The sequence below is a fragment of the Paraburkholderia sp. RL17-373-BIF-A genome (assembly GCF_046030175.1).
GTDB lineage: Bacteria > Pseudomonadota > Gammaproteobacteria > Burkholderiales > Burkholderiaceae > Paraburkholderia.
Genome location: NZ_JARESO010000061.1, coordinates 1 through 50,690, shown reverse-complemented (window position 1 = coordinate 50,690; position 50,690 = coordinate 1). Strand labels below are relative to the sequence as shown.

Below are 50,690 nucleotides of genomic sequence, written 5' to 3'. Positions count from 1 at the left end.
AAAGTTTCTCAGGCAAATTAATAAGGAAACCATATCTTCTCGCGCTAGCCAAACTATCTACCTCAACTTGACAAAGCCGTCGCATGCGTGGTTTTCGAGACCCAAAACGTACCCAAGAATTTCTTTTGTGCTTCGGGCCAATCCGGCAACATTTCGCGCTCAAGCGGCATCTGCTGCGCGCTTCACCGTATCGCAAACAGCTTGCAGCAAGGTTCGTTGACTGGCGCAAAATCACCCAACTCGCCCAAGATCCGTCGACCGGTTTCTAAACGATCACCACACCTGCCGGCTTTTCGTCTCACGCTCGGCAAGTTGACAACACCCATTGTTGTCGAGCGGAGCAATCTCCGCTAGCGCGCGGCCGGTGTCGAGTTTCGCTGCGGCGACCGTTCGCCACTTCGCGTGACGGCTGTGCCGCCCTACCCCTGCTTCCACCGTTTCACGATGTCCGTCTCGACGTCGAACAGGTCGAGCAGCCGCCCGACGGTATGGTCGACGATATGCTCGATTGACTGCGGGCGCGAATAGAACGCCGGGACAAGCGGCGCAACGACCGCACCCATGTCGGACAGTTGCAGCAGCGTACGCAGATGGCCGCTGTGCAGCGGCGTCTCACGCACGCCGAGCACAAGCCGGCGCCGCTCCTTCAGCACCACGTCGGCCGCGCGGCTCATCAGCGTGCCCGTTACTCCCGTCGCGATCTCGCTCATGGTCCTCACCGAACACGGCACGATCAGCATGCCCATGGTCCGAAAAGACCCTGAAGAAATCGCCGCGCCGATATCCCCGGCGGAGTACCAGACCGAAGCCAGCGCCCGTACGTCGGCGGGCTTGAAGTCGGTTTCGCAGGTCATCGTCAGTTCCGCGGCCTTGCTGAGAACGAGATGCGTCTCGATGCCCCCCTGCTTGAGCACTTCGAGTGCACGGATTCCGTATGCAATTCCCGACGCCCCCGTAATACCGACGATCATACGTCTCGCTGCTCCGTTGTTCATCGTTGTCCCATTCTAGAAACGCGTGTGCAGGCCGATACGAAACACCGCCTGGTTCGGCCCGCTCGATGGCGCAGTGGGTCCGAGCAGCCCGTTGATATTCGCCCGCGTCCCGTCGTTCGCGCGCTGCCACGTGCCCAGCGCATAGACCGAGGTGCGCTTGGACAGCGCATAGTCGGCAATTCCGGCCACTTGATTGGCGTGCTGGTCGCTCAGCGCGGCGTTGCCCTTCATGTACATGTAGCTCAGACCCAGCGACCACGCCGGCGTGATGTGATACATCGCGCCGGCAGAATACGCCGCGGCGGCGGTGCCGTTCGCGACGTTGCGCACCGTCGTGATCAGAGCTGTCATGAATACTGGCCCCCACGTATAGCGCGAGCCGAGCGCCGCGTTGCGGATCGACACGTCCGGCGCGCCCGCGGTACCCACGTGCTTGGTGTTCGTATAGGCCGCGTCGGCAGCGAAGGTGCCCTGCTGGTAGCTCACCAGAAAGCTCGATGCGTTGCCCGCGCCGATCGAACCCGCGACGTTGCCAAACCCGTACATCGCGCCGAGCCGGAAACCGCCCAGCGACGGTGTTACGTACCTCACCGAGTTGGAGATCGGCGTGCCCGTCAGGCGAGCCCAGTCGAAACTACCCGATGGGTTGCCAGGAATGGCGAGTTTTGTAAATATGCCGCCGGGATACATATAGAGGTGGCCGGAGATTTCAGCTGGCGAATCCGCCACCATGTCGCGCATAAAATCGTACTGCTGCCCGAGCGTCATGGTGCCGTAGCGGTCGTTTTCGAGGCCGAGGTAAGCCGATTTCGACCAGAGGTCTTGGCCGGAGAGAATCGACCCGGTGCCGACGACGAACTGGTCCCGCAACAGGAAGATCGTTTTCCATCCGCCACCGAGATCCTCGGTTCCGGTAATGCCCCACAAGTTAGGCGAGTTCTGCCCGTCCTTGAATTGAACCGACGAGTGCCCACCCAAGTTGCTTATGTAGGTCAATCCCACATCCATCAACCCATATATCGTCACGCTGCTTTGGGCGCTCGCATGAGTCGAAACCGCTGCGAATGCTGCCCCGCAAGCGGCCCAAATCCATTTCCTTTTCAATTGATGTCTCCATTTGCTGTATTATTTCACCCCGTAATGGGGTGTCGTGCTATTTTGATTACGCACTTTTTTCAACTGTCCTACTTATTTCGCATTGCGAATTAATATCGACCGAACGGCGGCACCGGCATGAGCCCCGCGACAGCGGGCACGCAAAACACATTCAAAGACGGGTGGAGCAGCGCCGGCAACGCAAGCGGCACGTCGTACGTCGGGTAGTACGCGACACCCGGCAGCGCTTCGCGCCGTTCGGCGCCGCCCTGACTGTGTCGAGTGCACCGGCCGTCATTGCGTGGCCGTTCCGTCGACACGATACCAATCGAGCATGCGCAGCAACGGTTCATCCGACACGCGCAACAGCAGCGCATCGCTACTGGCGTCGAGGCGGTATTCGTACCAGCTCGGTAGCGCGAGCATGTCTCCAGTGCGCCAATGGAATTCACGCCCGGCAACCCGCGTCACCCCTTCGCCTTCTATCACTGTGAAGATCCGGTTGGCCGTGCTGCGCGCGCAGCTCCATTGCGTACCGGCGGCAAGATGCAGCACCACCCGGTCGAAAGTCACGAGTTGTGGCGGCCCGAGTTCGAGTGTGCGCACGCCCGGCGCTATCTCGGCCGATTCGAGAAGCCGCGGCCGGTACTCGGCGTAAGCGAACCGCATCGGCGAACGCGCGTCGACGCGCTCGGCCCTTTCGAGCGTGTCGGGATGGACCTCGAAGAACATCGGACCGAGATGCTGGACGAGCGGCGCGTCGAGAAAATCGATCCAGTAGCCCTCTTGGTCCGATTCGCTGAGATGGCCGTGATAACAGCCATTCGGCGTCAGCAGGATATCCCCGGCCAGCATCGGAATCTTCACGCCGTCGACGACCGTGTACATGTTCGGCGCGCCCTCGAGCACGATGCGCATGGCGTTGGGCGTATGCCGGTGGCTGCGCGCCGCTTCATGCCCCTTGATCATCTGGTACGCGCCGACGAGCGTGCGCACCGTCGCGTAATCGTTGCCCGGAATCGGATTGGCCATGATCAGATTGCGGCGCTCGGCCCATTCGGTGCCGACAAGGCGCCCTGCGGCATGCAACGCGGCTCGCGCATCGCGATAGCGCCAATGCGCGGGCACGAACACCTGCTTAGGCTGCGGATACAGCGAAGGCGTCGGCTTGGCCCATCCGTTCTTCATCTGCACATGTTCGAGCAGTTCGTGCAGTGCGGGCAGATCCTGCGCTGAAGCGAAATCGACTTCGGCGTGTTCGGTTTGCGACATCGGAATCATCCTTTGGGTTGAAAGCGGAAGGCGGCCCGCGCGGTTCGATCGACGGGGACTCACAGCGCATCGACCGGCACTGCCGCAGCGACCGGCCGCTGCTCGATCACGTAGCAGATCAGGGTTTGGCTCTGCTCTCCGTGAATTCGCACTGCAAATTTCAATCTGTGGAGCAAATTATATCGATTCCGTTTGACGTGTCAATTCGTTTGAGTGAAATCCCCTACGCATCAATTGAACAAAGCGCGGCCGATGCAGGGGCCGGCGCGGCCTCGACGGTGCGCGGAAAAGTCGAATTCACCTTGCGAGTAAGCTATCCTCTATGTGAATATCTGATTTGCCCGCGCCGGGCACACGACAGGCTTGCCGCGGCACGTTTTTTTCATCGAAGTTCCATGGGAAGCCCATGAGCCAACAAATCCTGATCGAATCGCGCGGTCCGCCACTGCAAATCACCGCCGCCGCGATAACAAGCATCGACGCCAAGCGCGACGTCGAGGCGCGGGCTGCCTATAATTCGGCACCATAAAAAAGACATGCCACCGAAGGTGGTCACCCGTGCCGCACTCCGCCATCGACGAGCGGCCTGCGCTCGACAAGGTTCGCGCATAACAGGATTGCCAAATTGACAGAACGAAAACCAGCCAAAAAAACAACCGCCAAGACGAAGAGCGACGTCGCCCCGGAAAAAGACCGCCAGTTTGTGACCGCGTTGGCGAGAGGTCTCGACGTGCTGCGCTGCTTCACACGCACGACGCCGGCGTTAGGCACCGCCGATATTGCGCGTCTGACCGGCCTCGCGCAGCCGACCGTGTGGCGGCTTTGCTACACGCTGATCCAGGAAGGCTATCTGGTGCAGACCGACCGCGGCGGCAGGCTGCGCCCGGGCATTTCCGTGCTCGGCCTGGGGCAGGCGGCGATCGCCAGCATGCCGATCGCCGAACTCGCGCGTGCCGACATGCAGGAACTCGCGAGCCGCTATCAATGCGCCGTCTCTCTCGGCATGCGCGACGGGCATTACATGGTGTACACGCAGCGCATGCAGGGCTCGCAGATCATCCTGCGCGATCTCGAAGTCGGCTCCCGTGTGCCGCTGTCATCGTCGGCGACCGGCTGGGCCTATCTTGCCGGCTTGCCCGAAGACGAGCGCGAGAAGGTCTTCAAGGAGCTTCAGGAACTCGACAAGAAGCGCTGGCCGACCCTGCTGCCCAAAATCAAGCAATCGATCGCCCAGTACAAGCGCACGGGCTATATCGTCAACAAGGGGTCGCTGCACGCGCAGATCAATGCGGTCGCGGTGCCGATCCTGTCGCCGGACGGCAACGTGCTGCTATCGCTCAGCGCGGGCGGCATCAGTGTCGTGTTCGACGACGAAACGCTCGCCAAGGTCGGCAATGAACTGAAGCGGCTCGCCGTGCGATTTGCGTCGGCGATGGACGCGATGAAATGAGCGCCGGCGTTTCGCCCGGGCGTCGACACCAGCACCGCGGCGGCCGGCCTGGCCGTGCCGCCGCGGTGCTTCATTGCTGTGCCGCGAGCTCGCTGACGGTGTCGTTAAAGCGTTGAAAAAAGACGGCGACTAACTTGTTCGCCACCGACGCAACGAGCCGCGCGCCGATCTGCGCGAGCTTGCCGCCGACTTCCGCGTCGGCAACATACGACAGTACCGTCTCCTCGCCGGCATCACTGAGCGCCACCTCGGCGTTCATCTTGCCGAAGCCGGCGATCCCGCCCTCGCCTTGGCCGGCGATCCGGTATCCCTCCGGCTCGACCCGGTTGGACAGCTTCAGGTTGCCCTTGAAGTTCGCCTTGACCGGACCGACCGAAACGGTGACCGTCGCGAGAAACTCATCGTCGCTTGCCGCGGTGAACGACTGGCAACCCGGCACGCAGTTCTGCAGCACCTCCGGGTCGTTCAGGCATTTCCACACAAGGCTACGCGGCGCCTTGATCGTTTGTGATCCCTTGAAATCCATGTCGGGCTCCTGCCTCAGGAAAATTGCCTAGCGGACGTCCAGCGTCATTTCTCCGACGTGGTCGATGGCGATGCGCATACGATCGCCCGGTTGGACAGGGCCGACGCCGGCCGGCGTGCCGGCCGCGATGATGTCGCCGGGATACAGCGTGGCGACACGAGAGATCAGCTCGATCATGCCGGGAATATCGACGATGAGATCCTTCGTGTTCGAGTCCTGCCGCAGTTCATCGTTGACCCACAGGCGGGTCTGCAGATTGCCCGGGTCCGGCACCTCGTCCGCGGTGACGATCCACGGTCCAAACGGGCAAAATGTGTCGTACGACTTGCGCATCACGCGTTCTTCCTTGCCGCGCACCACCATGTCGATCAGGCATGCATAGCCGAAAATGTGCTTGTACGCGTCCGCGCGGCTCACGTTGCGGCCGCCCTTGCCGATCACGATGCCGAGTTCGCACTCGTGATGAATTTCGCGGCCGGGAAGATCGGGCAGCACGACGGCGTCGTTTGGACCCGAGAGCGACGAATTGGCCTTGAGAAAAAATCCATTCAGGTCGGCGCGATTGACCGACTTCATTTCGGCGCCGTGCGCGACGTAGTTAACCGGCAGCGCGAGCAGCTTGTTCGGCCATTCGATCGGCACGAGCAGACGCACGGCAGCGAAATCGATGCGGCGAGTCTTCGGATGGTCGAGCACGGCCGGCGCCGACTCGCACAACTGGCGGATCACCTGCACCATCTGCACCGGCGGCCACATTTTCGTGTCGATGCCCAGCGCGTCGGTAATGTCGAAGCTTTCCTGACCGGATTGCATGCCAATCCGGCCGTCGTCAAAGCGAAACAGTTTCATCGTTCTTCCTTCGTCTTTCCAGAAATCGTTGCGAGAAGCGCGGCCGGGTCGGTCGGAAGCGCGTCGCCGCGCCATGCGACGTGTCCGTCGGGACGCACCAGCACGTGGCGCTTTTCATAGAGCGCGGCCACGGCCGGTTCGTCGAGCGTGTGCAATGCGAGTGGCACGCGGGCCTCGCGCGCCGCGTCGGCGAAGCGCTGCAGCCCATCGTCGGCGATAAAGCTCACCAGCACATAGCCGCGGCCGAACAGGTCGAGCGTCGAGCGGCCGTCGGCGAGCCACGCATGCGGGGCGCGGCAGCCGGGGCGCGTCGTGGCCCGGTAATTGACGCCGTCGTTGTACTCGGCGGCGATCTGCTCGCGGTCCTCGTACTCCGGATAGACGCAGACCGGCGAGTCGACATAGCGGTTGCCGAGATGCATGTTCAGCGAGAACCACTCGCGTTTCAGGCCCTCGCCGAGGGCTTCACCCACACTGCGCCGCTCGGCCTCGCCGATCGCGCTGTCTTCCTCGAGCCGGCTGCTGTTGGCCACCCGCTTCATCGTTTCAAGGTTGCCGGTCGAAAAGCGCGTGATGCGCTCGGCGATCGGCTTGCGCTCCGTCTCGTAGGCATCGAACAGGGCCGGTCCGCCCCACCCTTGCAGCGCGGCGTCGAGCTTCCACGACAAGTCGACTGCATCGCCAATCCCGGTGTTCATGCCGAGGCCGCCGGTCGGCGAGGTCAGATGGCAGGCATCGCCGCAGATGAACACGCGCCCGCGGCGGTAGCGCTCGGCGACCAGCTCCTCGCGGGTCCAGTTCAGCACGCTGAGGATCTCCGGCTCGAATGAACGCCCCAGCGCCCGACAGGCGAAGCGTTTCAGTTCATCGTGGGTATAGCGCGTGCGCTCGTCTGCGTTGCCGACGATCGACATGCGCCAGCAGTCATTGCCATTGATCGCAACGATGGTCGCCCAGACACCCGTGCCGTCGACGAACATATACCGGTAGCCTGGCGCCTTGTCGTGCAGGCGGTTCAATTCCGGACAACGGAAGATCATGTTGGTCGTGTAGGTCAGCACGCCCTTGCCTTTCATGCCGATGCCGAGCTGCTCGCGCACGCTGCTCCTGCCGCCGTCGCAGCCCACCAGGTATCGCGCGCGGATTCCGAACGCGTGGTTGTCGGACTGCCGCACGATTTTCGCGGTCACGCCGTCGCCGTCTTCATCGAACGAAACATATTCGTGCTGGTAGAGCAACCGTATGCCCGGCTGAGCCTCGGCGAAGTTCCGCAGGATCGGATCGAACATGTTCTGCGGGCAGCGCTCGCGTTTCTGCGGACTCTCGGGAGGCGGCAGCTCTGCCCGCATCGACGGCATCGCCTGGCGGCCCAGCTCGTAGCCATTGAGGGTCGTCAGATAGACGTTGTCCTGCGGATAGTCGCGATCGTAGGGGCTTGCCTCCACGTCGCCGACGATTCCCCAACGGCGGCAGAACTCCATCGTACGGATTCCGACGAGGTCCATCTTCGGCTGGAAGACCGAGCCGTCACCGCGATCGACGACGATGCATTGGCGGCCTCGCGAGCCGAGGTCGCCGGCCAGCGCCAGTCCGACCGGTCCGGCGCCAATCACCAAAATTTCGCATTCCAATAAGTCTGGTTTGGCTGTCATGTGTGTTTGATTTGTCATTGCGTCGGCTTCGCCTGTTGCCCGACTGGCGAATGCCGTTATCTGAGCCGGGGTTGTTTGCCTGCGCTAACCGCGTTTGCGGCCTGACAGGCGACGAACATCCTTCCTCTTAACTGGGCAATCGCACATACATTTCGCGATCCTTATCGTCACCGGTGATCCTCCTTAAAGATGGCGTGCATTAATTCATAAGCCGTGGTCGCGGCAGGGAGCAGCCGTGCCGCGTGCCGCTTTCAGCACGTAACGCCCCTTGTCGCCCCGGCTCATGACGTCGTTGTTTTCGCTTACGTTTATTTGCTGTGCGAATATCTATTTGCAAATAGTCTATCGGTGACTCTTTACGCTGTCAACACGTCGCGGAGCGGTCTGGCAACGACCCATTATCTGGATGCAACGGAATTGGGATAGCGTCGCTCGCAATGCTCGCAATGCCGCACGCAGCGAGTCCGCGATGGCGACTCCACCTCCCATTGACAGTGCCGCCCCCTCGCCCGTACTATTTGCTATGCGTTTTGTTATCCGCTTTGCAAATTAACACGACGCGACAAGGCAACCTGAGACTTAACAGCGACGAACAATAGCGGCGGCCTTGGCGGAGCTTCAATCGTTCCGCTGCCAGTTGGGTTCTGGGTTATTCCAATGACGTCGCACTTCGGAGGAGCACATGCCTCGCATTACCCTAACGGTGAACGGACAGCCGTCATCGGCTGAGGTCGAGGGCAGAACATTGCTGGTCGAGCTGCTGCGCGACAAGCTCGGTCTAACCGGCACGCATGTCGGATGCGATACCAGTCAATGTGGCTGCTGTGTCGTGCAGCTGGACGGCAAATCGATCAAGTCGTGCACGTTCCTGGCCGTTCAGGCCGATGGCGCCACGATTACGACCATCGAGGGGCTGAGCGCGCCGGACGGTACGCTGCATCCGATGCAGGAGATGTTTCGCAAGCACCACGCGTTGCAGTGTGGATTCTGTACGCCTGGCATGATGATGAGCGCGATCAACCTGGTGGAAACTCATCCGGATGGCCTCACGACGAAGCAGATCCGCCATGCGATGGAGGGCAATCTTTGCCGCTGCACCGGGTATCACAACATCGTCAGAGCGGTCGAGGCCGCGTGGCCGCTGATGCACGCTGACGCGGCGCGGGCCGCGAAATAGCCGGAGGCAGATGATATGTACGACTTCGAATATGTGAAGCCATCCGCGCTCGAAGAGGCGGTCAGAATTCTGTCGGAAGACGACGCGGCCAAGGCGATCGCCGGCGGCATGACCTTCATCCCCGTGCTGAAGCAGCGCTTCAGCCAACCCTCCGTCGTGGTGGATCTTAGCGGCCTTGGCCTGTCCTACATCCGCCGCGAAGATGACACGCTAGTAATCGGCGCGATGACGCCGCACGGCGTGGTGGCGGCCTCGCCGATCGTCCAGCAAGCCATTCCGGCCCTCGCTTATCTCGCCGGCCATATCGGCGATCGCCAGGTGCGATACCGCGGCACCATCAGCGGTTCTCTGGCCAACAACGATCCTTCTGCGTGCTACCCGTCCGCCGTGCTCGCGCTGGATGCCATTATCAAAACCGACCGGCGCGAGATTGCCGCCGACGATTATTTCCAGGGCATGTTCACCACCGCGCTCGAACCGGGCGAATTGATCACCGAGATCCGGTTACCGGTGGCGGAGTGCGCCGCGTATGTGAAATTCCCGAACCCGGCATCGCGCTACGCGACGGTCGGCGTATTCGTGGCGAAAACGGCGGCAGGTGTACGCGTTGCCGTGACCGGCGCCGGCCAGGATGGCGTCTTTCGCCATCGCGCCTTTGAGGAAGCGCTAGACAAATCGTTCAGCTCGTCATCCCTCGACGGGATCGAGACCCCGGTCGACATGATGAACAGCGACATTCACTCGGGCGCGGCCTATCGCGCGCATCTCGTTGGTGTGATTGCGAGACGCGCCGTCGATATCGCAAGCGCCTAAGGTGACTTCGTAGCGTCCTTGCGGTGGGCTTCACGAACGCCCTTAAGGGCCGCTCCGCGAGGCCGACCCACACGTCAGGATGCGCCCGTGAAACCCAGCGTTTTGCGCAGCATCGTCAGCGTTTCCGCGCCCGCCTCGACGGCAGCTTCCGGATGATGCCGGTCGGTTCGCGCCGGATTGAAGAAGCCATGCTTCGCCTCCGGATAGAGGCGCACATCCACCCGCGGGTTAGGCCTCGAAGCCGCTTCGATCCGGTCGACGAGCGTGATCGGTATTTGTGCGTCCTGCCCGCCGAAATGAAGCATGAGACGCGATTTAGCCGCCGCGATCTCGTCAACGTAATCGCTCAGTTGCACGCCGTAGAAGGAGACGCCGCCATCGATCTCGCCCCGCGCACCCAGCAGCGTTGCGAGCTTGCCGCCGATGCAGAAGCCGATGGCGCCGACCCGGTGCTGTTCGCCGGACCGCTGCTTCAACCTGGCGATCAGCCGGCCAATGTCGGCGAGACCCAGCTCAGTATCGAAATCGCGCATGATCTGTGCGGCCCGGCCGCGGTCCGGCTCGACATAGCCGAGCGAGATGCGCGGCTCGACGCGCCAGAACAGGTCTGGGATCAGCACCTCGAAACCTTCACGGGCAAGCATCCCGCCGACGTCGCGCATCGCCTCGTTCACGCCGAAAATTTCGTGCAGCACGATGACGGTCGGCGCCGCCGCCTCGCCCGCCGCCGCGATGCGGTAAGCCTGCATGCCGAAATCATCCGTGCCCGGCAGCGCAATCCATTCGCTCTGCACGATTTATTCTCCTTCCTTGTTTGCATCATGCTTGCCGCTGCAGCAGCTGCAGGTCGCCGCGCCGGCAAGCTTGACGCGATTGGTCCAGTATTCCCATGCCCGGGTATAGGCGGGAGAGTCGACGGGGGTCTTGAGGCGCACGGCGATTTCGCCCGGCGACAAAGGCTTTATCTCGCCGCCGAGGCTCAGTGCCGCCAGCATCACGCGAGCGTTGAGTGGAAGGTAGATAGCAGACTTCACCGCTTCGACCAGTGTGCGGCCGACGACAGTGAAGCCGTGCCCTCGCATCAGCGTGACGCTGTTATCGGCCAGCGTGCGCGCAAGGTCGTTCGCCTGTGCGATGCTTTCGACCAGAATGTTCGTGTCGCCGAAGTTGTCGCGGATGTCCCAGACTGGCACGTGCTCACCGATACCCGACGCGGTGTTGAGCACTGGCTGCAACGGCCGGGTGCTGATAGTGAAAGGCAGCACGTCGGCGGCGTGACTATGGATGACGGCATGCACGTCGGGCCGGGCCGCATAGACGCCCGCATGAATGAAGCGCTCGAGATACGGCTTCTTGCCGCCGGGCACGACCGGTTCGCCGTCGAAGCCGAATTCGAGAATGTCGTCGGCCTTAACGAATTCGGGGCTGCGCGAGCAGGAGAGCAGGAAGCGCTGAGGATTCTCCGGGTGCCGGATGCTGACATGACCGTAAGCATCCACGATGTTTTCATTGGCGAGAATGTGATTAGCCATCACCAGGTCCTGTATCGCCGCGTTCAGTACATTCATAGGTTGTCCTCTTAATTTGCATTGCAAATATAAAAACGCACAGCAAATAGTACGGTGAGGCCGGCTCCGCTGTCAACGGCATGCCGCCGGTGCTTACCTACAATCTGCATGACGCACATGCATGACCCGCAGCGTGACCCGCGAAACATTAGTTTCGCGTTGACAGTCTCAAGGCACGTCCTTAAAATTCACTATGCGCATCACATTTCGCTTAGCGAATTACAGATGTCAGGTCGACTGTGGCAGGTTTTAGCCGCAGCGGATTAACAAAGCCGATAAAACGCACGCATCTGAATGCAGCGTAAGGAGACACGGCATGGCTGACCCGATCAACGTCGTCGAGATCATTGACGGTCAAAAAATCAGCTGGTTGCAGATACGCGTCGCCCTGTTGGGCGCCATCACGTTGATGCTCGACGGTTTCGACAACCAGATGATTGGATATGTAGCGCCCGCCCTGAAGTCGGCGTGGCATCTCGGTGCCGGCGCGCTTGGTCCGGTATTCAGCGCCGGCGTATTCGGCGTCGGCCTCGGTAGCATCCTTATCGGTCCGTTCGGCGATCGCTACGGCCGGGTGAAGACCCTGCTGTTCACCGTGCTGTGCTTCGCCGTGTTCTCTCTTCTGCTGGCCCAGTCAACCACCATCTCCGAACTCGCGGTGCTGCGTTTCTGCATCGGCCTCATGCTCGGCGCGGTGATTCCGCTCGTGGTCGTGCTCTGCAATGAATACGCGCCGCTCAGGCATCGTGCCAAGATGGTCACCATCATGACTTGCGGCTATGCGGTCGGCGCCGCGTCGGGCGGATTCCTCTCCCTTCATATGGTGCCGCGTTTTGGCTGGAGCTCGGTTTTTTACGTGGGCGCGGCGCTGCCGCTGCTGCTTGGCCTTGCGCTACGGCTCTGGATGCCCGAATCGATCCGCTTCCTCACGCTGCGCAACGATACGGCGCGCGTCGCCGCCATCATGCGCAAGATCGCCCCCTCGCTGGCTTTCCCCGCCGACGCGCACTTTATGATGTTGACGACCGGCCGCGACACCGGAAAGAATGGCGCCTTCTCACATGTGCGGGAGCTGTTCACGGAAAACCGCACCCGTATCACGCTGTTGCTGTGGACTTGCCTGTTCATGAACCTGGTCGTACTGAATTTCATGAACAACTGGCTGCCGAGCCTGGTGGTCCAGACCGGCTTGCCAGTGCCGCAGGCGCTGCGCACGGCCACCATGCTGCAATTCGGCGGCTTCATCGGCATAGCGCTGATGGGGATTTTCGCCGACCGGTTCGGCTACTACAAAGTTCTGGCGACCGTCTTCGCGATGGGCTGCGCCGGGATCGCGCTGATCAGCCGGGCGGGCACGTCGCAAATCGGCCTGATGGTCACCATCTTTCTCGGCGGCTTCGCCGTGATCGGGTCGCAGATGACGCTCGGCGCGCTGTCCGCGACGCTTTATCCCACCCGTATCCGCGCAACCGGGTCCAGCTGGGCGTTCGGTGTTGCCCGCCTGCTGTCGGTGATCGGTCCGTTCCTGGGCGGCCTGATGATCGCCAACCACTGGCCGCTCGCCACCATCTTCTATTGTGCGGCCCTGCCGATGCTGTTCGCGATGGCGGCCGTGCTGCTGATGATGCGCACCCCGCAGCCGCCGAGCACCCGGCAGGATGCGCGAATCCAGACGAGCCGAGGATTGTCGTGAACCAGTCTCAGCCACCCCATGACGGCATCGGCCAACCGGTACCGCGCCGCGAAGATCTGCGGCTGGTACAGGGTCAAGGTTGCTATAGCAACGACCTCAACCTGCCCGGCCAGGCCCATGCCTATTTCATTCGTTCTCCTCATGCCCATGCGCGGATTGAGTCGATCGACGCGTCAGCCGCGCTGGCGCTCGACGGGGTCATCGCCGTTCTGACCGGCAAGGATGTCGAGGCGGATGGATTGAAGTCGCTGCCGCACCGGCCGGTGCTGGGACACGAGGCGGACGTCAAACTCTCCAATACCGACGGCTCGGCGAAGTTCATTTCGCCCCATCTGCCGCTGCCGGCAGACCGGGCGCGCTTCGTCGGTGAGGCGGTGGCGATCGTTGTCGCCGAGACGGTGACGATCGCCAAAGATGCCGCCGAACTCGTCGCTATCGATTACGAGGCGCTGACCGCGGTGACCGCCACGCTGGCGGCCGCCGCGCCGGACGCGCCGCGCGTGTGGGATGAGCACGCCAATATCGCCCTCGATGCCCGGATCGGCGATACCGAGGCAACGGATGCCGCCTTCGCCCGCGCCGCCCATGTCACCTCGATCAAGACGTGGATTCAGCGGCTGACCGGCGTGCCCATGGAGCCGCGCGCCGCCCTCGGCAGCCACGATGCGCAGACGGGCCGCTATACGCTGTTCGCCGGCAGCGGCAACGTGGTCCGGCAGAAGCGGGAACTCGCCCACATTCTCGGTATCGAGGAATCGATGGTGCGCGTGGTCGCGCGCGACGTCGGGGGTAATTTCGGCACCCGCAATGCGTTCTACCCGGAGTTCGCCGTGCTAGCCTGGGCCTCGCGGCGCATCGGGCGACCGGTGCACTGGAACTGCGAGCGCCAGGAGGCGTTCCTGAGCGACTATCAGGGACGCGATCTTTATGTCGAGGCGGAGCTGGCGCTCGACGAGGATGGGCGGTTCCTCGCGATGCGCGGCTACAACCTGAGCAACGTCGGCGCCCACACGGTTTCCTTCGTACCGCTGACCAAAGGCATCGGCCTGATGAGCAGTGTCTACGACATACCGTGCGCCAGTTTTCGCGGGTGCGCGGTCAACAGCAACACGCCGTCGACCAACTCCTACCGCAGCGCCGGCCGCCCGGAGGCGATGTTCGTCATGGAACGGCTGATCGACATGGCCGCATGCGAGCACGGCTTCGATCGGGTCGAACTGCGCCGGCGCAATCTGATCCAGCCGGACCGCTTCCCGTACGCCAATCCGCTCGGCCTGACCTATGACAGCGGTGCGTATCCGCAGGTCATGGAGCGCGCGCTGGAACTTGGCAACTGGCACACGTTCCCGCAACGCCGGACCGAAGCGCGCCGGCGCGGCAAATATCGCGGCATCGGCGTGGCCAACTACGTCGAAATCACCTCCGGCATGCCGCGCGAACGCGCCGAAGTCACGGTGCTGCCGAGCGAGCGTGTCGACGTGGTGATCGGCACGCTGTCGAGCGGCCAGGGTCACGAGACGAGCTTCGCCCAGTTGATCGTGGAATGGTTCAAGGTGCCCATCGGCCAGGTGCGCATCGTCACCGGCGACACCGACATCGTGCAGGGCGGCGGCGGCTCCCATTCCGGGCGCTCGATGCGTCTGGCCGGCATCGTGATCGGCAAGGCCAGCGAGGCGTTGCTCGGCCAGGCGACGCGCATCGCCGCCCATCTGCTGAAACTGGATAGTCCCGCCGCCGTGCGGTTCGAGAACGGCCGCTTCGGCGCGCCCGGCACCCCGGCTACTTTTGACATCTTCGAGATCGCCGCCGCGGCCGCCGACCCCGCCGCGCTGCTGCCCGACGATGTGCGCGGCCCGCTCGCCGCCGTATCCGACGAGACCGTGCAGGTTGCCGGCTACCCGTTCGGCAGCCATGTCTGCGAGGTCGAGGTGGATGCCGATACGGGCACGGTCGAGCTGATCGATTACATCGCTGTCGACGACGTGGGGCAGGCCATCAATCCATTGATCCTGCACGGCCAGGCCCACGGCGGCATCGCTCAGGGCATCGGCCAGGCGCTTCTGGAACGCTGCTACTACGAGGACGGCAGCGGCCAGTTGCTGTCGGGCTCCTTCATGGATTACGCGATTCCGCGCGCCTCCGACCTGCCCGACTTCATCACGGAGATCAGCGAAACGCCCTCGCCGACCAATCCGCTCGGCGTGCGCGCCGGCGGCGAAGGTGGCACGACGCCGGCGCTCGGGGTGGTCATCAACGCCCTCGTCGACGCGCTGGCCGAGTTTGGCGTGACGCATATCGACATGCCGGCGACACCCGAGCGGGTGTGGCAGGCGATTCAGGATGCGCGCCAGCGCGGCCATACCCCAGACTAACGAGAGCCTACCCATGAACGGCACCATCATTCGACAACTGCACGGGCGTTGCCTCGAACTGACCATCGACAACCCGGCGCACGACAACGCCGTCTCCGACGACATGGCCCGGGAGCTGGCCGATCTGCTCGATGCGGCGGCGGACGAGGCGGACCTCGTCGTGCTGCGCGGCGCCGGCGCGGATTTCTGCAGCGGCCGGATGTCGATGGGCAAGCGCAGCGGCACCCAACCGCAGGCGCTCGACCGGCGCCGCAAAACCGAAGTGATCTTTCGCTGCTACGACGCGTTCCGCGCCACGCCGGTGCCGGTGATCGGCGTGGTCCGCGGCCGCGCGCACGGTTTCGGCTGCGCGATCGCGGCGCTGTGCGACATCACGCTGGCGGCCAGCACGGCGAGCTTCCAGATTCCCGAAATGGCCCACAACATCCTGCCAACCATGGTGATGTCGGCATTGATCGATCGCATGCCGGCGAAGGAACTGGCCTATCTGGTCTATTCGACCCGGGAGATCGACGCCGCCGCCGCGCAGGCCTATGGCCTAGTCAGCGAGGTGGTGCCCGACGCCGGGCTCGATGCGGCGTTCGAGGCGCTCAGGAGCGCGATGCTGAACATGCCGCGGCCAGCGCTATGCGGCGTCAAGGAATATCTGCGCTCGGCGCCGGACATGAGCATCCGTGGCGCGGTGGACTTCGCCCAGAACCTGCACGCGACCGTCAACTCTTCAAACGAAATGCTCAAGCAGAAAGACTAACGAAACCAGGACGAACCATGAGTAACAACGACACCCCCTTCGACTTCGACAAATTCCGCCTGCGTCGCTTCGTCGAGAAGCTGATCGATGCCGGTGAAGTCGCGATCCATGAAGATCCCGTTTCGCTCGCCGATCTGAGCGCGCGGATCGACGAAACGCCGAAGGCGTCGCTCTTCAGGCGGGTCGGGCAGGAGAAGTTCGAAATGATCGCCGCCGTTTCGGGCAGCCGCAAACGGCTGGCGATGGCGTTCGGCGTCGAGGAAAGCGAGCTCATTGCCGAATACACGCGGCGCATGGCCAATCCGCAGACGGTCGTCGAGGTGTCGTCGGAACAGGCGCCGGTGCACCAGATCGTCCAGACCGGCGACGACATCGACCTCATGAAGCTGCCGTTTCACCTTCAGCACGAATATGACGGCGCGCCGTACATCTCATCGGGCATCGACTACAGCGTCGACCCCGTCACCGGCCGGACCAACGTCGGCTGCCGGCGCCTGATGTTCCGCAGCAGGAACACCATGCGCGCCAATCTCTCCCAGCCGTCCGATCTGAAGCGCGTGTACCTCGCCTGCGTGGAACGCGGCGAAAAGCTGCCGGCCAGCTTCGCGATCGGCTCGCATCCGTTGGATTATCTGGCGGCCGGCCAACGAATTCCGGTCGACGAATTCGGCCTCGTCGGCACGCTGCGCGGCGAGCCGGTGCCGATGGTTCGCGGCCTGACCAACGGCGTGCTGGCGCCGGCGGACGCGGAAATGATCGTCGAGGGCTATTTCGACGAGCTGGGGTATAGCGAGAAAGAAGGCCCCTACGGCGAGTTCTACGGCTACTACGGGCCCGTGCACATGGACCCGGTGTTCCACGTCACGGCGATTACGATGCGCAACGACGTGCTGCACCAGACCGTGCGCCACAGCGGCCGTCATCTCAGCTGGACCGAATCGGCGAATCTGGGCGGCCTCAATTCGGAACTCCAGATGTGGCGTGTGCTGCGCGCGGCGAATATCGAGCCGACCGCGATCTGCGCCGTGCCGGGCACCAATGGACGCCAAAGCGCGCGCGTTGCGCTCAAGCGCGGCACGCCCGGTCAGGCGCGGCTGGCTATCTCCGCGCTCGCCGCCATTCCCCGGCTCAAATACATCTACGTGACCGATGACGACGTCGACGTGTTCTCGAACGAGCAGGTTGAATGGGCGATGTCGACGCGCTTTCGCAGCGACCGGGACATCGTCGTGCTGGAGGGCTTCGCCCCCTTCTACATGGACCCCACGACCGGCGACCACGGCAACATCGCCAAGGTGGGTTTCGATTTGACCGCCCCCTACGGCCGGCCCGAGACAATCGAGAGCCGGCGCGCCTTGGCACCTCGCTTCGCCGCTTCCTCGGCGGAGCGGCGTTTCGGCAGCGTTCGCGAGGCGCTGGCAGCCGGTCCGTTATTCTTCATGGAACTGATCGTGGCGCTCGGCAGCACGGACGGCCGCGAAATTGCGCTCGAACTCGAGGCACTGAATCAGGCAGGCGTCTTGTGCCGTCTGCGCGATGGCGAATGGGCGCTGCAAGAGAGTGCCGATAAAAAGTAGCCGCAACGCTGGACGGCCGCCCGATATAGACACCGCCATCGTATACCGGCTGTCCGCGTGCGGCTGAACCGAAGCGTGGGAGCGCCTGCACCGCCGTGCATTGGCCGGTCTGCACCGAGGCGGCAACGCGGACAACTCGTCCCAGATGCTCTCGATCAGATCCATCCGGCCGTCGCGATCGGTGACGGCAACCAGTTCCGCAGGGACGCAACTGGTTGCGGGTTTCGATCAGGCTGCTTCGCGCAACAGCGGCGATTCATTGCGATTGCCCGGGGCCGACACGAACGGTGCGATCACGTTGCAGTTGCGGTCACACAGGGCAACGACCTTGCAGCCCTTGACCTTCTTGTGGCCGCTGAAGCCGAAGTTGTTGCCTCCCTTCTTCGCGGCGCTCGTAGTACCATCGCCATGGGATCTGTCGCGATAAGGCGGAAGAGCGAATCATCGTTAGGATATTGAGGATTACTTATGCTGCCAGCGAGTAGAATTGCTCAGCGCGACTGCGCTCGGTGCAATTGTCTTTCATTTGACCCTTGGCGATCATATGCGCAAGCTCGATGCCGCTTAACAGGATGCGAGCGCAGCGAAAATTCTTGAAGCCCAGCATCGGACGCGTTCGCCTCTTGATAGCCCGATGGTCCTGCTCAACGATGTTATTCAAATACTTGTTCTGTCGAATCTTGATCGGGGTGTCCCATTCGGCGTTCAGCGCGTCTAGCGCGGCAAGGTTCGCGCCGCTCTTATCGATGGTCACCGTCTCGGGTTCGCCGTTTTGGTCGATCGACTTTTCAAAGTAGCGCTGCGCCGTGACCTTGTCGCGATGGCCACACAGCAGGAAATCGACTGTGTTGCCCTGCTTGTCGACCGCACGATACAAATACTTCCACTGCCCTCGGACCTTGAGTAGAGTAAGAGACAGGGCGTAGTCGAACTATTTCCCTGCCTCTCCTCTCCGAACCGGACGTGCGCCTCTCAGCGCATCCGGCTCTCCATCCAGGTGTCGCTAAAAGCGAAGACAATCTACCGCAGGAGCCAGCGAACTGCTGTTGGTCTCCATGTAGTATGTCGTCAGTCTGCTTCGCATTTCACTGATTATCAAAGGTCTTCACCTCACTGTGGTCAGTTAATCTGCCTGGCAAACCACCTGGACTGCCCCCCTTCGCCATGTGGCCGGCTTTCCCGGCCTCGGACTACTACGGAGGCTCCGCCAGCTTGCACATCATCGGGGGCACACTCCCTTGGCATCTGTGCAAACCTTCCCCAGTTCACATGCTGGACTCAATCGCACGGGCGAGGTTGCCTGTCGCAGTCTTTATCCTTGCTTGCCGCAAGTCGTCGCAGATATCACGGTCTAGCTGCGCGCTCTCCGTAATGCCCTGCGGTCGGCATACATCTCCGGCCAGCATTCGCGGCATCCGTCCGTACATGTGACCGACGCCGATCCGCGTCCTGCCTGTTAAGCGGTGTAGAAGGCAGGGGTGACGATTCAACCCACAGATGCGATTAAACAGGTTCGTGTCCCTCAACCGTCCCATGCTCAGCCTGGAGGCTCATCTTGGCGTAACCGCTTCGCCGCAAACCCCGTTTCCCACGGACTTCGTCACCTTGCCAGTGTCGGCAAGTCACCGCCGCTTCGGCTCACTCCCTCTCGCAGCAGAGGAAGGGCATGCCCCGGTACTGCGACATCAACTCCACCGGGACCTGCATTCCAGACATGCTCAAGCAGCTTCACCCCCGTACGGGCGGGCTACGCTGGCTGGGCGTACCGTACGTCTCGTCGACTCGCCACGACTGACCGGCTGCCGTGGCAAAGCGGCTCCAGCATTTGACGAACTCCGGCGTGAAGCGCTTAACCCAGCGCATGATCGTCGTATGCGCGAGCGACAGCCCGCGCTCGGACATCATCTCGACCAGGTCGCGGAAGCTGAGCTTGTAGCGAAGGTACCAGCGCACGCACAAAACGATGACCTCGCGATCGAAATGCAGACCGTCGAACAGCTTGTCGATGCTTTGCCACTTGCCCATGCCTCGCCACCCACTCGTTAAACCGCGAGCTTAAACGGTCCGCACTTCCATTTGCAACAGTACCCTCTGGAGCAGAGCAACGGGCGTTAATGGCCGAGGTCGCAAGTGCTGATCTGGCTGGGCTCCGCGGTCGTCGGCCTGCAGCGATTTCCGCACTCGACCCATAGCCGCTATTGCGACCGTGTTGGCCAAAGGTCCGCCCTCGAGCGCACAACGTACCTCTCGTACTGACCGCGTCTTTCCAGCACGCGGCAACGGACTTCTACAGGTCCGTCGTCGCGTGGCTTCATGCAGGCTGATCGAAACTGCCGGGGCTCTTGTCCGAGGCCGTCCACTGCGAAGTACGAGTTCGCTCCGCCTTCCGCAAGCCGGCCTTCAGGCCTTCCGTGTCGAAGTCCTTCGTATAGACTGGCGTGCCGGGCTGGTGACGCCAGGAGTCGTCGATACCGCCATTATCGAGGGCATCGAAACCCACTTCGTTGACGAGTTGCATCACTGCCGCCTTGGCGTCGGCGCTATCGCCCGAGACTGGCAGCGCAATCCGCCCCGGCGTGCCTTCCGGCTTGCCGAGATTGCGCAAATGATCCGCGTAGATGTTGTTGAACACCTTGATTACCGGCTGGCCGATCTGCTGCGCGACCCACGCGCTTTCCATCATCCCCGACTCGATCCCGTCGATGCGGCCATCGCGCTCGCGTGGATAATAATTGCCAGTATCGATTACAACCGTGGTTTCCGGCACGTCGTCGAACAGGCCCGCAGGCAGATCGAGCACCTTCTTTTCGGGAATCGTGACCACGATCACCGCTGCACCACGGACCACATCCGCGAGTTCGGCTGGTTTCGCGCCAGTTTCGCGGGCGACATCGGCGAGCGTATCCGGCCCGCGCGAGTTGCCGATAAGCACCTCGTGCCCATGTTCGACCCAGCGCAGCGCCAGTACCCTCCCTATATTCCCCGCGCCAATGATGCCAATTTTCATACACCCTCCTTTTCTTTCAGTTGACTACAGCGGGACGCGCGCAACGGCCATGCCCGTGCGTGTTGACCATCCCCGCGGACTCGCCATAGCCTAGCATCATCCGGGCTGAGATACTGGGCCGTCCCGTCCCGCAGGACGGGCGGCCTGGCCAAACAGCGCATCGCGGATCCAGCCTTCCAGCGGCCTGTCCATGCGCAGCTTGTAATCGCCAAAACGCTTCAGATTGTGGGTTGGATACGGTCTCAGGAACTCCAGGTCTCCGGGCCTCGGGCGAATCGAATGACTCTGGTCGACCGATACTGTTGAAAAAGTCGCCGCGGGGCTTTTTCAGTCTCCCCTCTAGAAAATCGGCCTCTCAGATCGCCCTACAAACCGCTCGCGCACGCCGGTCAAGGGTAAGAAGACCCCTGAAAACCTGGCGAGAACGACGGTCAGCGACTTTTTCAACAGTATCGACCCGCTGCCGTCATTCGACTCGCCGCTATTCCTATGACCGCTCTCGAATGCGGATTCAACCGGTCGATGCAACACAATCGGAACTGCGCGAGCAGCGGGGTCCGTTGCATCCTGCCCTGGACGAGTGGCCGTTTACGCGGGGCGCCGATATCAATAGCCACACCGAACTACAATCAGTCAACCGGTCTGAATCCGCTTCATCCGAACTCGCGTCGCACAGGTCATGGGGCGGCTATGCGTGGACCATCCGGGCTGCGTTGACAGGCTGTTCAGCCGCGCACCAGGCAGATCGGCAGTGCGCGATTGATCCGTTCGCAGCGGGGCATGGGCAACGGCCAGCACAGGAGGGACTATGCGGTCGGGAGTGAAGTCCGACGTGCGCCTGAGACGTTATGCAATCACGGCGATGGCCGTCATCGCCGGGCTGATTGTCGTCGGACGGATCACCCGCATCCTGGTCGACTGGCTGTGGTTCTCTTCGATCGGCTATGCCGGAGTTTTCTGGACCATCCTTGACGCGAGAGCGCTGCTGTTTGCCGCCGTGTTTGCAGTCTCGGCAGGCGCGATATGGCTGTCGGGGATTTTGGCGCATCGTTACGCGAGGGGCGTCGATACCTGGCGAGTGGAAGCAGCCGGTCCATCTGGTGCGACGGAAGTCACCGGCGATCTGGCCGAACTGGTCGCGCCGCGCATTCCCTGGCGCTCCAGTATTGCCTGCGCCGCGGTCGTCTTTGGGCTGGTTATCGCCGCCAGCCAAATCTCGAGCTGGGACATCGCGCTTCGCTTCATTTATCAGGTGCCGGTTGGCGAGCGCGATCCAATCTTCGAGAGGGACATCAGCTTTTATCTCTTCTCGCTCCCCGCGTATATCGCGCTCAAGAACTGGCTGCTGCGACTGCTCTTCTGCAGCGCGATCGTGGCAGGTGCTGTCTACGGGTTGCGCGGTGACATCGCGCTGGAACGGCCACCACGAACGCTCTCGCCCGCCGCCATCACTCATGGTTCGGCACTGCTCGGCTTGTTCTTTGCGGTGAAGGCCTGGTCGTGGTGGCTCGACCGCTTTCTGCTGCTCTATGGCGACAACGGCGTCGTGGTCGGCGCCAGCTATACCGATGTCCACGTCGAGTTGCCGGTCCTGTGGATGCTTGTCGGTCTTGCCGCGGCCTCATCCGTCGCCCTTTGGATCAACATGCGCCGGCGGAGCTACCGGCTGCCTGCCGTTCTCGCGCTGCTCGTATTCGGCAGTGCGTTTGTGTTCGCTGTGATCTATCCGTCGCTGTTTCAGCGCTTCTATGTCAAGCCGAGCGAACTGGGACTGGAAACACCCTATATCGAGCACACTATCGCGCTGACGCGACAGGCTTACGGCCTCGCAAAGATTGAGGTTAAACCGTTTGAGGCCAGGCAGGGACTGACTCTCGACTCGCTGCAGGCCAATCGCGCGACCATCGACAACATCCGGCTATGGGATGTGCAACCGTTGATGGATACCTACGCACAGTTGCAGGAGATCAGGACTTACTACAAATTTCTCTCGGTGGACATCGACCGCTATCAGCTTGACGCCGGATACAGGCAGGTGGTGCTGTCGGCGCGTGAACTGGACCCGGCGATGCTTCCGCCTAACGCCCAAACCTGGGTGAACCTGCGCCTCATCTTCACTCACGGCATCGGCGTCGTGATGTCGCCGGTCACCGAGAAATCCACCGAAGGCTTACCCTCCTTCTATCTGCGAGATATTCCGCCCGTCTCCAACGGCGGCCCGGCCATTCGCGAACCACGTCTCTATTTCAGTGAAGGCCGGCAGGACTACGTCATCGTGAACGGCAATGTAGCTGAATTCGACTATCCCAAAGGGGCGGACAATGCCTACACGACGTATAGCGGGCGCGACGGCGTCTCCGTCGGCAGCGTGGCGCGACGCAGTCTCTTCGCCTGGCAACTCGACGATCCCAACATCCTGCTGAGCGGCTATATCACAGACCAGAGCCGGATCCTGCTTCACCGCAACATTCAGGACCGCGTGCGTACGATCGCGCCGTTCCTGAGTCTCGACCATGACCCCTATGTCGTCGCAAGCAATGGGCGCCTGTTCTGGATACAGGACGCCTACACCGTCAGCCAGTGGTTTCCTTACTCCCGGCCGGGTTTCGGCGACGGCGCGAATTACATCCGCAACGCGGTCAAGGTCGTGGTCGACGCGTACAACGGCACGGTCGATTTCTACGTCAGCGATCCCGCCGATCCGCTCCTGCGCACATACGAGCGCATCTTCCCGGGTTTGTTGAAGCCTTTGGACGCGATGCCACCGGAGCTTCGGCAGCATATCCGCTACCCCGAAGATCTGTTCCTGATCCAGGCGCAGCTCTACCGTGCTTATCATATGGTTGCGCCGGAGGTCTTCTACAACCGCGAGGATCTGTGGCAGTTTCCCCGGGAGCTGGTCGGAATGGATGGCGGGAGCGCAGCCAACACGATGCCGCCGTACTACACGATCATGCGGCTCCCCGGCGATGCACGCGCCGAGTTCATCCTCATGCTGCCGATGGTGCCGAGCCAGCGGGAAAACATGATTGCGTGGCTGGCGGCGCGTTGCGATCCGTCCAGATACGGCAAGCTCATCGTCTATACGTTTCCCAAGGACAAGCTGGTCTATGGGCCGTTTCAGATCGAAGCGCGTATTCAGCAGAATACCGAGATCTCGCAGCAGATCTCGCTGTGGAACCAGATAGGCTCACGCGTCATTCGCGGTCATCTCGTGGTCGTGCCGATCGAGAACTCGATCCTCTACGTTTCTCCGCTCTATTTGCGCGCGGCGTCCGGTCAGTTGCCGGAGTTGAAGCGGGTGATTGCCGCCTATGGTGACCGTGTGGTGATGGAGGACACGCTGGGTGAAGCCCTGGCGGCGCTTTTCAAGGAGACCGCGCAAGCGGCATCGCCACCCCGACGCACAGTGGACGCGCGCGCGCGCGAGGCGCTTGCCCACTATGACCGCGCCATCGAGCGACTGAAGGCGGGAGACTGGAGCGGCTTCGGCGCGGAACTGGATGCCCTCCGGCCGTTGCTCGAGGCACTCGGTGCCCGCCGTTCCGATGATCAGAAGTGACCTGGGGAAATTTAAAGGGCGTCTATGCTTGCAGAACGAAAACAGCAATGCCTATGCCTTGTAATCGATGGCGCGCAACAATCCATGCGCCATTGAACGTCCTCCAGCGCTGCGGCGTCGATCGCCGCTCTGTTGCCCCGCCGCGCTGCGTCGCATCTCAAGGTACATCGTCACAGCGCAGCCGACAATATTGGGCGACTTTTGGCCAAATTGCGTGTTCGCAAATGTCGAAAGCGGACGCCGGGGTCTGCTCATCGTTGGCGAAAGCAATTGACCGGTTCGGCCGATCTCCCGGCAAACGAAGTCGGCATCTGAACGTCCCTTTACGGAGTGAAGGAGACGCGTGAACGCCTAGATCAAAACTGCGGTCTACGGCAGCTTGTGGGCCGACTTCTGCCTGACGCGTCCGGCGAAATACGACCTTGATCAGCCTTTCGGACCGCGCTTGCGACTCACCGCTTCAGACGGAGACGAGACCGCCCCTCGCATCGGCCTTTTACCTGTCGTCCGTACAAAATGATTCGATCGTCGTCGAAGTATTACCTTAGCTTGCAGACCGCGACGCCCATTCGCTGAAGCTGGGCCCACCATGAATGGTTTTATGTTTTGCCCATTCCACCTCGGCAGCGGTGGCATACGTCACCCCGGGCTCCCACCAAAGTGCGGGTTCCTGTTGGAGAGAGGGTCGCCTTTCCATCCGAGCGACCAACGACGCGAGCTTGGGTCGGCCAGGAGCGCGCCAGGACAATCGCAATGGGCGCGTTTCAATGAACTGACAGATGCAGGTGAGCAAGATGTCCTGAGCCGAAATGACGCCGGGGACGAAAGCGCCGCCAGCGCCGGTAAGCTGAGCCTCGAACCAATCGAGAAGATGCTGGTTGCGCAAGACGCATCGCGCGGCATGGCCATTTTCTTCATGTCTGATCCCGGACCATTGAAGTTGCGACACCGTCGTCGTCGACACGCCGAACGTCTGTAACGTGGCGAGAACGAGCTTGTCGTGCCAGCTTTCCGTCGCGCGCACATAGCCGGTTGCCAGGGGATCCATGCCTTCCGGCGCGGACGCGCCTGGATAGCTGGACATAAGGTAGTCGATGATCACAGCGGAATCCCAAAGCGTCAGGCTACCGTCAACCAGGGTAGGAACCTGAAGGGTCGGCGCGACCTTCGCACGCTCTTCGACGCTGGGTGTCGTAAACGTCTCCTCACGCTCAAATTCGAGTCCCTTCTCGACAAGCACGATACGGACGGCACGAGCGAAAGGTGAACCTGTCGTGAAGAACAGCTTGCGCATCTTGGCCTCCTTGATTGACGGACCGCGTTGACACATATGGACAGATATCTTGCTCGTCCAAACTTGCAGCGCCGACCGATGGTCCGCTCACACTCATAAGTCTGGACCTCGCGACAACTGCGCACCAGCGGCAATTGATGCAGGTTGAACAGGAAGCGAACGAAAGGTTAAAGCACCCGAACCACGGGTTCGAACCGCACCGAATCCGCGCCCACGGGTCGCTCAGGTGAATGCGCAGAACGCGAACCTTCAGCGCTCAGATATTGCTTGGCACGACGGTCAGCAGGCGACCCACTTCGGCCCGTCAGTCCAGCCGATCTCAACGGCGGCGTCCAAAGGTGGATCGGTCGGTCGTTGACCCGCATGGCCAGGTGCGGCAGCCGGCTAATGTGACGGTGCCATGAAAATGCCAACGTACGCAATCGCACACTTCTGCTCGGTTTGGTCTTCGGGCTTCGCGCCCAGAGCACTATTTTTCAGAAGCACGTCCCTCGACTGACAAAACCGGCGCGGAACGTGCCGGCCTGTACGGCCCGCCGATTTGATTGCGCCGGACCGCATCCTTACTTGCCAGCCACCTCGTTGCAGCCATCCGGTCTCCTGATGGCGGCCGTTGCACGTGTTGCAAATTGGGGGTACGTCATGAAACGAATCTGTGCCGCATTCCTTGCGGCAATGCTGAGCGCTACGATCGCGTCAGAATGTCAGGGCCAGTACACGACTGACTGGATAGCGAATACGTTTGGGACTAACGCCACTCACGTAGGTAACGCCGCGCGTTCGATGTGGGTTGCGCCAGAAGGCACCATTTACACCGCTTCCATGTGGGACGAGAACGAGGGCGGCATTGCGATCTACAAGAATGGTTTGAATGCCGGCAGCCTTGGCGCGCATGGTGAACCACAAGGCAGTGCCATCACCGGCAATGCCACCAAGCTCTGGGCACCGCGCCAGTGGGGACGCGTGAACGGGGTCTACTCGAGCGGCCTGGTGATCAGATATGACCGGGTGACGGGGGCGTTTGACCAGAGCATCCAGGTCTCGTGCGACACCACCGAGCGGCGCGCCGATGTGATCACCGGTATCGCCACCTGGTCCCACTTCTGGATGGCGAGCGACAACCCGTGCGCGCGCATGCGACTTTACGACATCAATGGCACCTGGCTGCGTGACATTGCCGTGACTGACCCCGGCGCACTAGCGTTCGACCGCAATGGCAACATCCTCGTCGCCCAGGAGGCAGAGGGCACCGTCCTTCAGGTCAGCCAGACCGGCACGATCCTGCATACGCTCACCCTGCCCACTGGCGAAGTCCCGCATGCGCTCTACTTCGACCCAACCACGCAGTATCTTTGGATCGGCGACGCAGGACCGGACCAGAACGCGAAGATCTACGACACGCGCACGTGGACACTGAAAAGCACGTTCGGGGTGAAGAGTGGCTATCTGGATACAACGACTGGTACGAAAGGGCAGGTGGGGAGCCTGCGCTTCGCGCGGATCGACGGCATCGGCAAAGACTCGGCCGGCAACCTCTACATCCTTTCCCAGCCGTGGGGAGGCTCATGGGACCATGGCCGCACAGGAGGCACAGACCTCTACGCATACAGCCCGACAGGCAAGCTCCTCTACAACCTGCGTGCACTGAATTTCGAGGCGATAGCCGCCCCCGATCCGGCGACTGACGCAACCCTGTTCTATTCCGGCGTGAACATCTATTCAGGCACAGGTAGTGCGGACTGGAAGTTTGTCGCCAACACCGTTGACCCATTCACGTATCCGTCCGACCCCCGCCTCGACGTGACTTACCGGGGTCGCGGCCTGCACTTCGGCATGATTGCGAGCGCAGGAACGAACAGGGTGCTGGTCGCCACTGACCAGAACCCCGACGGCTTCTACTTCTTCCACTTTGACACCGCCCAGGGCTACACTGCCGTCCCGGATGGGGTATTGCCGGGCACGCTATTCAATGCCACTGCGCTGGTTCGCAACGGCTTCTGCCTCGACAGCAGCGGCGACGTGTGGGCCGGGCTCGACAAGACGAACCGGATCTGGCACTGGCCGCTGACCGGGTTCGATACGAACGGCAAGCCGTCATGGGGAGTGCCCGTAGCCGTGCCGGTTCCTGCATCGATCGGTGACCTGAGCCGCATCATCTACCTGCCCGAAAGCGACACGATGATTCTCGGGCAGCGGATCACGGGCAGCACGGACTGGACCGGCATCGGAACCCGCGTAGAGGTCTACCACGGGTGGCTCGCCGGCAACACAACCAACCCGAACCCGGTTATCACGCTCACCAGCGCCAATCCGAAGTCCCTCACTGCTGCTGGCAACTACCTGTTCGTCGGCTACGTCCACACCGTGCCCAACATCGATGCCTTCAACCTGACGACGGGCAGGTTGGACAATCCGTTCATCAACAGCAACCCCAGCAATGTGTACGTCGGCAATGACGTGGATTCGATGTACGGTCTTAGATCGTACCTTCGATCGACCGGGGAGTACGTGGTCACGAAGGACAACTACAACGGCTCCAGCATCGTTGTTTATCGTTGGACTCCGTGATCACCCGTGCCCGCCGCGCCTACTCCACCGGCCTCAGACCAGCAATCTGGCAAATCGCAGCGCGCAGACAACGACGCGCCGCCAATGGATCTTTGACCGATGAACGGTGAAAGTCGCAGTGGAATCACGTCCGTCACATGTCAGGTTACGAGCGGACCTTCGCGACATTCGTTCGAGCGGCAGAAACTGGCCGCTTGCTGCCTCACGTCATCAGCTCATGCCAATACAAGGTCGAGATCCGGGCCGCCCGACTCGTTGTAAAGTGCACACTGCACTAGCGCGCAAGCCAGTCCTCGTCCTCTAATTCAGCGGAGGACACACAAGCTAGTAAGTCGCCGACCACTGGGCGCATTGTTGTCGATGCGTTGGAATAGACGACGAACGGGGTGTATTAGACAGGTTTTGCCGAGTTCGGCCGTTTGACGCACTATCATGCTTTAGGCTAATTGATGTGCGCCAGTGGGCGTGGGGAGGAGTGATGAAGACGGTCTACCAGGAAGTGACGCTCGATGACGTGCTGGCTCACTTCGCCATGGGTTACAACCATAAAGAGAATGGCGAACTGTTGACGCACGAATCGTTCGTGGACATCTCGAAGCGTAAGGTGGTTTTCAAGCTGAACTTCAGAGATGATGACGCGCAGCAGGGGCTGGCCGATTGATCCGCCGCCATAGGCGGGAGGGAGATGGGCGTGGGCGACTTTGAAACGTGGTTTCGCGCTGAGGTGATTGCCGACCGGCTTTACCCTGCGGATGAGAACGCGGCGCGGCATACATGGGATGCCGTCATGGCGATGAACGGCCAAGACACAGCACGGCTAGACTTCCTGATCGAAAATGAAGCGCGCGTTGGCGCGGGCGTGAATGGCTTCCATCACGTCTGTGGAGGTTCATTGGGCGATCCCGAGAACCTGGCGCCGCGGGATGCGCACTGCAAGACGGCGAGAGATGCGATTGACGCGGCGCGAGTGGCCGGGAAGAGGTGAAGCGTCACAGCGGCCGATGTTTGAGCCAATTGCTTTCGTCCGCACCGTCGTGATCGCAAAAAACCTGACTTCCGAGCTCGCCGCGCCTTTCAAGGCGATTGACACGACGTAATAGTGATTGATGCGAACACGGCTGCCAGCACAGCATTCTGGCGCGAGGACATGACCTTTTCCGCGCTGAATCGTGGTGTAGCGGCTGCAGACATCGACCAGGGCTGCGCTCACTCGACGGGCTTCCAGGCAATCCACTTCGAACCCTGCCTGCTGCAACCTTTACGTCAGGTATTGCGTCAGTGTGCCGTCGAATCCAACTGCATTCGCATGAGCCGCCATGCGCTGATATCATTGTTCGTACTGCGTTGCCTCACTGAAGGGGGACGTGACATGAAGAGCTCGCCGAAGTTCTGGCCGATGATTTCCGCGTTGACGATCTCGCTCGCTGGCATAGCCGCAGGAGGAATGGCGGAAGGCGCGACGCATCTGAGCGCAACACAATGCCGCGATCTTGCCGCCATCAAGAACCACGCGCCTGTAACACAAGAACGCAACCAGAGTGAACTGGCCGCGCTGAGGAAGGCCGGATACGACCCATCAAGGTTCGATCCGCACTATCCGAAAAATCTACAGGCGGCGCAGCATCAGGTCGATCGTTGGTATCAGGCGGAATGCCCGCAGGCGCGGCACGATTGAGGCGCACAGCCAAGTCCACTCGCCGCACTGTTTCCGGTTGACCTGTGGCGGTCACCGACGTCCGAGACGCTGACACGGAGGTGTGAGAGCGTCTCTCGTCGACCCACAGCCGACGGTCGAGCCGTGGGAACCTCCACGGCCGGTCTCAAAGTCTAGCGGTCGTCCGTCCAATCGCGTAGACCGGCATCTGTCCGACCGTTGCCAAACGGTTCGCGTTCTCGGGGATTGAGACCGTAAAAAAGCGTCCCAACGCCTCGCCCGATAGTGGCGGTCTATGTGGAAAGACTCAATCGGCGGCCGAGTTCCCAAGCACCTTCGGTGCAAACGGATCGTGAGGATGGCGCGCCCGAGAGCGCGTGAGTGCAGATTTTTTTGTCGCTTCCGCTGGCAGTGACTACCGTTAAAGTAGTCTTTCCCCGGCTCGCCTCATGTACCTGTCACGCTTCCGGTCTGCCGCCGGCGCTGTCATCGCCGCCCTGACGGCGCTCACGATGGGGGCATGCACGGTCACCCCACCGCCCCGCGTTGTGGCCGCACGCACCGCGGCGCCGCCCGCGGAGCCTATTCAGACGCTCAGCGAGTACAAGGCGCGCGTCGCGCAACGCATCGTATGCGGTCCATTGACGACGCCCCTCAGAGTGACGTCGAGGAACGCGTCATATTTGTTGGTGACAGGGATCAGCGGAGTTCGGCAGGCATCTTCCAGGGGAGAAGCGCGTCGTAGTCGTCGACGGTTTTTGCCAGCGCCAGCTTCGTAAATAGCCAGGTAAGGTATCGATACGGGTCGATCTGATTCGCCTTCGCAGATTCGACCAAGGTATAGAGATTCGCGCTTGCACGGGCACCGTCAACGGTGTCAGCAAATAACCAGCTGCGGCGTCCAAGGCAGAAGGGGCGGATCGAATTTTCGCAGGCATTGTTTGATATTGGCCAACTGCCATTCTCGACGTAGCGAACGAGCTTCGGCCATTGCCCGCGCAGGTAGTTCAGCGCCTTGCCAAGCAGGCTATTGGGCAGGACGGCAGGCAGCTGTTCGAGCATCAGCTTCTTGATCGCGTCGAGCACGTGTGCGCTGTATCGGCGTCGCAACCGCTGCCGTCGCCCGACGGTCCACGTCTCGCTGCGCGCTTCGGCGGCGAACAGTTTGCCGAATAATTTGATGAAGCGGGTCGCAAGCAGATCCGGCGTGCGCGCAGCCTTGGGAACGTTGTCCTCTGCCTTGACGAAGTACCGTCTCGCGTGAGCCAGGCATCCAAGGTGGACGAGCTGGTAGCGCTCCGCGATGCCGTTGTAGGGTTCATACCCGTCGGTCATCAGGACTGCACCCTCGCGGATGCCGGCGAACAGTTTGTCGGCCAGCTTACCGCCACGTCCGGGTGTATAAGTGAAGCATCGTATCGGGATACCCGAACCGGTCATCTGCGCCCACAGGTAACTCTTCGTTTGTGGGCGACGTCCTTTCTCTTTCAGGACCTGGAACGTTGTCTCGTCGCAGTAGATCACCTCTGCATCAAGTAGCGCGTCGCGCATCAGGTTGATCACGGGCTGTGCAGCCACACCAACCCGGACCATGCTCGCGGCGACCGTGTTCGACGAGATGTCGCCGCCGAAGCGGCGCAGCAAGCCCGACTGACGGTAAATCGGCATGCCGAACTGATATTTGCCGGCCGCTATCCACGCAAGGGCCGATTCGGTAAACAGCCCGCGCGGAATGATCCGCGGCGGCGCCGGCGTCACCTTGATGCCGAGATCGCAGCACGGGCACGCGTATTTAACGCGCTGGTGCTGGACCACACGAACCTGTTCCGGGATCACGTCGAGCTGCTCGCTGGTCTCGACACCGATCTCAACAAGAGCATGACCGTCGTGAGCGCAGAAACGTTCTGCTTCGGGAAGTTCGTGACGACGGACCTCGCGGGGCAGATTGGGATCGAGCGGTTTGCGGTGACCACGCTTTTTGCGTGTGTGTTCAGCGACCTTCGTTTCCGGAGTATCTTCCTGCGCGGGCGTGGTGTTCGTGCCGAGCGCTTCGGCTTCATTGAACAGACCGGGCTGCTCAGAGGCGCGCGCTTCGCTCTTCGCGCCGAACAGTTCACGCCGATAAGCTCGTAGCCGCTCTTCGGCGAGATCGCGTTGTGCGGTCACAAGGCGCAATTCGCCACGTAAAGCTTCGCGCTCGTCCCGGAGTTCACGAGCGGCGTTGCGCTCGTCGAGCAACTGTTCAGCTCTTCAGCAGTGATCGTCACGTTGATCGGCATACCGCTTAGACCAGTATGCTGATGACATGTTCAGCTTACCCGGGCATAGTTGCGTTTGGGATGTCGCTGGACCGCAGTGATGTTGATGCCCTCGATAAGCCAATGCAACTGCTCGACGGACAGCGTTACGATCTGCGTCTTGCTATCAGGCCAGACGAAATGGTCCTTCGCTTCGAGTCTTTTCATCAGGAGCCAGAAGCCATTGCCACTCCAGCCGAGAATCTTGATCTTGTCGCAACGCCGGTTGCCGAACACGTAGAGCGCTGACGACATTGGATTCAAACGCATCGCCTGCTCGACAAGTATCGACAGGCTGTTGATGCCGGCCCGGAAATCGATGGGATCGCGGTGCAGGTACACCTTCAGATCTTTGTCGAACCGGAACACGGCATCCTCCCGAGCGTGTGGATCACCGTGATCAGTTCGTCGATGCTAGCCTCACCAACATCGAATTCGACGCCGTTCGAAAGACGCACGCGCAACGAGAGCGTCATCGAAGGAACTGGAGCCGACGATGTTGGTGGCAGTGCCACCGGCGGAGCAGCAGTCGACACGACCGGCACGAATGCCGACGGTGTACCCGAGAGGTCGATCGGGACGCGATCGGCGACCATCGGCGCTTGGGCGACCTTCTCGCGCTCTACCTGGGCCTGGCTCTTCTGATACCGCGCGATCCAGCTGCGCAGCAGGTTCGGATTGAGTTCGTGCTCCATTGCAGTCCCCGCGATGGAGACGCCAGGCTGCAGACAAAGCTGCACAAGTTCATCGCGAGCAGCATCGTCGTATTCACGACGACCATCTCGTTTCCGGCCGATCACCAACCGGCTAAGCAAATCTCGTTTCTCACTCATACCCTCTGATGCCAGCTGTCCACGTGGACACGTAGCATCAGAGTGTTACGAATTTCGCTCAAGGACGTCGTTGACGGACCGCATACAACGCATCTTCGAGCGCAATCCATCGCTCGTGTTGAAGGGCACGCCGCAAGCGATGCTGCGCTCCTTCGTCCTCGTGTCGTTCACAGTGGACCGAAACGGTCGACTCGTCGATTCCTCTGTGCATCGCACCAATGGCGACGACGAAGCCGAGGCTACCGCCCTTGCATCGCTGCGACGCGCGGCACCGCTGCCTGCGCCGCCCGCTCGGCTCCTGAACGGCAACGGTCAGCTTGAACTTTTCGAGGGTTGGATGTTCAACGACAACGGCCAGTTCCAGTTGCAAACGTCGCACTCCCCACAGGCGATGAGCATCAACTAGTTTCCTTTTAAGCGCTTCAGTCCTCAGTCACGATCACAAACGCGGCGTAGAGCAACGTCGATAAGTGCTGATGCGGCCCGCCGCCACGAACACGGGCTCGACCGTCGGAATACGGCAGCACCCGACCCAGGTTGTGTGGAAACCCGATGGCATAACAATGCGACGCGTGACCCTAACCCCTGCGACGCATTTGAATGCCTTTGCGCGTATCACGGCGCTGACGAGACGGCGATCCCTATGAAGCGTTATAGACGAGTGTAAGGACTTTGTTTCAGGTCTACGGGGTGCTCACGCACCCACCAGCCGCATCGCCCTCATCGTCTTCTTGAAGCCCAGGATTTTCAGCACTCGCGTGAGATTGTAGGCGAGTACGTTCAAGCTCATCTCGGTTCCCTCGTTGGGCAGCCTGCGCGTCAGAAAGTGCGTGTAGCCCATCCAATGCTTGAACGTTCCAAAGACATGTTCGACGGTTCGACGGCGCACGGTCATCGCATCAGGCGTCTTGTCCAGCCGACGTTGAACTGCCTCCAGCACCGACTCATGCTCCCATCGACTTATCCGTCGTTCGCCGCTGGGCGTGCACTGTGCCTTTATTTTGCATTGCGAACAGGCGCTGCTCCAGTATCGGTGTAGCTGCATCCCGTGTTCCTCGCTGGTGTAACGGTAAATGGCTCGTTCTCCAGCTGGACATTGGTATTCGTCGTCCCGCGCAATGTAGATGAAGTCTGCCTTGTCGAATCGGCCATGGTATTTCGCACCTGATGTTGTCGGCTTCGGCAGCATGACCGCAATCCCCGCATCGGCGCACTCCTTGATCTGAGGCCCAGTGTAGTAGCCACGATCGGCGACTGCCCGCAGTCTGGCCTTACCCATTGCGTCGCGCGCAGCTTTTGCCATGGGACTAAGCTGCGCCCGATCACTACCAGAGTTTGTGACCTCGTGAGCCACGACGAGGTGGTGTTTGGCGTCAACGGCCACCTGCACGTTGTAGCCCACCATTCCCGAGCCTTTGCCGCTCGTCGCCATGGAGCGAGCGTCGGGATCAGTCATCGAGAGTTGGCCATCAGGCTGCGTCTTGAGTTGCTCCTTGATCTGATCGAGATTTCGCATCTGCTCGCGTAAGCGCGCGATCTTGTCCTGCAATCGAGTGGTCTTCGCTTCCAGCTCAGCGGGTTGCGTACGATCGGCAGTTTCCAGCGCGTTCAGATACCGCTGGATGCTCTCCTCGATCTGCTTCTGCCGCTTGTCGACCTTACCCTCGGTGAAGTTGCGATCGCGCGTATTGACTGCCTTGAACTTGCTGCCGTCAATGGCGACCAGTGCTTGCGAGAACAGCTTCAGCTCGCGGCACAGCATCACGAAGCGGCGACACACATTGCGAATGCCGATGCCGTTGTCGCGACGGAAGCCGGCTATCGTCTTGAAGTCCGGCGCCAGACGACCCGTGAGCCACATCACTTCAACATTGCGTTGACACTCCCGTTCCAGGCGACGGCTCGATTGGACCCGGTTCAGATAGCCGTAGATATAGATCTTCAGCAGCACTGCTGGATGATAGGACGGGCGACCTGTAGTCGACGGCATCGCGCCATCGAAGCCAAGTGAGCCAAGGTCAAGCTCTTCAACGAACGCCTCAATGATCCTGACCGGATTGTCCTCGGCGACAAAATCATCGAGGCATTCTGGAAGCAGCGTCACCTGCTTGCGGTCTTCACCTTCTATGAATCGCTTCATCCGGTCACCCATGCTGAATGAGTTAATCCAGTCTAGGTGATCAGCGTGTTTTCACACAAGCTCGACCCGTTCACGTCGGTCACGTTGTCTGCGGGTAACTGGGTGGTCTGGTCATCCAAGCCGACTTCCCGGGGCGACGGTCCGGCATTCCCGATCGGCTTGCGGGATCCGACCCATGTCATCACAAAACGATCGGCTACAGGGCGCCTGGTTTCCAGCGAATCGTCGGCATCGGTCTGTCGGGCGGCAGGCGTTTCCTAAGCGGCTTTGCATTGCGCCTCGTCGGGGCAGCGTTGCAGACCGAGAATGCAGCAACCAAAGGCATGCCGCCGGTCGGCGTTCGCCCGTGCCCGAAAGTTGGCATGCACGGATCTCTTCAACTAAAGTACAGATTAACCGGCCGCATCTTGCATGCTCGCTCATCCCGCGCAACGGCGGCTTCGGGAGGTGTGTCGTGTTGCGCCAGTGTCTTGCCCGTCTTCTTTTGCGCGTCGCGGTGCCAATCGCGATGCTCGCGGGCATTGCGTGCCTGACCTTTGCGGCAACTCCGTCGGGCACGCCGCCAGTAACTGCCAAACAACCGGCACCGGAGGCGGAACAGACGCTCGCAGCGAAGGCGGAGTTGGCGCCGGCGGCGAGCGCCGCCGAGACGCCGGATTTTCCTGCCATCGTTGAGCGCTACGGGCCGGCCGTCGTGAATGTCGGAGCCGCCTCGCCCGACGATCAGCCGCGAACGGCGACCCCCGACACGCTCGATGCCGACGATCCGCTCCTCGCCTTCTTCAAGAGCGTGGCACCGCAGTTCCAGGAACCGGCCAATCCTCCGGGCGTCATCTTCGCCACGGGCTCCGGGTTCATCGTGAGCGCCGATGGTTTCATCCTCACCACCGCGCATGTCGTGAACCAGGCCGACGAAGTCAGCGTGACCCTGACGGACCGGCGCGAATTCAAGGCGAAGGTTCTGTCGATCGATGCCGGCAGCGATGTCGCGCTGCTGCGCATCGACGCGGCCGGGCTTCCCGCCGTCAGGCTCGGTAACTCTTCGAAGGTGCGGCCCGGCGACCAGGTGCTGACGATCGGATCGCCCAGGCGCTTTCAGACGACGGTCACGGCGGGCATCGTCATTGCAACGTCGCCCGATGCGGCAGGCGGTAAGTCCTTTGCCTTCTTCCAGACCGAAGTCGCGACCCATCCCGACAATTCCGGCGGGCCGCTCTTCAATCGCGCCGGTGAGGTGATCGGCATCGACGTACAGGTGTATGGCGGCAAGGAGCGCTTCCAGAGCCTGACCTTCGCCATCCCGATCAACGCGGCCAAGGCGGGCATACAGCCCGCAGGACCGCGCGAGGCATCGAAGAGCCGGCTGGGCATCGAGGTGCAGGATGTGGACCCCGGACTGGCGGGCGCCTTTGGCTTGCCGCGGGCGGCGGGTGCGCTCGTGATTTCGGTGGCGCCCGGTTCTCCGGCGCTCGACGCGGGCCTCAAGCCCGGCGATGTCGTCGAGCAGGTCGGCGACAAGACGATCGAGCATGCCGCGGATTTCGTCGCGCAGGATGCGGCGCTCGCGCCCGGCGACAAGGTCGTGCTGCAAATCGTGCGCGGCGCCAGGCCAATGACGGTGACGATCAACCCGGGCGAGGCCGTGAAAGGCACACAAGCGCCGAAGAGCGGAGCGAGCGCAGCGAATCGGCTCGGTCTTACCGTGCATCCGCTGACCGACGCCGAGCGCCGCAAGAGCGATCTCCCGCAGGGCCTGATGGTCGAGTCCGCTTCCGGGGGGGCGGCGAAGGCGGGCATACAGCCCGGCGACATCGTCCTCGGCGTGAACGATGCGCTCGTCGAGTCGCAAGAGGAACTCGCCGCATTGACTTCCAAGACCGGCAAGAAGGTCGCCTTGCTGATTCAGCGCAACCGTGCGCGCAGCTTCGTGTCCGTCGATTTGAAATGAACGACTGGGGCGGTCAGCGGGATCCAGCATCGATGGTCGCCAGGCGCCGGATTCCAGGTTCAGGAGGTGATCGTGATCAAGAATATTGCCACTGCCCTGCTTCTCGTGGCCGCTCCGCTCCTCGCATTGGCCGGGACGCCGACGCTCCATTCGCGTAGCGCGTTGGTGTACGACATCCGGCATCAGGAAGTCCTGCTCGAAAAGAACGCCGACACCGTGCGCCCTGTTGCCTCCCTGACCAAGCTGATGACAGCGATGGTCGTGCTGGACGAGGCGCAGTCGATGCAAGAAACACTGATGATCGGCGACGCCGACATCGACCGGCTCAAGCATTCGGGCTCGCGCATCCCGGTGGGCGCAACGCTCGAACGCGAGGAAATGCTGCGCCTCGCGCTGATGTCGTCAGAGAATCGCGCGGCCTCCGCACTGTCGCGCGCGTTTCCGGGAGGTCAGCGTGCCTTTCTCCGGAAGATGAACGAAAAGGCGCACGCCCTGGGCATGGTGGCTACGCAGTTCGACGACCCCACGGGGCTGTCGGCCGACAACGTCTCCACTGCGCGCGAGCTGATCAAAATGGCGGATGCCGCGTCACGCTACCCATTGATCGGCGCTTTCACCGTACTTTCCCGTTACGAGGAAGTCATCGGCACCAGAACGAGGTTCTATCGGAACTCGGATCCGGTCGTCGACTGGCCGGACTGGAGCGTTCAATTTGCGAAGACGGGTTATACCCGCGAGGCCGGACGCTGCATTCTCGTGGAAGCGGACATGCCGAATGGTCCCGTCATCATTGCGCTACTCGGCGCGCCTTCCTCGTGGGTGCGTTCGATGGATCTGGTCATGATTCGCCGCTGGCTGAACGGCGACGAAACCCCTGTCGTGATGCCGCGCGTGTATCACGCGAGCACGCAGTATCGCCATCATCAAACGATCACTCGATCGCATTGGGCCAGGGCGCAACTCGCCGCATACCGGACAAATGGCAAGCATCATTCTGGCAAGCGGCATCTCCGCCTGGCATCCTGACGTGCACCCTATCGGGTTTCCGGTTTCGCTTCGCTTGTGGCTTCAACTGCCTGTCCGTCAGCCAGCAGAGGCTGCAGCGCCGGCCCGAGCGACTTCACAACTGCACGGCAAGCGCACTCGTGAAGTCGAAGTGCGCTGCATAGGGCTCGCGGACGTAGGCCGTGAGCGTGCCGAAGAAGCGCTCGCCGATCACGAAGACGAACGTGGCCGTCCTGTTCACCTTGCGCGGTTCGATGAGACGCCGGCCGCGGGCATACACGTTAAAACGCTGGTCACCCGTGCCCGTCCTGCCGGAGACGTCGAGTGCGCGGCCATCGGGCGAGGCCATGCCATCGGCGAGTCGCTTCGCGGTGCCGCCCTCGACGACATCGCGCAGGAGCCGTTGAACCACAGTCGCGATCTCGGGCGCGAGCAACGGCTTCGCCGGCGCGCTCACCTGGGTGAAACGGGACTCAACCTGGGCTCGACGGCCAAGATGCGCACGGTCAGAAAGCGTATAGACGGTCAGTCAGCTCGCATTGAGAGCACCGCCCGCGCTCCCAGAGCGCACCTCTCCCCAGTAGGCTGCAGCGGCGCCAGTGCCTGGTCCTCAGCCGTCGCCTCGATTCGCCCCTCTCTGACCTTCTCTTGGTGCCGGCGCTCCCTGCCCCGCGTTCGGCTGTCCCACCTGGTTGCCGCGTCCACCACGTCATGGGGGGGTGCGGAAGTTCGGCGTTGGTCGGTGGCCAGCGTCGTGGGGCGGCGGTTATTTGTCTCAGTGCGACCCTCAACCGCCGTTCAGGCCCGCACAAATCACCGACAGCTTCCGGATCGCAACGGCCGTTCGGCTTGACACTCAGTCCCACAATTCATCGGCCGCTGAAGTCTCTTATGCGGCGCGCCGCAAAAAATGGCGGCGACCGCAAAGTCAAAGTCTATGCTGGCGCTGGGCGGCGCAACGAGAGGGATGCCCTGCTCAAGGTCTTAGTCTGCGTGTGCGCGATCGAACGCCCACACTTCGGGGAAACCCATCAACTCGCACATCTCGGAGAACGGATACATCGCGTCAACGGCGGCTTCCGTGCTCCTGTGCGCCAGAATCTGCCCGTACATCTCCTTGAGCGCCTTCGCGACGGCTAAAAAGCCTGAAGCCGGATAGATCGCGAGAGAGAAACCGAGCTTCTGCAACTCATGGGGCGCAAGCTGCGGCGTCCGTCCACCTTCGACGACGTTCACCAGCAACGGAACATTGAAGGTTCGCCCGATCGTTTCGAGTTCCTCGATACTCTCCGGCGATTCGATGAACAGCACATCCGCACCAGCCTTCGCATACGCCTCGCCACGACGCAGCGCTTCATCGAGGCCGAGGGATGTACGTGCATCGGTGCGTGCGACGACCTGGAAATCGCGATCGCTGCGGCTTTCCACGGCGACCTTGATTTTGCGCACCATATCCTCGACCGGGATCACCCGCCGCCCTGGTGTATGGCCACATTTCTTCGGAAATTCCTGATCCTCGAGTTGAATGCCTGCCGCTCCCGCTTGCTCATAACCTCGGACGGTATGCGCGACGTTCAGTAATCCGCCATAACCCGTGTCGCCGTCGCAGATCATCGGCGTGTTCGTGGCGCCGCAGAATGCCGCGACGCGATTGACCATGTCGGTGTAGGTCGCGAGGCCCGCATCCGGCAGACCGAGGTACGACGCTACGGTGCCGAAGCCCGTCATATAGAGGCACTCGAAGCCCATTGAGTCGGCCATCTTCGCGGAGATCATGTCGAAGATTCCGGGCGCAGTGACAATCTCTCTGCGCGCGAACCGCGCTTTCAACGCTTGACGCTTGCTTTGCTGTGTGACGCTCATACGTGTCCTGTTTAACGAGTGAAGTGAAGTTTCAACGTTGCGATTCATGTGAAAGCGATGACGCCGGCAGTGCATCGTTCGTGTCGATCGAAGGCGCAATGTCCTCGAGCGAGCGTCGATTCGTCTCGATACCGAACACTGCAAGGACGACCGCCAACACGACCAGCGCGCCGATGATCATCGTCAGCACGTCCTTCACACCGCCCGTCGCGTACATCATGACGACGAGTTGCGGCGCGAAGATGCCCGTAATGCGCCCGGCGCAACCCGCGATGCCACTTGCCCGCATGCGGTTCTCCGTGGCGAAGAGCTCGGGGATGTAGGTCGCAATGCCCAGCGCCACCATCAGATACGTGAGCGTGAACAGCAGGAAGCCGAGCAGCGTCGCCATTTCGATGCCGGTGGAATGCCCGTATAGCCAGCCGATCACCGCCGCGAGCGCCGACACCGCGATGAGCCCCTTCTTGCGCCCGATCTTGTCGGCGAGAAGTACGCCTAGCAGCGCGCCTGCCGGTCCGCCGAGCGACATTAGCGCCGTATAGCCCAGCGACGATGCCATGCCGATGCCCTGTTTCATCAGGAACGTTGGCACCCAGACGATGAAGCCGTAGATCACCATGTTGATCGCAACCTGCACGATGATAGACACGAACGTGCGGCGGATCTGCGAGGGCCCGAAGAGCTCCAGCAACGTAGTTTTCTTGGTGACGGTGTACGGCGCATTGACGACGGGCGGCAACGTTGAATTGTGCGCCGACTCCTCCTCCGCTGCGCGCAGGATCGCTTCGGCTTCGTCGTAGCGGCCTTTCGATTCGAGCCAACGCGGTGACTCGGGCATCTTTTTGCGAAGGACCCACACGATCATCGCGCCGACGCCAACGATTGCGAACATAGCGCGCCAGCCGATCGACGGGATGATCAGATAGCCGAGAAACGTCGAAAAGAACAGCGCCGAGTTGGTGATGAGCGACAGATACGCTGACCATTTTCCGCGCACGGTGGGCGGCATGAATTCGCCGACCGATCCGTAACCGACGACGATCTCCGCGCCCAGGCCGAGGCCCATGAAAAAGCGGCACACAATCAGCCACGTCATGTTCGGCGCAAACGCGCCCGCGATCGACGCGAGACCGAGCACTGCGAGATTGAATTGATACGTGAATTTGCGGCCTTTCGCGTCACCCAGCACGCCGGCGGTAAACGCGCCAATCAACATGCCGATGAACGTCGACGAGAGGAACGCCGCGTTCAGGTGCATCGTTGACCAGCCGGTCTTTGCGAGCGCGCCGAGCACGCCGCCGGCAAGGTAAATGTCGAACGAATCCAAGAACATGCCCCCGCCAATCAGCCACAGCACGCGCCTGTGAAAGCGTGAGATCGGCAATCGGTCGAGACGTGCACCGGCGCTTACGGTGCGTACGGTTGTGCTATCGGTGCTCAGCATGTGTCGTCTCCAGTGTTGTCGTCGTCGCGACGATCGAATGACTGCTCGTGATGCTGTTGCTGCTCGAACCATGCTGAATCAGGAGGCGGGATGCTCCCGGTCGCGGCGGTCGAGCACTGCGTTTTCAGCGGCAAGAATGTGGCAACGCATGGCTGCTTCCGTCCACGCGGCGTTGCGCTGTTCGAGCGCGCGAACGATTTCGAAATGCTGGCGTGCGCTGCGCACGCGGTCGTCGTCGCTATACGTGCCGAAGGTCCACTTGATGAGCGGCGTTTCCTTCATCGATTTGAGCGAGCGGTCGAGGCGCGCGTTGTTCCCGGCGGCCGTGATAATTGCGTGGAACTCTCCGTTCGCGCTGAACCACGCTTCGCTGGATTGAGGCGTGGATGGGCGTTGTGTGATCGCGAGCATCGCATCAGCCAGCGTCTGGAGACGCCCGATGTCGGAAACACCGATGGACAAGGCCGCGCGTCCCGCGAGATAGGGCTCGACCAGAAGACGCGCCTCGAAGATCTCGCGTGCATCCTGCAAGGTCCACGCTTTCACGCGCACGCCGTAGTTCGGGCGCGTTTCAACCCACCCGTCGGCATCGAGACGCCGCAAGGCTTCGCGTACCGGCGTGCGACTCACCCCCAGACTCTTGGCAAGCTGTTCCTCGCGCAGATATTCACCTGCGCCATATTGGCCGCTGGTGACAGCGTCCTTGATCGCGGTGTAGACGTCATCCGCTGAACGCACTGGTTCATTCTGCATTGTATGCAAAGTCGGAGTATCAAGCGCCATTTTGGCCTCTCCATGGCTATCCAGGCTGACATTGTATGCAATTTATGACGCGATGAGATGTAGAGGATTTCCCGCAGTGCGGGTTCTTTACCGGGTTTTGCAATGCAACCTGTAGCGTGCCTTGCGCGGCGGGACTCAAATACGAGCAGTGCGGATGGTCAGGAAGCCCCTTCCGGATGGTCGACGGCCTGCTGACCTTGGTGAAGGGCAAATGCGGCTGTTTTCGGTGGCGTCGACCCGGGGCAGCATTGCGCGCGACATCTCTGGTTTTACGAGAGGAGATGCTGCGGCTGTCGAACGTCTCAACGGCCGCCAGCAGGTAGGCGAGGAGGTAGACAGGCAGCCGGTGCCCGCAACGCCGCGCTGTTCTCGCGCGCCGCGTTCCCGCCATTGTTTTCGCTGTGCGGGACGGCGGCTGACCGGCCGACTTGCTCACAACTTGGAACGATAACGATTGCGTCACGCCGTGAGCGCAGCGCCGCCGTCAAGCGCGGTTCGTTCACTCTCCTAAGCGTTTAGACGTCGGTTGTCAAGGTGGAGCAGCCGTTCGAGTGGCCGCGTGCGTACGCCAACGAGGGTCGGCAACTGGCCGAACTGAGCCCGACGACGATCGGCTCTAATCACCACTTTGAGTCATTCAAAATCGAATCTTGAGCGGCCGCTCCGCTCTCGCACGAGCCGATCGTCGGCGTCTGATTGACCCACGCAGCGCTATCGTTCCAGGTCGTCGCAGGCCAAGCGTATCGACTGGATGCACGGATCCTGAAAGAGGAATTCCATCGCGCGGGCCCGGTGCAGCGGTTATTGCTGCGCTATACCCAGGCATTGATCACCCAGATGGCTCAGACAGCCGTCTGCAACCGGCATCTTTCGTTCGACCAGCAATTGTGCCGCTGGCTGCTGCTCAGCATGGACCGCCTGCCGTCAAACGAACTGACGATGACACAGGAACTGATCGCCAACATGCTTGGCGTGCGCAGATCCGGCGTGACGGAAGCGGCGCTGAAACTGCGGGACGCGGGGCTGATCCGCTACAGTCATGGCCACATCGCGGTGCTGGATCGACCGGGGCTTGAAAAGCGCGTGTGCGAATGCTACAGCGTGGTGAAACGGGAGTTCGACCGGCTGTTGCCTGATCTGAAGGCGATATAAAACGCGCATCTTTCCTGCGCGGACGATCAGCGCCGGGCTACCGGCAATGCCCCTGCAGCACTCCCGGGAAATACGGCTGGCGCTTTTTACCAAGGCGGGCACGCAATTGAACCCGGGCGTGAAAGGGAGAAACTTTCGTCCGCGACCGGACCACTGGTGAACAGAATTCCGCGCTTTGGCTGGTGTATCGCCAAGCGTTATCTGGATCGCCCCCAACAATCTCCTGGCCGGCCCAAGGGCAGTCGGACTGACAGCCCGGCAATGCCCCCGGCTTGCCGTCCCCGGCACGCGGCAGTCGCGAACTCCGGGCGGAAAAAAGAAATCCCGATGTCCACCACCGTACCGACTGCGTGGCAAATCCATGCCAGCCTCACGCTACAGGGCGGCTCTTTTTCGGGTCGCGCAGACGGTCGCCAGCATCACGTCGAATTTTGCGCAGATACCTCGCGAAAGGCCTGAAGATTCATGGCACGTGGCGAGAGAGCGGCGACGGGCTCGTCGTAACACGGCGTCGGAAAGGAGTCGTCTCATGTTGAGCATACTATTGATAGTCATACTGGCGTTCCTGTTGATGGGGGTGATGCCGACCTGGCCGCACAGCCGTTCGTGGGGCTATATGCCAAGCGGGGTGCTGGGTGTGCTGCTGGTCGTGGTTCTCATATTGCTGCTTCTGGGCAGAATATAAGAGCCGCTTTGCCTCGTAACGCCTGACGTTCGACGGAAATGCATGAGGATCGGTGACTCGCGATCATCTCGTACACGACTCGAACATGAGGTCCATCCAATCAGCTTGCCGTTCCGACGCTGCCACATTCGTTGACATGGATCGATTGAGCACCACTTACGCACTCACAGGTCCGTTGATCCACCTAAACTCGTTATATGCGACGGCCGCGCCGGAACGGAACCTCCGTCGCAGGATGGCTTTCCATTGATCTTGCGGTCTGCGTTTAGCGCAGACGCTCGCCTCTCAACGGGCTCACCATGTCATTACTCGACGGTAAGCACGGCTTGCGCGCCCTATTCCTACTCCCTGTCTGGCTCAGGCATTCATCGCCGCCGGCCGCAGTACCGTTGAGCGCGAGTAGCGACACACTCGCCGAGTTCGCTCGCGTTTCAGCTGAAGAAGCGCTACAGCGGCTGCATAGCGTGCCAGCGGGCCTGACGGCCGACGATGTGGCGCAACGGCTGCGCACAACTGGCCGCAACCAGGTCGCGCACGAAGTGCGTCACACAATCGCCGGCGAACTCGCCCGCCGGTCGCTCAATCCCTTGAACCTTCTGCTGTTGTCGCTGGCCGTAGCTTCATCTCTGCTCGGCGATCCACGCGCGGCGATCATGATTTCGCTGATGGTTCTCCTTAGCGTCTCGCTTGGCTTTCTTCAGGAACACCGTTCGAACAAGGCCGCCGACGCGCTGCGCCGAATGGTGCATACAACGGCAACCGTGCGCCGACCTGACACGGGCGATGGAGCCGATCACGTGGACGTCCCGATCGATCAGCTCGCGCCGGGCGATGTCGTCCTGCTGTCGGCCGGCGACATGATCCCGGCGGACCTACGCCTGCTCTCCGCTAAAGACCTGTTCATCAATCAGTCGACGCTGACCGGCGAGGCCATGCCGCTCGAAAAGGTGGCACAAACTCAGGCGGATGCAGCTGAAACACCCTTCGATCTCCAGAATATCTGCTTCATGGGCAGCGCCGTCGTCAGCGGCATTGGCTGTGGCGTCGTCGTGCTGACAGGCAGGCGGACGGCCTTCGGCCACGTCGCCGACATGATCGCCGCGCAACGCGTGCAGACGAGCTTCGACAAAGGCATCACACGGTTCACCTGGCTAATGATAGGTTTCATCGTGGTGATGGTGCCCCTCGTGTTCATGATCAATGGTCTGTCGAAGGGAAACTGGTTCGAGGCGCTCCTGTTCGCAGTTGCGGTTGCGGTGGGGCTCACGCCTGAAATGCTGCCGATGATCGTCACAGTGAATCTCGCCAAAGGCGCCATGGCGATGTCGCGTAAGAAGGTCATCGTGAAGCGCCTGAACGCGATCCAGAATTTCGGCGCGATGGACGTTCTGTGCACCGACAAGACGGGCACGCTAACCCAGGATCGCGTCATTCTGAAGCGCCATCTGGATCTGCAAGGGAACGAGTCGGACAAGGTACTCGAATACGCTTACCTGAACAGCGCGCATCAGTCCGGGCTGAAGAACCTGCTCGACATTGCCGTGCTGAAGCACGTCGAACTGGTTGAGCAACTCAAGGCACACGAGCATTACAGCAAGATCGACGAGATGCCCTTCGATTGCGAGCGTCGCCGCTTGTCCGTCGTTCTCGCGCGGGCAGATGGCACTCACGTGCTGATCTGCAAAGGGGCAGTCGAAGAGATGTTCGCGGTGTGCAGCCGCTATGCGATTGACAACGATACGGGCGCGCTCGACGACAGCCATTTCGCTGCCGCAAAGCAAACTACTGCTGCGCTCAACGCAGATGGATTCCGCGTCGTCGCGGTCGCGTATAAGGAAATGCCGGCGCTACAGGCGACCTACTCGGTCGCCGATGAGGACGATCTGACGCTGCTTGGCTACATTGCCTTTCTCGACCCACCAAAGGAGACAGTCTCAGCGGCGATCGCGACCCTGGAAGCAAGCGGCGTGAAGGTAAAGATCCTGACAGGCGATAACGACATCGTGACCCGCAAGATCTGTCACGAGGTCGGCCTCGCCGTGGATCGCGTGGTGCTCGGAAAGGAGCTTGAACAGTTGACGCCCGGACAACTGGCGGATCTTGCCGAGACTGCGTCCGTCTTTGCCAAGGTGTCGCCGGCGCAAAAGTCATCGATCATCGACGCGTTGCATCGAAAGGGACACGTCGTCGGCTTTCTGGGCGACGGCATCAACGACGGTCCCGCGCTCAAGGCGGCGGATGTCGGTGTGTCCGTCGACAGCGCGGTCGATATTGCGAAGGAGTCGGCCGACATCATCCTGCTCGAAAAAAGCCTTGCGGTGCTGGGCGACGGTGTACTCGAGGGGAGAAAGGTGTTTGGCAACATTACCAAGTACATCAAGATGGGGGCGAGTTCGAATTTCGGAAACATGTTCAGCGTGCTCGGCGCCAGCGTCATCTTGCCATTTCTGCCCATGGCGCCGATTCAGGTGCTCACCAACAATCTGCTTTACGACTTTTCGCAAACCGCCATCCCGACCGACAATGTGGATGCAGAATATCTGAGGGTGCCGCGGCGATGGGATATCGGCAACATCGTGAAGTTCATGCTGGTGATCGGGCCGATCAGCTCGATATTTGATTACGTCACTTACTTCATGATGCTTCATTTCTTCAACGCATGGGACCGACCGTCGCTGTTCCAGACAGGCTGGTTTGTTGAATCGCTGCTATCGCAGACGCTGATCATTCACATTATCCGCACCGCTAAGGTCCCCTTCCTCGAAAGTCGAGCGAGCGCTGCGTTGATTGCGACGAGTCTCATCATCGCCGCGACCGGTGTCGCCATCCCGTTCACCTGGGTGGGAACCTTCCTCGGATTTACCCCGTTGCCTCCGACCTACTGGATCGGTGTCTTTCTGATTCTTGCGAGCTATGCCGTGCTGACGCATCTTGCAAAGATGTGGTTCGTTCGCAGGTTCGGACTGGATTGAATCATGTACGGCCTCGTACCGACTCCTGGCATGATTGCGCACACCCTAAATATGGCTGCCGCGCGTTTCATTTTTCAGGCACGCATGCTGCTCGCGACCGCAGAAGCCGGCACTTGCAGCACATCACCGACTCCGCTCACGGCTGCGCCGCAGAGCAGCCGCGCCCCCGCAGCAGGCTGGACAGTATCCTCGAGGTCGACATGTGTAAGCGCATTCTGATCGCAATCGACGGCAGCGAGACGTCGAGGCATGCCTTTGAAGGTGCATTGCAACGCGCTCGCGAAAACGATGCGCAAGTGCAGCCTCTGTACGCCGTCGACAATCCGCTGCTGGCATGCGATGCGATCGGTTACGGCCCTTCGATCCTGCGCGAAGCAGGTCTGGCAGAAGGCCGCCTGCTTGCGGCCGCAGCACTGATTGCGGTGAAGCGCGACGCCGTCGCGGGCACGCCGGTGACCGTCCAGGTCGAACTCCCTGGTCAGGACGTTGCGGAACGTGTGCGGCTCGCCGCAAGCGACTTCAAGGCCGATCTCGGGGTGCTCGGCACGCACGGCCGGCGAGAGTTTCGGCGGCCTGTTCCAGGGAGCGTCGCCGAGCGTGTAGTACGTAGGACGTGTTCTCCCGTGCTACTGGTGCCGAATCTACAGGATCGGCCAACGTCCACGCCAGCCACCGGCCAGCAATTTGCGGCCGGCCGGTAAATGTGACTTGCAAATCCTCGAGCGTAGTCTTTTCGCTTCAAATCAATGCGCACTCCGCAAATTCGCTCCATTCCTCCGCGCCTCACGCAATCCGACGACGCGCTTTCCGTGCAGCCTCGGCTCCCGCCGCCGACCGGCACAGGATTAGTGCGGGTTGCACCGGGTCTGCTCGGCAAGGGATCCCGGCTGCGCTCGCTCGGGCTCTTGGCAATGGGCTTGGCCGGCTTTGTTGCGGTCGTTCTTGTCGCGTTGCATTTCGGTTCGCTTCAGAAGATGCTCGAATTGGCGCGATCGGCGCGTCCGGGCTGGCTGCTCGTCGCCTTCGTCGCTCAGGGAGCAACCTATCTCAGTGCGGCCTTCGTATGGCGTCAGGCATTGCAATGCGCCGGCCATCCGTTGCCGCTACGGGTGCTCGTTCCGCTCGGCATAGCCAAGGTCTTCACCGATCAGGTTCTCCCGAGCGGCGGCATCAGCGGCACGATGCTGGTCGTGCGCGGACTGATCAGGCGGCGCGTGCCCGCCGGGATTGCAATGGCGGCAATGCTCGCCGGCCTCGTGTCTTACGATGGTGCGTATCTCATTGTTGTGCTCGCCAGCGCCAGCGCGCTGTGGATTCGGCATCGGATGAATCTCCCGTTGGTCATCGGCGTCGCGGTTTTCGTGGTGGTCACCATCGCCGTACCGGCTGCCGTCCTGGGACTGAAACGATGGGGTCAGCGCAAGCCGATTGCCTGGGTCAGCAAGTGCCTGGGCGGAACCGACCTGCTCCAGGAACTCACCGATGCGCCCACCGAGTTGCTGCGCAGCCCGTGGCTGCTCATGCAGACCGTGGTTTTGCAGTTGGCCATCTTCCTGCTCGATGCCATGACGCTTTGGCTCGCGTTCAATGCGCTCGGCGAAGTGCCAGCGCTCTGGATCGTCTTCGTCAGTTTCGCCATTGCGTCGATGGTGGCTACCATTGGTCCGATCCCGGTTGGACTGGGGACCTTCGAAGCCACGAGCGTCGGCATGCTGAGTCTGCTCGGCGTGTCGATTGAAGCAGCGTTAGCAGGGACGCTCCTGCTACGCGGCCTGACCTTCTGGCTGCCGATGTTGCCTGGCCTCTGGCTGGCACGGCGCGAACTCAGCCGCGCATCGGGTGTACCCGCCGTCGTTTCTGCGCCTCGCTAACGTGAGCTAACCGCCACGGCGGCCAGGCGCGTGGATAGCCCGCCGTGGGCGACGAGCGCACGCGCATTTGCGGCCAGCCGGGCAAAACGAGCAGCACCAACCCCGGCACGATCGTGCCTACGATGAACGTCAAGTTTGCAATCCGGACGAAACCGTCGCGCCATTTAGCACGGTCCATGTAGCTATCCAGTAGAAGCCGGACGCAAAAAGCCCCGCGCAGATGCCGTTCGACGCACGTGCCGGCCGACTAATGGGTGTCACGTTGGAGAGGCAGCCGGGTAAGATCGCGAGTTGAAAAGGACGCAATCTCTCTATCATGGCTACCGCTTTCCGGCGGGGATCATCAACTGCGCGGTACGCTGGTACTATCGGTTCAACCTGAGCCTGCGTGACATCGAGGAGTGGCTGCATGAGCGCGGCGTGACGGTCACGTACGAATCAGTGCGCCGCTGGTGCGACCGGTTCGGCGCGCCATTCGCCCGTCTGGCGAAAGCGGCACGGGGCAAGTCGGGCTCGACATGGCACCTGGATGAGATGTTTGTGAACCTGCGCGGCGAACCGTACGCGCTATGGCGCGCCGTGGATGAACACGGAACCGAACTGGACGTGCTGCTGCAGAAGCGCCGCGACAAGGCAGCGGCAAAGCGCTTTTTCATACGGGTGTTGCGTTCAGCTCCCGTGCCGCGCAAGATCGTCACCGACCAGTTGCGCAGCTACCCGGCCGCAAAGGCAGAGATCGGCGAATTCGCATGCGTGAAGCACGTGTTCGTCAAAGCGGCCGCGCGGGTGAACAACCGTGCCGAGAACAGTCACCAGCCCACGCGTCGGCGCGAACGTCAGATGCGAGGCTTTCGCGATCCACGTCGCACGCAGGCGTTCCTTTCCTGCTTTGGTCCGATCCGGCAGCACTTCGCGTTGCCCGGGCACCGGATGACGGCCTCATGCCATCGCGCCAACTCAAGGCGCTGTTCACCGTGTGGCAAAGCTGGACGGTGGCAGAAGGCGTCGGCCAGCGCTAATTAATAAGCATAACGATACGTCTGCGCCTAACCCAGTCTGTCCCCGTCAATTTGACAATGCCGTTGCGGCTTGTGCGTCGTGTCCCCGCTCGCGGAACAGCTTTTCCCGGGTACCAGCCTTAAATGGCCTAGTTTTGGGCTTCATGTGCGCTTACCTCGGGGGCTTGCAATTCGAACCATTCTAGTCCGGTGCCAGCGGTCCACGTTGAGGTACGTCAAAATCCTCGCGTTCTGATCTGGACCGGACGCGAAGAGGCTCGAAGCAGCTATTCAGCTACCCTATCAATGCACGTTCCGGTCTACGATGTGCTCGCTATGTCTCTGCTCTACCCGACGATGGCGCGGCAAGCCGGGCAATATGAAAGTTGGACGGGATGGCCCCGCAGCGAGATATACCAATTGCGATCCACTGAGCAGGGACATCAAGCTTTTGTTTGTAACTTCGACTGCGGCTTAGCTCCGGGCGAGGCGACTGGCGCCTCCCCCTCAACCAGGCCACTCCGAAGAGGAGCACAATCACCTTGCTGCACCGTCAATCACCCCCGTAAGGAGTAGCCATGAGCGCCGAAGCTTTGAAGAAACTGTGGGCGGAGTTCGACGACCTCGCATCCAAGAGCGAAAGCGAGGACGTTCAATTCGTGATCAGGGCCATTAAGCTGCACGCGGAAGTAATGGACTCCCGCCTCGCGGCCCTTGAGGCGATAGCAAACGTGTCCGCCAGGCATCCAACGAAGTAGCCTTAGACGATCGGACTGAGCATCCGGCCGCTGGGCGGGCGACCGCCCCGCGTCCGGCTCCCTGCC

The 50,690-nt window shown here is 61.4% G+C and carries 39 protein-coding genes and 7 pseudogenes; 25 read left to right on the top strand and 21 right to left on the bottom strand.

Annotated elements, in window-relative coordinates; translation table 11 throughout:
- Positions 1-71: 71 nt before the first annotated feature.
- Positions 72-269: pseudogene (locus tag P0D80_RS40690) on the top strand (IS6 family transposase); the annotation flags it as partial.
- 150 nt (positions 270-419) lie between these two features.
- Here the strand turns inward: P0D80_RS40690 and P0D80_RS40685 are convergent.
- The 3 genes from P0D80_RS40685 to P0D80_RS40675 all read right to left on the bottom strand — a co-directional run bounded on the left by P0D80_RS40685 (position 420) and on the right by P0D80_RS40675 (position 3,362).
- Positions 420-971, bottom strand: a complete 552-nt coding sequence (locus tag P0D80_RS40685; RefSeq protein ID WP_408292179.1) for a UbiX family flavin prenyltransferase — start codon at positions 969-971, stop codon at positions 420-422.
- Positions 972-1,007: 36 nt separating this feature from the next.
- Positions 1,008-2,099, bottom strand: a complete 1,092-nt coding sequence (locus tag P0D80_RS40680; protein ID WP_408292177.1) for a porin — start codon at positions 2,097-2,099, stop codon at positions 1,008-1,010.
- A gap of 285 nt (positions 2,100-2,384) precedes the next feature.
- Positions 2,385-3,362 carry a cupin domain-containing protein gene (locus tag P0D80_RS40675; RefSeq protein WP_408292175.1) on the bottom strand — a complete coding sequence of 326 codons (978 nt, stop codon included), beginning with the start codon at positions 3,360-3,362 and terminating at the stop codon, positions 2,385-2,387.
- 17 nt (positions 3,363-3,379) lie between these two features.
- Here P0D80_RS40675 and P0D80_RS40670 point away from each other — a divergent pair, with 17 nt between their 5' ends.
- From P0D80_RS40670 to P0D80_RS40660, 3 genes are all read left to right on the top strand, one after another.
- On the top strand, positions 3,380-3,772 hold the full coding sequence (locus tag P0D80_RS40670; protein ID WP_408292173.1) for a hypothetical protein: 393 nt from the start codon (positions 3,380-3,382) through the stop codon (positions 3,770-3,772).
- Positions 3,769-3,891, top strand: coding sequence for a hypothetical protein (locus P0D80_RS40665; protein WP_408292171.1), 123 nt, complete (start codon positions 3,769-3,771; stop codon positions 3,889-3,891). Before P0D80_RS40670 ends, P0D80_RS40665 begins: the two co-directional genes overlap by 4 nt.
- A 96-nt stretch (positions 3,892-3,987) precedes the next feature.
- Positions 3,988-4,812 (top strand): IclR family transcriptional regulator, encoded by an 825-nt coding sequence (locus P0D80_RS40660; RefSeq protein WP_408292169.1) that lies wholly within the window; start codon positions 3,988-3,990, stop codon positions 4,810-4,812.
- 70 nt (positions 4,813-4,882) lie between these two features.
- Here the strand turns inward: P0D80_RS40660 and P0D80_RS40655 are convergent, their stop codons facing one another.
- The 3 genes from P0D80_RS40655 to P0D80_RS40645 are packed head-to-tail and all read right to left on the bottom strand — an operon-like array spanning position 4,883 to position 7,839.
- Complete coding sequence (locus tag P0D80_RS40655; RefSeq protein WP_408292167.1) at positions 4,883-5,338, bottom strand: SRPBCC family protein; 456 nt, start codon at positions 5,336-5,338, stop codon at positions 4,883-4,885.
- Between the two features lie 27 nt (positions 5,339-5,365).
- Positions 5,366-6,187: a fumarylacetoacetate hydrolase family protein gene (locus P0D80_RS40650; protein ID WP_408292165.1), complete on the bottom strand. Its 822-nt coding sequence runs from the start codon at positions 6,185-6,187 to the stop codon at positions 5,366-5,368.
- Complete coding sequence (locus tag P0D80_RS40645; protein WP_408292163.1) at positions 6,184-7,839, bottom strand: FAD-dependent oxidoreductase; 1,656 nt, start codon at positions 7,837-7,839, stop codon at positions 6,184-6,186. Before P0D80_RS40645 ends, P0D80_RS40650 begins: the two co-directional genes overlap by 4 nt.
- 682 nt (positions 7,840-8,521) lie before the next feature.
- On the opposite strand from P0D80_RS40645, the gene P0D80_RS40640 reads away from it, so the two are divergent.
- Together P0D80_RS40640 and P0D80_RS40635 are read left to right on the top strand one after the other, a co-directional pair.
- Positions 8,522-9,016 (top strand): (2Fe-2S)-binding protein, encoded by a 495-nt coding sequence (locus P0D80_RS40640; protein WP_408292161.1) that lies wholly within the window; start codon positions 8,522-8,524, stop codon positions 9,014-9,016.
- Between the two features lie 15 nt (positions 9,017-9,031).
- Positions 9,032-9,829 (top strand): FAD binding domain-containing protein, encoded by a 798-nt coding sequence (locus P0D80_RS40635; RefSeq protein ID WP_408292159.1) that lies wholly within the window; start codon positions 9,032-9,034, stop codon positions 9,827-9,829.
- A 74-nt stretch (positions 9,830-9,903) separates the two neighbouring features.
- Here P0D80_RS40635 and P0D80_RS40630 read toward each other — a convergent pair whose 3' ends face one another.
- Entirely contained in the window at positions 9,904-10,623 is a 720-nt protein-coding gene (locus P0D80_RS40630; protein WP_408292157.1) for a dienelactone hydrolase family protein, read from the bottom strand.
- A gap of 3 nt (positions 10,624-10,626) precedes the next feature.
- The gene (locus P0D80_RS40625; protein WP_408292155.1) at positions 10,627-11,397 is read right to left on the bottom strand and encodes a class II aldolase/adducin family protein; all 771 of its coding nucleotides are present in this window, start codon (positions 11,395-11,397) and stop codon (positions 10,627-10,629) included.
- 316 nt (positions 11,398-11,713) lie between these two features.
- On the opposite strand from P0D80_RS40625, the gene P0D80_RS40620 reads away from it, so the two are divergent.
- From P0D80_RS40620 to P0D80_RS40605, 4 genes are read left to right on the top strand one after another with little or no spacing between them, the layout of a single operon-like run.
- Positions 11,714-13,090 (top strand): MFS transporter, encoded by a 1,377-nt coding sequence (locus tag P0D80_RS40620; protein WP_408292153.1) that lies wholly within the window; start codon positions 11,714-11,716, stop codon positions 13,088-13,090.
- On the top strand, positions 13,087-15,462 hold the full coding sequence (locus tag P0D80_RS40615; protein WP_408292151.1) for a xanthine dehydrogenase family protein molybdopterin-binding subunit: 2,376 nt from the start codon (positions 13,087-13,089) through the stop codon (positions 15,460-15,462). The genes P0D80_RS40620 and P0D80_RS40615 overlap by 4 nt, the downstream gene beginning before the upstream one ends.
- 13 nt (positions 15,463-15,475) lie before the next feature.
- Positions 15,476-16,213, top strand: a complete 738-nt coding sequence (locus tag P0D80_RS40610; protein WP_408292149.1) for an enoyl-CoA hydratase/isomerase family protein — start codon at positions 15,476-15,478, stop codon at positions 16,211-16,213.
- Positions 16,214-16,272: 59 nt separating this feature from the next.
- Complete coding sequence (locus P0D80_RS40605) at positions 16,273-17,790, top strand: UbiD family decarboxylase domain-containing protein (RefSeq protein ID WP_408292186.1); 1,518 nt, start codon at positions 16,273-16,275, stop codon at positions 17,788-17,790.
- Between the two features lie 16 nt (positions 17,791-17,806).
- On the opposite strand, the pseudogene P0D80_RS40600 reads toward P0D80_RS40605, so the two are convergent.
- From P0D80_RS40600 to P0D80_RS40585, 4 genes and pseudogenes are all read right to left on the bottom strand, one after another.
- A pseudogene (locus tag P0D80_RS40600) lies at positions 17,807-18,012 on the bottom strand (Tn3 family transposase); the annotation flags it as partial.
- Positions 18,013-18,256: 244 nt separating this feature from the next.
- A pseudogene (locus P0D80_RS40595) lies at positions 18,257-18,700 on the bottom strand (IS6 family transposase); the annotation flags it as partial.
- Positions 18,701-19,563: 863 nt separating this feature from the next.
- A pseudogene (locus P0D80_RS40590) lies at positions 19,564-19,815 on the bottom strand (IS6 family transposase); the annotation flags it as partial.
- A gap of 286 nt (positions 19,816-20,101) precedes the next feature.
- Positions 20,102-20,797 (bottom strand): NADPH-dependent F420 reductase, encoded by a 696-nt coding sequence (locus tag P0D80_RS40585; protein ID WP_408292147.1) that lies wholly within the window; start codon positions 20,795-20,797, stop codon positions 20,102-20,104.
- Positions 20,798-21,605: 808 nt separating this feature from the next.
- On the opposite strand from P0D80_RS40585, the gene P0D80_RS40580 reads away from it, so the two are divergent.
- On the top strand, positions 21,606-24,359 hold the full coding sequence (locus tag P0D80_RS40580; protein WP_408292145.1) for a UPF0182 family membrane protein: 2,754 nt from the start codon (positions 21,606-21,608) through the stop codon (positions 24,357-24,359).
- A gap of 544 nt (positions 24,360-24,903) precedes the next feature.
- On the opposite strand, the gene P0D80_RS40575 is transcribed toward P0D80_RS40580, so the two are convergent.
- Positions 24,904-25,653 carry a glutathione S-transferase family protein gene (locus tag P0D80_RS40575; RefSeq protein WP_408292143.1) on the bottom strand — a complete coding sequence of 250 codons (750 nt, stop codon included), beginning with the start codon at positions 25,651-25,653 and terminating at the stop codon, positions 24,904-24,906.
- A 642-nt stretch (positions 25,654-26,295) separates the two neighbouring features.
- Between P0D80_RS40575 and P0D80_RS40570 the strand changes: the two genes are divergently transcribed.
- The 4 genes from P0D80_RS40570 (at position 26,296) to P0D80_RS40555 (ending at position 29,896) form a co-directional block, all read left to right on the top strand.
- Positions 26,296-28,221: a YncE family protein gene (locus P0D80_RS40570; RefSeq protein ID WP_408292141.1), complete on the top strand. Its 1,926-nt coding sequence runs from the start codon at positions 26,296-26,298 to the stop codon at positions 28,219-28,221.
- Between the two features lie 478 nt (positions 28,222-28,699).
- Positions 28,700-28,882 carry a hypothetical protein gene (locus tag P0D80_RS40565; RefSeq protein WP_408292139.1) on the top strand — a complete coding sequence of 61 codons (183 nt, stop codon included), beginning with the start codon at positions 28,700-28,702 and terminating at the stop codon, positions 28,880-28,882.
- Between the two features lie 30 nt (positions 28,883-28,912).
- Positions 28,913-29,206 (top strand): hypothetical protein, encoded by a 294-nt coding sequence (locus tag P0D80_RS40560; protein ID WP_408292137.1) that lies wholly within the window; start codon positions 28,913-28,915, stop codon positions 29,204-29,206.
- Positions 29,207-29,590: 384 nt separating this feature from the next.
- Positions 29,591-29,896 carry a DUF4148 domain-containing protein gene (locus P0D80_RS40555; protein ID WP_408292183.1) on the top strand — a complete coding sequence of 102 codons (306 nt, stop codon included), beginning with the start codon at positions 29,591-29,593 and terminating at the stop codon, positions 29,894-29,896.
- 678 nt (positions 29,897-30,574) lie between these two features.
- Here P0D80_RS40555 and tnpC read toward each other — a convergent pair.
- From tnpC to P0D80_RS40540, 3 genes and pseudogenes are all read right to left on the bottom strand, one after another.
- Positions 30,575-32,154 (bottom strand): annotated as a pseudogene (tnpC, locus tag P0D80_RS40550) (IS66 family transposase).
- A gap of 30 nt (positions 32,155-32,184) precedes the next feature.
- Positions 32,185-32,541 carry an IS66 family insertion sequence element accessory protein TnpB gene (gene tnpB, locus P0D80_RS40545; RefSeq protein WP_063494965.1) on the bottom strand — a complete coding sequence of 119 codons (357 nt, stop codon included), beginning with the start codon at positions 32,539-32,541 and terminating at the stop codon, positions 32,185-32,187.
- Positions 32,517-33,005 (bottom strand): transposase, encoded by a 489-nt coding sequence (locus P0D80_RS40540; protein ID WP_408292134.1) that lies wholly within the window; start codon positions 33,003-33,005, stop codon positions 32,517-32,519. Before P0D80_RS40540 ends, tnpB begins: the two co-directional genes overlap by 25 nt.
- On the opposite strand from P0D80_RS40540, the gene P0D80_RS40535 reads away from it, so the two are divergent.
- Positions 32,968-33,411, top strand: a complete 444-nt coding sequence (locus tag P0D80_RS40535; RefSeq protein WP_408292181.1) for an energy transducer TonB family protein — start codon at positions 32,968-32,970, stop codon at positions 33,409-33,411. The genes P0D80_RS40540 and P0D80_RS40535 overlap by 38 nt on opposite strands.
- 288 nt (positions 33,412-33,699) lie before the next feature.
- On the opposite strand, the gene P0D80_RS40530 is transcribed toward P0D80_RS40535, so the two are convergent.
- On the bottom strand, positions 33,700-35,145 hold the full coding sequence (locus P0D80_RS40530; protein ID WP_408292132.1) for an IS1182 family transposase: 1,446 nt from the start codon (positions 35,143-35,145) through the stop codon (positions 33,700-33,702).
- Between the two features lie 454 nt (positions 35,146-35,599).
- Between P0D80_RS40530 and P0D80_RS40525 the strand changes: the two genes are divergently transcribed.
- The gene (locus tag P0D80_RS40525; RefSeq protein WP_408292130.1) at positions 35,600-37,093 is read left to right on the top strand and encodes a trypsin-like peptidase domain-containing protein; all 1,494 of its coding nucleotides are present in this window, start codon (positions 35,600-35,602) and stop codon (positions 37,091-37,093) included.
- Positions 37,094-37,165: 72 nt separating this feature from the next.
- Positions 37,166-38,119: a serine hydrolase gene (locus P0D80_RS40520; protein ID WP_408292128.1), complete on the top strand. Its 954-nt coding sequence runs from the start codon at positions 37,166-37,168 to the stop codon at positions 38,117-38,119.
- 8 nt (positions 38,120-38,127) lie between these two features.
- Here P0D80_RS40520 and P0D80_RS40515 read toward each other — a convergent pair.
- From P0D80_RS40515 to P0D80_RS40500, 4 genes and pseudogenes are all read right to left on the bottom strand, one after another.
- Positions 38,128-38,573, bottom strand: a pseudogene (locus tag P0D80_RS40515) (glycosyl transferase family 51); the annotation flags it as partial.
- Positions 38,574-39,082: 509 nt separating this feature from the next.
- Complete coding sequence (locus P0D80_RS40510; RefSeq protein ID WP_408292126.1) at positions 39,083-39,961, bottom strand: isocitrate lyase/PEP mutase family protein; 879 nt, start codon at positions 39,959-39,961, stop codon at positions 39,083-39,085.
- A 31-nt stretch (positions 39,962-39,992) separates the two neighbouring features.
- Positions 39,993-41,405 carry an MFS transporter gene (locus P0D80_RS40505; RefSeq protein ID WP_408292124.1) on the bottom strand — a complete coding sequence of 471 codons (1,413 nt, stop codon included), beginning with the start codon at positions 41,403-41,405 and terminating at the stop codon, positions 39,993-39,995.
- A 78-nt stretch (positions 41,406-41,483) separates the two neighbouring features.
- Positions 41,484-42,188, bottom strand: a complete 705-nt coding sequence (locus P0D80_RS40500) for a GntR family transcriptional regulator (protein ID WP_408292122.1) — start codon at positions 42,186-42,188, stop codon at positions 41,484-41,486.
- Positions 42,189-42,917: 729 nt separating this feature from the next.
- Here P0D80_RS40500 and P0D80_RS40495 point away from each other — a divergent pair.
- The 7 genes and pseudogenes from P0D80_RS40495 to P0D80_RS40465 all read left to right on the top strand — a co-directional run.
- Positions 42,918-43,340: pseudogene (locus P0D80_RS40495) on the top strand (Crp/Fnr family transcriptional regulator); the annotation flags it as partial.
- Positions 43,341-43,869: 529 nt separating this feature from the next.
- Positions 43,870-44,025: a DUF3309 family protein gene (locus P0D80_RS40490; protein ID WP_408292120.1), complete on the top strand. Its 156-nt coding sequence runs from the start codon at positions 43,870-43,872 to the stop codon at positions 44,023-44,025.
- A gap of 299 nt (positions 44,026-44,324) precedes the next feature.
- A complete protein-coding gene (mgtA, locus tag P0D80_RS40485; RefSeq protein ID WP_408292118.1) occupies positions 44,325-46,997 on the top strand; it encodes a magnesium-translocating P-type ATPase in 2,673 nt (890 codons plus the stop codon).
- A gap of 113 nt (positions 46,998-47,110) precedes the next feature.
- Positions 47,111-47,698: a universal stress protein gene (locus P0D80_RS40480; RefSeq protein ID WP_408292116.1), complete on the top strand. Its 588-nt coding sequence runs from the start codon at positions 47,111-47,113 to the stop codon at positions 47,696-47,698.
- A gap of 45 nt (positions 47,699-47,743) precedes the next feature.
- A complete protein-coding gene (locus P0D80_RS40475; protein WP_408292114.1) occupies positions 47,744-48,868 on the top strand; it encodes a lysylphosphatidylglycerol synthase transmembrane domain-containing protein in 1,125 nt (374 codons plus the stop codon).
- 291 nt (positions 48,869-49,159) lie between these two features.
- Positions 49,160-49,891: an IS6 family transposase gene (locus P0D80_RS40470; RefSeq protein ID WP_459252771.1), complete on the top strand. Its 732-nt coding sequence runs from the start codon at positions 49,160-49,162 to the stop codon at positions 49,889-49,891.
- Positions 49,892-50,444: 553 nt separating this feature from the next.
- Entirely contained in the window at positions 50,445-50,624 is a 180-nt protein-coding gene (locus P0D80_RS40465; protein ID WP_408292112.1) for a hypothetical protein, read from the top strand.
- Positions 50,625-50,690: the final 66 nt, after the last annotated feature.

Excerpts from the sequence above, each read along its gene's own strand:
- P0D80_RS40640 (WP_408292161.1), top strand. The coding sequence starts at position 8,522 with ATGCCTCGCATTACCCTAACGGTGAACGGACAGCCGTCATCGGCTGAG.
- P0D80_RS40530 (WP_408292132.1), bottom strand. The coding sequence starts at position 35,145 with ATGAAGCGATTCATAGAAGGTGAAGACCGCAAGCAGGTGACGCTGCTT.
- P0D80_RS40645 (WP_408292163.1), bottom strand. The coding sequence starts at position 7,839 with ATGACAGCCAAACCAGACTTATTGGAATGCGAAATTTTGGTGATTGGC.
- P0D80_RS40625 (WP_408292155.1), bottom strand. The coding sequence starts at position 11,397 with ATGAATGTACTGAACGCGGCGATACAGGACCTGGTGATGGCTAATCAC.
- P0D80_RS40585 (WP_408292147.1), bottom strand. The coding sequence starts at position 20,797 with ATGAAAATTGGCATCATTGGCGCGGGGAATATAGGGAGGGTACTGGCG.
- P0D80_RS40675 (WP_408292175.1), bottom strand. The coding sequence starts at position 3,362 with ATGTCGCAAACCGAACACGCCGAAGTCGATTTCGCTTCAGCGCAGGAT.
- mgtA (WP_408292118.1), top strand. The coding sequence starts at position 44,325 with ATGTCATTACTCGACGGTAAGCACGGCTTGCGCGCCCTATTCCTACTC.
- P0D80_RS40650 (WP_408292165.1), bottom strand. The coding sequence starts at position 6,187 with ATGAAACTGTTTCGCTTTGACGACGGCCGGATTGGCATGCAATCCGGT.
- P0D80_RS40555 (WP_408292183.1), top strand. The coding sequence starts at position 29,591 with ATGAAGAGCTCGCCGAAGTTCTGGCCGATGATTTCCGCGTTGACGATC.
- P0D80_RS40500 (WP_408292122.1), bottom strand. The coding sequence starts at position 42,188 with ATGGCGCTTGATACTCCGACTTTGCATACAATGCAGAATGAACCAGTG.
- P0D80_RS40655 (WP_408292167.1), bottom strand. The coding sequence starts at position 5,338 with ATGGATTTCAAGGGATCACAAACGATCAAGGCGCCGCGTAGCCTTGTG.
- P0D80_RS40580 (WP_408292145.1), top strand. The coding sequence starts at position 21,606 with ATGCGGTCGGGAGTGAAGTCCGACGTGCGCCTGAGACGTTATGCAATC.
- P0D80_RS40490 (WP_408292120.1), top strand. The coding sequence starts at position 43,870 with ATGTTGAGCATACTATTGATAGTCATACTGGCGTTCCTGTTGATGGGG.
- P0D80_RS40465 (WP_408292112.1), top strand. The coding sequence starts at position 50,445 with ATGAGCGCCGAAGCTTTGAAGAAACTGTGGGCGGAGTTCGACGACCTC.
- P0D80_RS40665 (WP_408292171.1), top strand. The coding sequence starts at position 3,769 with ATGAGCCAACAAATCCTGATCGAATCGCGCGGTCCGCCACTGCAAATC.
- P0D80_RS40635 (WP_408292159.1), top strand. The coding sequence starts at position 9,032 with ATGTACGACTTCGAATATGTGAAGCCATCCGCGCTCGAAGAGGCGGTC.
- P0D80_RS40685 (WP_408292179.1), bottom strand. The coding sequence starts at position 971 with ATGATCGTCGGTATTACGGGGGCGTCGGGAATTGCATACGGAATCCGT.
- P0D80_RS40510 (WP_408292126.1), bottom strand. The coding sequence starts at position 39,961 with ATGAGCGTCACACAGCAAAGCAAGCGTCAAGCGTTGAAAGCGCGGTTC.
- P0D80_RS40505 (WP_408292124.1), bottom strand. The coding sequence starts at position 41,405 with ATGCTGAGCACCGATAGCACAACCGTACGCACCGTAAGCGCCGGTGCA.
- P0D80_RS40610 (WP_408292149.1), top strand. The coding sequence starts at position 15,476 with ATGAACGGCACCATCATTCGACAACTGCACGGGCGTTGCCTCGAACTG.
- P0D80_RS40475 (WP_408292114.1), top strand. The coding sequence starts at position 47,744 with ATGCGCACTCCGCAAATTCGCTCCATTCCTCCGCGCCTCACGCAATCC.
- P0D80_RS40540 (WP_408292134.1), bottom strand. The coding sequence starts at position 33,005 with ATGAGTGAGAAACGAGATTTGCTTAGCCGGTTGGTGATCGGCCGGAAA.
- P0D80_RS40565 (WP_408292139.1), top strand. The coding sequence starts at position 28,700 with ATGAAGACGGTCTACCAGGAAGTGACGCTCGATGACGTGCTGGCTCAC.
- P0D80_RS40620 (WP_408292153.1), top strand. The coding sequence starts at position 11,714 with ATGGCTGACCCGATCAACGTCGTCGAGATCATTGACGGTCAAAAAATC.
- P0D80_RS40575 (WP_408292143.1), bottom strand. The coding sequence starts at position 25,653 with ATGCGCAAGCTGTTCTTCACGACAGGTTCACCTTTCGCTCGTGCCGTC.
- P0D80_RS40570 (WP_408292141.1), top strand. The coding sequence starts at position 26,296 with ATGAAACGAATCTGTGCCGCATTCCTTGCGGCAATGCTGAGCGCTACG.